Source organism: Virgibacillus halotolerans (genome assembly GCF_016908515.1).
GTDB lineage: Bacteria > Bacillota > Bacilli > Bacillales > Amphibacillaceae > Virgibacillus_M > Virgibacillus_M halotolerans.
The window spans coordinates 230,686-288,356 of sequence record NZ_JAFBEA010000003.1; the positions used below are offsets into that span (position 1 = coordinate 230,686).

A 57,671-nucleotide genomic window follows, 5' to 3' on the forward strand; every position below is an offset into this window, starting at 1 on the left:
GAAGTATAAACTGGTTACCGTATATCTCCCGTCAATCCCAAATTTATCCGGGCGCATATAAGGAGATATCTGTTCGATTAGTGCTTCATATTGTTGTTGGGTGATGAGATATTTTTGCTCTTTTCGCTTAAAAACTTCAATTGCCAATTTCTTCAACCTCCTTGATTTCTATCATATAAAATGATCATGAGACCTCCATGTGAGCAAGATTAGAATTTCATGAGTGTATACTGTGACTTTTCTAAGATACTAGTAAACGTTGAAAAATGGATTTAATACATGTTTAATAGTTTGATTAAACATGTAAGTATGCTAATTAACTTATTGTACTTGACCAGCAAGAACATAGATGATAGCAATGCAAGGAGAATCACAAAATATAAGATATGTACTGCTTACAAATGGATTTATACAAAAGTAAAGGAGGAATTATAGGTCTGCAGGAAGGGGGAGTAATCATTTAACAGTAAAGAAGAGACCAGCGATGCATGAGATGGTCTCTTCTTTTGGAGGTACTAATTAAATTTCATATTAAAAAGCGCCTTCACGCCAAGGTATAGAAGCGCTAAGCCAAACACGATCATTGCCAAAGCTCCAACAACAGCAAAAAAGTCGGTTACACCTGTACTGATAAAGCCAACTTCAGGAATATTGGTCAACCCGAATCCAGCTAGCATACAAGCTAAATACAACCAAGCTAGTTGATACATCGTTACCCCTCCTTCATTGTATTTTATGAAGGCGGGATAGCGTATGATTGTACACTCAAAAACAGCAAAGTAAATCGTACCTAATCGACGGTCGTTGTTCGAAACATGCTAAAAACACTGGAAGGATTGAATACGGTCTAAGTCAATACCGAAATAGGTCCATCTGTTGCGGGACCACCTAAAACCTGCAACGGAATTTCTGCCAACAAACGTTGGGAAAAACCAAAATGCATCTCTTCTTAACCAAATATAAGTGAAACGGAATAAACAACCCCTAATTGCACCGGGGTCTACTGCAAAGGTTTGAAATTGCGGTTGTGCCGGTGTGAAAGAAGGGGGTGGTGTTGTCGGAGCTCCACCTGTTTGTCCTCCTCCGCCTGGTCCCGGAAATTGTCCTCCAGGCTGCCCGGGAAATTGTCCCCCTGGTTGGCCAGGAAACGGTCCACCAGGCTGTCCTGGAAACCCTGGTGATTGTCCGGGAAATGGTTGATTGTTATTTCCTGGATTTCCGATAAATTGATCCCATAAAAACCCTGGTAAATCAAATTGTCTATCATCATTAAACGATGGTTGTTCGTATGGATTCATCGACTAATTCCTCCCTCTTTGAAGTCTTCCCTTTAATATATGGGTGTTTGGTGTAATTTGGGAATGAATTATAGAGAATGGGCGAATAAAAAACACTTGCTAATCTGAAATGCACGTGTTAATATTAGCCTACTATTTATATTCGCGGCGTTACTAATACACCCACCTTTTCAGGTGGGTGTTAAGTGTCACCAAACTACGAAATAAGTGCGACTAAGGTTAAGATGGAGTTTTACTCCATCTTAACCAAGTCTTCTTTATGAACGGAGGGTTTTAAAAATGAAGCACATCAGATTCCGAATCATCACTTTGCTTGCCTAATTGAATAGCATTTAAAGGCTCTACTTGTGTAGGGTGTTCGGGATTGTTCTGCCTAATTTTAAAAACCTAATATAAAAATGCAGGGGGGAGGAGACGACTCTTCCTTTTTTTATGCGAGGAAATGTTAAAATCGCATGTTTTTTTCCGACTACTTCCAACACAATTAGAATTTGTGTTTTTTTATTTCACGAATAGGAAAGCATAACTCATAGAAAACACGTATAAGTGTAATAAAGTTTTTTAAACAATAAAAGGAGATTTATTTTATGACAGAAGTAACAAATAATAAAAAATATGAGTATTTAGCTGACGACCCTAATGGTAAAGTAATGCCGATCATGATTTCGTTAATTATTGGTGCTTTTTTTGCCATATTAAACGAAACATTACTGAACATTGCTCTGACAACTTTAATGAAGGAATTTAGTATTTCCGTCTCAACAGTGCAGTGGATGGCGACAGGCTTTATGTTAGTAATGGGGATTGTTATCCCGATGTCGGCTGTGTTATTGCAATGGTTTACAACCAGACAAATGTTTATGGGTACGATGATTGCTTTTACTATCGGTACAATTATTTGCGCAGCAGCGCCTACTTTCCCGGTATTATTGGCAGGTCGTTTCTTACAAGCTGCTGGAACCGGGTTATTAATCCCTATTATTTTTAATACATTTCTATTGCTATTTCCACCACGTCGCAGGGGTGCGGTAATGGGGATTGTTGGATTAGTAATCATGTTCGCGCCATCTATTGGACCAACATTATCTGGTGTTATTGTCGAACATTTGGGCTGGCGTTACCTGTTTATTACGGTAATTCCGTTTGCACTATTCTCGATTATTTTTGCAAATAAGTATCTCATTAATGTATCAGAAGTGACAAAGCCTAAAATAGACATTTTATCGATTGTCTATTCAACGATTGGATTCGGTGGGATCGTATTTGGTTTCAGCTCAGTTGGAAATAATGAGGCAGGATTCCTTGCCCCTGTTGTATATATTTCAATCATTGTAGCGATTATTTCATTGGTACTATTTTCCTTCAGGCAATTAAAATTGGAGGAACCGCTTTTAGATATACGGGTATTTAAATTCCCGATGTACACACTTGGTGTTGTGATGTTTGTGATTATCATTATGGCGATGTTTGCGTCAGAAATTATTTTGCCTATTTATATGCAGGGGCCGCTCGCATTGGCAGCAGCAACAGCTGGCATTGTATTATTGCCAGGCAGCTTGTTAAATGGACTCCTGTCACCGGTTATGGGTGGACTGTTCGATAAATTCGGGCCACGGTGGTTAATGATACCTGCTACAGCACTTTTGTGTGGGACGATGTTTATGATGACCCGATTAGATATGGATACACCACTTTGGATCATTGTTGTCAGCTATATTCTACTCATGATATCCGTTTCCGCGATTATGATGCCGGCAGAAACGAACGGTTTAAATCAATTGCCAAAGCACCTGTATCCGCATGGTACTGCGATTATGACAACCTTACAGCCGGTTGCCGGGGCGATTGGCGTCTCTGCATTTATCAGTATTATGAATGCAAGACAAAGCAGTGTATTGGAAAAGGTACCCAATCCAACTGATCCACTGGCAGTCAATCAGGCCATGGTAGCGGGTGTTGAGTTGGTGTATTTGATCGCTTTTGGGTTTGCGATTGTAGCATTGATCGTGTCATTATTCGTGTATCGTGCAGAACCAAAACAGCTGGAAGAATTTTTGGAAGAAGAATAATATTACGCTAAAAAGGCGATTGTCTATGTCAGGATACTTTGACGATAGACAATCGTCTTTTTACACTTTTACACAATGAAATAGGCAACTACTGAAAGGCAGACAGATGTTATCGTCATCGCAATGAGTGGTTTCAATGCCCTTGTTCGTAAGTCCTGTAAGCTTACATTAAGACCAAGGCCAACCATGGCAGCTGTTAGTAACCAAGTTGTAATCGTATAAACACCCTCCATCACGTTGTCTGAAACCGGGATGGAATGACCAAATACGTAACTACCTAAAACACTTAATAGGATGAACCCAAGTAAAAACCATGGGAACTCCACTTTATTTTGTGTCTGATCCCCTTTACTTTTTCGTTTCATGAAATAAATAAAGATAAAACAAAGTGGCACGAGTAAAAACACACGCCCTAATTTTGCTAGTAAACCAATTGCTAATGCATCCTCGCCAGCGGGAGCAGCCGCGATAGCAACATGGGCAAGTTCATGTAAACTGATTCCTGACCATATCCCATAATCTGTCGGGATTAAAGGTAAAATGGGCCGCAGTATGGTATACCCAATGGCAAATACGGTTCCCATAAGTGCGATAATGCCAACTCCTATTGCTGTGTCTTCATCTTTCGCCTTTACGATTGGCGCAACTGCAGCTATTGCTGCGGCACCACAAACGCCAGTACCTACTCCCAGTAATAGGGAAATGTTTTTATCTGCTTTGAATACTTTTGCCAGCCATACCGTTAAACTAATCGCAAAGACAATAACAAAAGCATCACGTACAAGTAGCCCTAATCCATCATGAAACACAGTATCAATATTAAGCTTTAGTCCATATAGAATAATTGCCAAGCGCAGTAACTTTTTAGATGAAAAAGTAATACCTGTGCGTAGTGCTTCCGGATATCCAAAAATTTGCCGATAAATAACCGCGATAATAATGGCACATGCCAATTGTCCAACATGATCAAATCCAGGCACCATCGCTAATAAAAAGCCTAGTAGTGCGATAAAGAAAGTAAATGCGATTCCAGCAATCCAAATCCCAAATGGATTTTGTTGTGGACTTTCCTTTTGTGGTAATGGTTGAGATTCCATCCGAACACCTCCTGATATTAGCATAATTGATTATCTTATATAAGAAAAATAATTTATTGTGATGATGATGATAAGTAAAATGGTATAATGAGAGTAATATAAATGAAGTGGATGGTGAATCTAGATGGATCAGCACTTACAGGTATTTATAACTGTTGCGGAGAAGCAGAATTTTTCCCGGGCTGCAGAAGAACACCATATGACCCAGCCGGCAGTTAGTCAGTATATCCGCGCCTTTGAGGATAATATTGGAACCAGGTTACTGGAACGGAGTAATAAGTATGTACGTTTAAATAAAGCGGGCGAGATTGTTTATCATCATGCAAAAGAAATTTCAGGTCTTTATACGAAGATGCAACATCTTGTTGATGATTTGACAAATAAAGCAACGGGTTCACTTGCTATTGGTGCCAGCTATACATTCGGCGAGTATGTACTACCAGGGATCATTGCTAATATGCAGGGGATTTATCCGGATATCGAACCAACTGTTACGATTGGAAATACGGCCAAAATTGCTGACTTAGTAGCAAATCATCAACTGGACTTAGGGATTGTTGAAGGACATTTTATTGACAATCAATTAATAGAGGAAGTATTTGCGGAAGATGCAATGGTTATTGTCGCTTCTCCTGAACATCAACTGTTAAATAAAAAAGAACCAGTTGAAATAGCCGATTTGGAGAATGAAATGTGGATTGTGCGGGAGCACGGATCTGGGACACGAGAAGCTACGGAAAAAGTGTTTCGCCTGTTTGATTTGGAACCTGCTAAATTAATGCATTTCAGTAGTACACAACCAATCAAAGAATCTGTGGAAGCTGGATTGGGGATTAGTTTACTATCACAGTGGGCAATTCAAAAGGAGTTAAAGCATGGTGACCTAAAAGTAATTGATATAAAAGGATTACCGCTTCCCCGTCAATTTTCAATTGTTACCAAATCACCTTTTCAGACCAAGGCTCTAGAAATTTTTATTTCTTTACTACGGGATAATAACATGTTAACGACACTATAGAAGAAGTTTCAAATTCAAGTTGACTCTAACGTTACGTAATAGTTTATTGTAAATAAGTGAAGGGAGGGAACGGATCATGAAAGTAAAAGAAGTAGCTGATTTAGTTGGTATTAGTGTGCGAACACTGCATCATTATGATGCTATCGGATTGTTGACACCAGCGGAAACAACCGAGTCCGGATACCGGATCTATTCCGGTGATGACCTGGAAACATTACAGCAAATTTTATTTTTTAGAGAACTGGACTTCCCTTTGAAACAGATAAAGGAAATTATCAATAGTCCCGCTTTTGACCAGGAAGAAGCGCTCATATTGCATCGAAATATGCTCCTTAAGAAGCGCGGTCAGCTTGATCAAATGATCCAGACGATTGATAAAACAATTGAACACAAGAAAGGAGAAATTAAAATGACAGATAAGGAAAAGTTCGTAGGCTTTGACTTCAGTCATAACCCATACGAGCAAGAAGCACGTGAACGTTGGGGAGACAAAGCGGTTGATGAATCAAATGCTAAAATGAGAAGCTTATCCAAAGACGGGAAAAAAGCATATGGAGCAGAATTTAATGGTATTTATCGTGATTTAGCCTCGATTCGCCATGAAGTTCCTGAATCAGATGTAGCGCAAGCGGGTATTAAAGTATGGTATGACTTTTTAAACAAAATTGGCAACTATTCACTTGATGCGTTTAAAGGGCTTGGCCAAATGTATGTAGATGATGAACGTTTCACTAAAAATATTGATCAATTTGGCGAAGGGTTGTCCGTATTTATGCGGGACGCGATGGCCATTTATGCAGATCGACATAAGAAGTAACTTTAAAGTTGGCTAGCACAAATAGGGAGGCAGTTTACATCTTGTAACTGCCTCCTTGTTGTTTAGATAACGGTTTGCGGTTTTCTTACAAGACACATAATGCCAGCGATTAAGAAGAAAATTCCTGGTAAAATGGCTGCACCGAAAGTAACAATAGTAATTACAACAGCTGTTACAATAAAGATAATTCCTGCCGCTTTGGGTTTCTTATTTCCTTTAATGAAAACAATCGCGATAATACCTAATATAAGTGCGATCAGGGACGTAATAATGAGTGTCCATCCGCCAGCTGCCAAGGAGTTAACGAGGGAATTAAAGTCAAATACATCAGCAAACTCAGGATCCTCATAAATTTCTCTGAGAAAATCCTGTTGATTTTTTAGAAAAAGCATGATGACACCAAAGAGTGCTCCTAAGCCATAAAAGATTGCGCCAATGACACCAAGTACGATTTCACCTGTACGTTTCATATGATATAACCTCCATTTCTCTTAATCTCCCATCATTATTCCAGTATTGACGGATAATTTCAAACGTTTCCCTATGGATGGACTTGATTATTTAACAGATAGGAAACCTATAAAACTTTCTTACTGCATACACCAGCGCTTCATGGCGTTTTGCTTTGAATGTGTTTCTATTTGCCATATCAGGGTGATCCAATCCTGTAAAAGTGAATCTTAGTAATGTATATGTGAAATAAAGGACAACAATACCAATACTTAAAAGTACATGTGTTGCATCGTTTCTGGTGATATTAATTAGTGAATATGTATTTCTAATTGATAAATAGCCTGATGCGCATACTTTAACGTGAGATCACATAAATATCCTCTATAATAGGGGGGATGATTTATGAGTAATCATTTGAATCTCTGTGAACAATTTGCTAACATACTTCATGGAAAAGGTTCGATCAGCAACGGTGTTTGTACGGTATCTTTACATCGAAAAATCCATGTTACTGTTCAGGGGAAACAGAGTACGTCGATAGTTCCAGTCGGTGTCTGGTTTGAATCGTTGGATGAAAAAGGAAATGCTTTAAACATGGGGGAAATTGCTATTTTAGAGGAGGAGATCCCCAGGTTTATGTATGCAGTTGTTCAGCAGGGGATTATTGTCAGTGCCCTGCATAATCATTGGTTGTATACAAACCCAACAATCATGTACATTCATATCCAGTCCGTTGAACCGCCATTGAATTTCGCACAGAAGGTAGCGCATGCATTATCAACATTGAATAGTTATCCAACTTCAGGGTGATTGACAGCTTTGGAATCGAAATTTTAGGGATTACTATAACAGCCATAAAAAAACATATATACTATATATTGATATGAGGTATAATACTAATAACTAAAGGAGTGATTCTTATGGCGAAAAGCAGAGCCAGAAAAACGAGAGAAAAGCGTGTCAGAGAGGGCAGGATAGACCCTGCAATAAATAGAGGAATATATGCATTGGCTGATTTAAGTACAAGAAGAAGCAAAACAAAAAAGGAAACAATGTATCAAAACAAATATGGAGAGCTTTCATCGATGGATAGAAACCAAACGGATGAAAGCTCTTTTTATTTTGTATCTTTTTATATCCGAGGCTGTCAAGACTTCTCTACAATGCCTTTACAGCTTCCGCTATGTTTTCGGCTTTTGTTATCGCAGAGATTACTGATACGCCATCCGCACCAGCTTCAATTACCAATGCGGCATTTTCCGTATTGATGCCACCTATTCCTACGATGGGTAACTCGGGATACGCTCTTCGTACTGTTTCAATCCATTGCACGCCGACAGCTTTCTTTGCGTCGTCCTTTGAATTTGTATCGAAAATAGGTCCTGCTCCGATATAGTCAACAATAGAAAGTGGGCTATTGAATAGCTCCTGCTCGTTTGAAATAGATAGCCCAATCAACAGATTTGGATAAAGCCTGCGAAGTTCTTTGACAGACACATCATCCTGTCCAACATGGATGCCATCAACATGTAAAGGCTCCACAAGGTCTATATCATCGTTAATGAAAAAGGGAATACGATGATCCCTACAAACCTCCCGTAGCCTTTTTCCTAGCGTGAGCTTTGCTTTCCCTGTAAGGGAATTTACTCCTTTTTCACGGAATTGGAAGGCAGTAATCCCTCCGACGATAGCATCTTCCAATATTTCTACTGGATCAGTCTCACAATTTTGGCTACCCATAATAAAGTATTTACGTAGTAGTGGTAGTTTCACTGGCTATCTCCCCTCCAGTTTGTCGACATCAAAGGAAAGGGCATCAATAAAATGCGGCAAAAACGTCCCTGTTCCTTTTACTTCCTTTTGCATTGCGGCATGTTCAGCGGCAAGTCCATAAAATTCCAGTGCTGTTAAAACCTGATCCTCTATATATTCAGTGGTTGTCAGGCAGGCGGTTACAATGGATCCCAATAAACAGCCTGCACCGGTTACTTTGGATAAGAATGGGTGGCCTGTCTTATTTTGTATCAATTTATCTCCTGTACAAACTAGATCCGTTTTTCCAGTAATGATCGCAGTCACGTCAAAGGTTTTAGCCACTTGTTGGACAATTTCTGATGCATTTCCTTCCCCAAGTGATTCTACGCCTTTTGTTTCCCAAGAAATATCAACAAGATTTGCCAGTTCTCCAGCGTTCCCTTTAATGGCAGTGATTTGTATCTCATTCAAAATTCGATTTACAGCAGAGGCACGAAATGGGGTAGCACCTACACCAACTGGATCAAGGACCACTGGAATTCCCTTTTCATTGGCAGCTTTACCAGCAATAATCATTGCCTGAAGCTCCGCCGCTGTCAATGTTCCGATATTAATGAGCACACCATCTGCATTTGCTGCCATATGGTGTGCTTCCTCCTCCGCTTTTGCCATTACAGGCGAAGCGCCAAAGGATAATAACCCATTTGCAGTGAAATTCATTACCACTTGGTTGGTTAAATGGTGAATGAGCGGATTATTTTCTCGTACTTTTCGAATGACTTCTGGATTCATCATTTCACCTTCTCTTCGTGTGCGCGTGTCGCAAAGTGGTTGGTAGGACCGTTTCCATGCCCCAACTCAAATGAATCTTTGATCGCAGCGGTAACAAATTCCTTCGCATGTTTCACGGCATTCAATAAGGGAACACCCTGGCTCAAATAGGCTGTAATAGCAGCGGAGTACGTACATCCGGTGCCATGGGTATTTTTTGTGTCAATCCGTTTAGATGAAAAAGTGTGGATTTTATTACCATCATAGAGAAAATCGATGGCATCACCTTCCAAATGGCCACCTTTAACAAGTGCAGCTCCCGCACCATATTCAGCGACAATTTGTTCAGCAGCATGCTCCATATCGTTCAAGCTTTCAATCTTTTCTCCAGTAAGGTATGCTGCCTCCGGAATGTTTGGCGTAACCAATGTTGTTAATGGAAGAAGCTGCTCACGTAAATAATCACGTGCGTTCGCTGCAATTAAAGGATCACCACTTGTGGCAACCATGACAGGATCCATAACGAAAGGGGCCTTTTGATTCACCACTTTTTCTCCGATTACTTTCATCATATCCTTATTAGCAATCATGCCGGTTTTAAAAGCATGGACCGGCATATCGGTAAATACGGAATCAAGTTGCTGTTCGATCATCTCAGCCGGAAGGTGATGTACGTCTTGTACCCCTGTAGTATTTTGAGCAACAACAGAGGTAATCACTGACATACCATAGCTTTTAAGTTCCTGAAATGTTTTTAAGTCTGCTTGGATACCTGCGCCACCACTTGGATCGGTTCCGGCAATGGTAAGGGCACATGCTACATGCGTCATTTGCTCATCACCTTTTTCTCTGACGGCCATGCTTCACAAGTAATTGACATCTCCCAAAAACCTAACTCCAGCTGACAGCTTTTACGAAATGCATCTTTTATTTTTATCAGATCTGATGGACTTGCATTCTCTGCAATTTCATCTAGTTGTTTACGCATTTCCAATTCTACAATACCTGGATCAGCATAAAAGGAGATCCACGGATAGAAAGGGTGATCTTCCTTCGGTTGATATTGTTTCATTAATGTTTTACCGATTTCAAAGTATGTCCATGGACATGGTAGCAAAGCAGCAACTAATTCTCCTAAACTTCCCATGTGTGCATGATACATCATATGTTTTACATAATGATCCGCAGTAGGCGGTAACGGATAGCCTTGTAATTCATCATAACCTACGCCAATATGGTCACAAAAGTTATGGTGTGGATGTGACTCACTATTTAGAACGAAGTCAATTTGTTTATTAAAAAAAACAATTCCGTCACGGGTTGCTGATTTTGCAATTGCAATGCCATAAAGATGCATAAATGCACTTAAATATTCATAATCTGCTTTGATATAATGTGCCAATGCTTCTTTGGGCACATCCCCTTTGCCAATCCCTTGTACAAATGGGTGATTGAAAATAGCCTCAAATACATCGTCACTTTCTTTTCTTAATTGGTCTGTGAAAGTCATAAGAAAGCCTCCTAATAATATTTAGAAGCTACTAGAGGAAATAAAGTAGAGGGAGGAGACGAATAGATGTAGATATCCTCGACTACTTCCTTGCGCTGGCATTACCCAGATCAAGTTCCAAGGGACCAAGGAAAAACTCCTTATCTCAGCACCAATGGCGCCCCTAGTAGATTCGTGTTAAATTTTAATGTGTTTGTCAATCGTGACGCGTGACACGATAAATAAAGCAATGCATGCACCGGTAATGCTGCTAATTAGAAACGATGGCATGAAAAATAATGCACCAACTGAACTTCCTAATATGATTTTTGCAAAGGGAACGGAAAACAGTGATCCAATGATACCAGTACCAAATACTTCACCAATAGCTGCCCAGAATGGTTTACCGAACTTTCGGAACAAAAATCCTGCCAGAAAGGCTCCAATCATACCCCCTGGAAATGCGATTAATGTACCAAAACCAAGCATATTTCGTAATAAACCAATCATAAAGGCGATAATAACAGCTGGACCCGGTCCAAGGATTACCGCTGCCATCACGTTAACAGTATGTTGCACAGGATAAGCCTTTGCCACACCAGCCGGAAACCAAAGCAATTGGGATCCGATGGTTCCGATCGCTATGAAAGCGGCCATGGTTGTTAGTAAACGTGTGCGATTCAAAAGTAACCTCCTTTTTTCGAAATGCAAAAAAAGCCAGATCCATTGTAAGGACCTGACTTCGATAGGCTGAAATAGATAGACGTATTGTCCGACTACTTCCCTCCGCTGGCATTAACCAGATCAGGTCCGTAAGAGTCGGAAAGCTTCAGACGCTTTCCTCTCAGCCCGTTTGTTCAGGCACCCCTAGTAGTTATTGATATATTCATTTGCTTGGTATATTAACCATAACAAAAGAATGACCTTTTGTCATGAGATTCAGGTTAATTATTTTGAAAATCCGCAAAAGTCACCTTAGTTTGTGTTATAACTAGGATATACATATATATTTCCTGTGATAGATATCATCATTTCCCGGGAAATATCGACATATTTTCACTCGAATCGTCAGCGGAATTTTACATAAAGTGAAACTTCTATGGGGGGTACTGCCCGCCAACTGCGATAAATTTAAAATGAAAGATGGAGAGATAAAAGATGGCCGTATTATCAATGATAAATATAGAGAAAAACGATGGAGATACCATTTTATTTCCTGCTTTTAGTTTAGACGTAGCTGAAAAGGAAGTAACCGCCATTTATTCTACGCTAAATGTACGCCAAATCCTTTTAAATATGTTCATTGGAAAAACATCGATTATGGGCGGTGAATTGATTGTAAAAGGAGCATGTATTTCCAAAAATAAACAGACATTTTTCAAAGAAGTCGGTGTGTTGTTTTTTGATGAAGGCATGTATGAACGATTAACCGTTCAAGACCATTTCAAATTTTATAAAGGATTGTATATTTCTAATCAAACGTTTGATCAAATGTTAAAGATTACCCAGTTGGAGGCAAAGAAACATACTAGATTAAGTAGATTAACGAATTCTGAAAAAAGAAGGGTTCAATTTGCTAGGATTTTGTTTCAGAATCCCTCATTGTTCGTTTTTGAAGAACCTGATTTGAATATTGACGTTGAAACAAAACGAATCTTTTTAACCATTATAAAAACGTTGCAGCAGAAGGGAAAAAGTGTGATCGTTCTAACGGGAAATATGGAAAGTGCAATCACAGTTGCAGAGTCTGTTTATCGTTTGGATAATAATGGATTACATACAATTGAATTGGATACCAGAGAAACGCAGGAGAAAGAGTCTATACAAACAGAAGCCATGACCAATCCCTCCATCCAGTTTAATAAGATACCTACAAGGGTTAATGAAAAATTGGTTTTGTTTGAACCACCAGAAATAGATTATATTGAATCCCATGATGGGCAATCAAACCTTTATATTAAGGGAGAAGTTTTCCCCTGCGTATTCACTTTGAATGAACTAGAAAAGCGATTGAAGCCTTATGGTTTTTTTAGGTGCCATCGTTCCTATATTGTTAATTTGCAAAAGGTTCGGGAAGTCATTACATGGACACGAAATAGTTACAGTTTGAATTTGGATGATAAGCCAAAGTCTTCAATTCCACTATCAAAGACAAAAATGGTACAACTAAAGGAGATGCTGGGTCTGTAATAACGCTATTCAACCTTGGAATTGCTCCTTTCATGTAAAATATGCTGTTCTGAAACATCATTTATCCTATTCTGGAGGTGTAGCAAAAACAAACCAGCCAGGAGGAATAAATGTGGAAAATGTGATTGAGCTGAAATCTTTGGCAAAAGTTTTTGGAAATCAAACCGCGTTGGAAGATGTAAACTTCCATGTGGAAAAAGGAGAGACATTCGGATTACTTGGGCCGAGTGGATCGGGAAAAACAACAACAATTAAAATTCTAACGGGCCAACTCACCCCGACAGCCGGAGAAGCGCATGTTTTTAATGTACCAACTTCAGCTTTGAATAAAGGAAAATATCGCAAAAGGTTTGGTGTATTAACAGATAATAGTGGGTTATACCAACGATTATCGATTCATGACAATTTAAAACTGTATTGTAAGCTTTATGATTTGCCGTTGAAGCGAATTACTGAAGTACTTGATATGGTGAATTTGGCGAATGAAGGAAAGAAAAATGTTGCCAAGTTATCCAAAGGAATGATACAGCGTGTAATATTGGCCCGGGCCTTCCTACATGAACCAGAATTGTTGTTCTTAGATGAGCCGACGTCAGCTTTAGATCCGACAAACGCTATGCATGTTTATGACGGGTTACGTGCATTAAAAGAAAAAGGAACAACTATATTTCTTACCACACACAATATGAGTGAAGCGGAGTTGTTATGTGACCGTGTTGCTTTCCTGCACAAGGGGGAGATTCAGTTATTGGATCAGCCGAAAACACTTCGCCAGCAATTCTCTGATGCATCTATATGCTTGGAATTAAAGGATGGGCGCGAAATCATGCTGTCTGGAGACGCAACAGGTGCACAAAAAATCTATGAATACATGGCTGCAGGTCAAGTTGTATCGATTCATTCAAATGAACCAACATTAGGCGATATATTTGTAAAAATAACTGGGAGGGAACTGGTATGAATTTTTCAATGAGGCGTATGAATGCGATATTTCAAAAGGATTTAAAGGATTTATCAAAGAATATGTATGTATCAACAACGCTAATCCTACCATTTATACTAGCGATCTTTTATCGGAAAATGGATATTATTTCAATAGAGACGCATTTTTTAATTATTAATTTGACTTTCGTAGCGGTTACGTTTTTTATCCAAAGCGCGATGATCGCCGAAGAGAAAGAAAAGAACACATTACGTGGGTTAATGTTATCACCTGCAACGTTACCCGAAATTCTTGGCGGTAAAAGTCTAGTCAGTTTTCTTTTGACGCTTGTTACCCTATTCTTGTGCGTGAAAATTCTTGGCTATGAACCAGCTCAGCCTACATGGATTGTCCTCGGCATGATTATCTCGGCCCTTTTTTATCTTGCTTTAGGTACGCTGCTGGGACTGTTATCTAGATCGGTGATTGAAGCATCGGTCATTATGCTGCCTGCTATGTTTATTTTTGGTTTCGGTTCGTTTCTAGAGCTAATCATTGATAAATACCCAGTGCTAACTTTTACAACTTACTTACCCAATCTGCAGCTGATAGATTTAGCGAATAAGGTAGAATCAGGTGCTGGTATTGGAAGTATATGGATACATTTGGCTATTATTTTTGCTTGGTTTGTTGTGGCTGCGGTAATAACTGTAATTGTCTTTAAAAAACGGGAGATGGATGATTGAGGAATATAAGTATGAGAATAGCAAGGAAGTCCCGTATCAATGATTAAGCAAATCTAAACAATGAAATGTAGTGATAAAAAGCTGTATGCGTAACAAAGCATGCAGCTTTTTTATTTGTCCTGAGAAAAACCAATCTTTACGATTCTTTTACATTGGGTTAATACTGACTCAATAATTGGCTGGTAAAATATGTATTGTAAAGAGATAAGAATTCGATAACAAAGAAAGGAGTAAAGTAAATGTCGAAAGTAGTGCATTCAAAAAAGGTTCAAAGAAAAGCAGCAATTGCTAGTTTGATAGGTGCTTCTATAGAGTATTATGACTATCTATTATACGGTACAGTCGCTACGTTAGTTTTTAACAAGGTCTTTTTTACGAATTTTGATCCGACGATGGGACTTTTAATTGCTTTAGCTTCTTTCGGAATTCCATATTTTTTTCGGCCGTTGGGTGGCATTATATTTAGCCATATTGGAGACCGGGTAGGTAGGAAAACAACTTTAATTCTAACATTGGGAATTATGGGTGTATCTACCGCTTTGATTGGCGTATTACCCACCTACAATAGTATCGGGATATGGGCACCGATTTTCCTTGTTAGTTTAAGATTAATTCAAGGAATTGCTGTCGGTGGTGAGTGGGGAGGAGCAGTACTCCTTTCGGTTGAATATGCGGATGAAAATAAACGAGGTTTTGCTGGAAGTATTCCAATGATGGGAGCGGCCATTGGCATGGTGCTTGCGACCGCAACGATGGCTATAGCAACATTGCTACCAGATACTTCATTTCTTTCGTGGGGGTGGCGAGTGCCGTTTGTTGCAAGCTTGGTTTTAGTAGTAGTTGGCTTATGGATACGAAGTGGTCTAGCTGAAACACCAGACTTTGAAAAAACAAAAGCTGAAGGTAATGTATCTAAATTACCTATCTCAGATGTATTAAAACATCACTGGAAAGATGTTCTATTAACAGCTGGCGTCAAAGGAATTGAAACAGCACCTTTTTATTTGTTCGCTACTTTCGGGATTTCGTATGCAACGAATACATTGGATATGCCAGAGAACCCAGTTTTAATGGCGGTAACGATAGGTACGCTTGTTTCTATTTTGATCATACCAATTGCAGGTAGGCTAGCAGACCGTGTAGGCACAAGAAAAGTGTTTACCTTTGGAACGTGGGCAGTAATGATTTTCATCATTCCGTTTTTTATGTTGCTCTCGTTAAAATCAATATTTGTCTTAACAGTTGCTGTTATGGTTGGTTTTGCAATCTGGTCGATTATTACAGCAGTGCTAGGTACGATGTTCGTTGAAGTATACAAACCTGAAATTAGGTATACAGGCATCTCCTTAGGTTATCAGTTAGGTGCTGCTATATTTGGTGGAACAGTCCCGTTACTTTCTACTTATCTTATTAATAGATTCAATTCATGGTTACCAGTTGCTATCTACCTCATTTTGCTAGGTGTAATAGCATTGATTAGTAACAGTTTAATACGAAGAAGAATGAATGAATACAAGAAACAAAAAAGGGTATATCTTGAGTCGAGTGAGATATATAGTTAGCTAAATTCTATTGTAAAAGGTGCTTTTGAATCTACAGGATTTATAGTATAAGATTTTATAATAAAAAAGCGAGGGATATTAAATGAACATAAACGAAATACCGGATAATCCATATTTATTACTAACTCCAGGACCGTTAACGACATCTCAAACAGTAAAGTTAGCGATGATGAAAGATTGGTGTACATGGGATGATGATTATAACAATCTGGTTCAAAATATTAGGCAGAAACTTGTCCAACTTGCAACCAAATCACCGGAGAAATATTCAACAGTACTTATGCAAGGTAGTGGAACCTTTAGTGTGGAAGCTGTAATTGGAACAACGATTCCAAAGGATGGAAAACTATTGGTGCTGGTAAATGGAGCCTACGGCCGGAGGATCGCAGATATTGCTAACAAACTTGCCATTAATACTACGGTTTTAGATAGAGGTGAAATTTTACCTCCGGATTTAGATAGGTTAGATAAGACTTTAGAAACTGACCAAGATATTACGCATGTTGCAGTTGTTCATTGTGAAACAACAACTGGAATGTTAAATCCTATCGAAAAAATTAGTGAAATCATAAAAAAACACCATCGAATTTTTATTCTTGATGCAATGAGTAGTTTTGGTGGAGTCGAAATGGACATAGATGAACTCCAAGTAGATTATCTTATTAGTAGCGCCAATAAATGCATTCAAGGTGTTCCGGGGTTTGGTTTTATCATTGCTAAAATTAGGGAAATTGAAAAGTGCAGTAAGAATGCCAGATCATTGTCACTAGATTTGTATGATCAATGGAAGGTAATGGAAAGCAATAATGGAAAATGGCGCTTCACATCCCCAACTCATGTTGTGCATGCATTTTATCAAGCGTTAGAGGAATTAGAGGAAGAAGGAGGAATCAAATTCCGAGCAAAAAGATATGCGGAAAACCAAAGAACACTCGTTGAAGGGATGAAAAAGCTTCATTTTAAACCATTACTCCCTGAAGCGGATCAATCGCCAATTATCACACCATTCTATTATCCTGATCATAAGGATTTTGATTTTCGTTTATTTTATAGCAAAATGAAGGATAAGGGTTTTGTTATCTATCCTGGAAAAGTGACACATTTAAATACATTTAGAATTGGAAATATTGGCGATGTACATGCCACTGACGTGGAAAACTTATTAGCGTCAATTAAACAAAGCTGTTATTGGGGCATAGGAAAGGATCAAGCCTATCTACTTTATAAGTGAAATTTAGGCACACTTATAAAGTTGGCAAGAGACAAGGTTTTCTAAATTGAATTTCGTTACTTTAAGTTGAATAAACTGAACAATAAATCTAAATGAAATTGTTTTTATTAAATAAAGGAGGTTTTTTGATTGAATAGACGATTACCACAAGTTGAGGCAGTTATTTTTGATTGGGCAGGTACCATAGTTGATTATGGGTGCTTTGCGCCACTGGATGTTTTTATAGAGATATTTGAAAAAAGGGGTATTAAAGTAAAGCCTGAAGAAGCACGTGAGCCGATGGGACTTCAAAAGAGGCAACATATAAAGGAAATGTGCCATATGGACCGAATTGCAAATTTGTGGAAAGATAAATTTGGTAGTTTTCCGGATGATGGTGATATTGATGATTTATATGCAGATTTTGAACCAATGTTATTTTCCATTCTTCCTAATTACTGTGATCCAGTACCAGGTGCGGTTGAGTTAGTAAATCGATTAAAGGAAAAGGGTATAAAAATTGGTTCAACAACCGGATATACTGCTGAAATGATGGCTATTGTTGCACCCGAGGCAAAGAAAAGAGGTTATGTACCTGACGGCATTGTTACAGCAGAAGATGTGCCATCCGGACGTCCCTTCCCATGGATGTGCTATCAGAATGCCATGAATTTAGGGGTATATCCAATGAAACATATTATAAAAGTTGGCGATACCATAAGTGATATAAATGAAGGTGTTAACGCAGGCTGTTGGACTGTAGGGGTAATAAAAGGGAGTAGTGAATTAGGGCTGAAAGAATCAGAAGTGAACACACTTGATCCTAAAATAGTTACTAATAAAATGGACAAGGTTTCTAAAAAGTTTAAGGAAGCTGGTGCTCATTTTGTAATAAATAGTATTGGGGAAGTCGATCAATTAATACCTAAAATAAATGCGCGTCTAATCCAAGGAGAATAAAAATTGTTTCATCTGTATAATCAAATGAAACAATTAAGATTCTTCCCATTTTATCTTACTGGGCATGCAGAATATATTTAGAAATGAAAGATTGTAGTCTGAAAAAAGGGTGCATTCCAGTATGAAGGAATGTACTCGCATCGCCATCTAAATTCAAGTACAAGTTCTGTATGGGCCAGTAACGGATTATAACTAGTTATTTCCAGCAGTTATGATATTCAGTAAGCTTTTAAGGTGACTGTCTTCTTGTACGACTTTTAATGTGTCAATAATAAAAGGCGCTCAAACCCTTGTGATATAAGGTTTTAAACGCCTTCCTGTATTAATGGAGCATATCGGGCTCGAACCGATGACCTCTTGCCTGCCAGGCAAGCACTCTCCCAGCTGAGCTAATGCCCCATGGAGTGAAATTACTTAACCGAGATTCATTATATCCCTTTTTAAGTTTATTATCAAGCAATCAATGCCCAATATTAAAAATAGGTTCATAAAAAATTCACAATACATTCACAAACAACGACTTTTCTGGTATAAATAGAATATACATCCAGAAAAGGAGTGATAACGTGCCAACGAATGATGAGCGTTTATTTTCTATGCTGATTTACGTGCTTAGCTTTCCATTTCCTGTTTTAGGCCCTTTAGTTATATGGCTGTTGAAACGGGAAGAATCTGAGTTTATTGATTATCATGGAAAGGAATATTTTAACTTTATTGTTTCTTATGCTATTTACTCAATTGTGAGCACTATTCTAATGATAGTACTAATTGGATTTGTCCTGATCTTCGTAGTGGGAATTATGTTAACTGTGTTTACGATTATCGCAGCAGTCAAATCCTATCAGGGAGAGAGATACCAATTCCCGTTGGTTATTAGATTCATAAAGTCTTAGAAGTGGAAAAAGGATTCAGTCATGTGATGTGGCTGAATCCTTTTATTTTGCTTCTTCGGAAAGTTTATTGGAATAAATTGGATCAAATTGCTTTGGGGTCGGCAATTGTGCGCGAATAAGCAAACCAATTTCAATGATTAAAATTATTGCAATAATCCATTTACCCGCTAGAAGAATGGCTTGCTGACTATTGGCTATCCAGACAGTCGGCACAATATCAATTGTGTGAAGCTTAAACGTGAACGTATAAAACATGCAAAAGGTAAAAATCCTTGACCATTGCGACGGATGGTATACGCATAACGCTTCGATAAATCCATAGGCTTTTGTTCGAAGCACGCCACGAACGACTTCCATTATTTCATTTGCAACAAAGATAATAACCACAATCGTCCATAGAATCAGTACCATTTCGTAATTTAGTGATTCTGAAATAATAGCAGCTGATCCGAGGATGGATAATGCCCCATGGAACATACAATTAGGTGCCTTCCAATCGTTAATCAAACTCCAGTGATACTTGGTATAGCGATTGATGATCAGTGTGATACATACGAAATAAAACAGGAAACCAATAGTGATCAGCAGCTCATTGATATAAAGAAACTGATAAAACCCGTCCCAGACATTGTTATACATAAGTAGCAAAGATTGTGTACTAACGGTTGTTAAAAATAAGATGCCATTCACGTTTTTAACGTGCTTATCTTTAAGAATAGACAGGATACCTTTAATGGATATAAAGAAAAAGAACAACCATAATAATGTATTCAAGATGACAAGTGGCAAGATAATCCGCCTGAACATTGGAAAATAGTTACTGAGAATGATCACGGTAACGGATGTACTGGCTACCCATGTACCAATACGGAATCGTCCAATGATATTTTCATAGTGTAAGGATTTAAAATCCTTTGTGATGAATGAAAAAATATAGGAAGTCATAAAAAAAGCCCAGATGGTTATTGCTATAAATGCGATCCATTTGAGCCATATACTGCTTATAGCAAATTGGGGCGCAACATTAACGCTGAATACACCAATTGCCATCACAATAGCGGTTGATACGGTATCAATATAGATAAATCTTCTGTTAATAAAGTAATAAAAAAGGGAGCATAACACAATTGCACCAATGATATATAGCAATCTAATATCACCTCATTCGTAATAAAAATAGGCTAACCCTTATATTATAACGATTATTCATTGATGAATCAAAATGCGGGATTTTTGGACTGTCACATACATAATGAAACACCATTTGGATTTTTACAATTTGCTATTTTTCGACGTTTGACTTCTCTTTGTGTTAATAATAAAATTTAGATATTCTATAAAATATATTATCAGTCTTTTCTGAAGAGAGAGGAAGAATTTACAGCATGGCAACAATTGATAAAGAAAAGATTGTTCAAAGTGTCCCGCAGAAAGGATTTTTTGGACAGCCTAAAGGCTTATTTACCCTATTCTTTACGGAGTTCTGGGAGCGTTTTTCTTATTATGGAATGCGCGCTTTGCTTTTATACTATATGTACAATGAAATAGCTGACGGTGGCTTAGGTATGGACGATGGTACCGCCAAATCGATTATGGCTATATACGGGTCGTTGGTATATATGTCAGGTATTATCGGTGGGTGGATTGCTGATCGTTTAATAGGTGCACAGAAAACCGTTTTTTACGGTGGCGTATTCATTATGCTTGGTCATATTGCTTTGGCTTTACCAGCAGGAACAACAGGTTTCTTTATTTCGATGTTCCTTATTATTATAGGTACGGGATTACTAAAACCAAATGTTTCCAATATTGTTGGAGATTTGTATAGTCCGAAAGATATGCGACGCGATTCCGGATTTAGTATTTTTTATATGGGAATCAATATGGGTGCATTTATTGCTCCATTTATCGTAGGTACACTTGGTCAAAGCTATAATTACCATCTTGGCTTTGGTATTGCGGCGATTGGAATGTTCCTTGGCTTGATTGTATTTCTTGTTACACGTAAGAAATATCTTGGTCTGGCAGGTACATATGTGCCAAACCCACTTGAGCATGATGAGAAGAGAAAAGTATATACACGTTTTCTCATTGGAGCACTGATTATTGTTGTAATAGCGGCGATAACGATACGTATAGGTTGGTTGACGATGAACAGCTTTACCTATGTGGTTAGTATATTGGGTGTTCTTATTCCAGCTGCTTACTTTTTCGTAATGTATCGCAGTCCGAAAACCGATGCGGATGAGCGTTCACGTTTGCTTGCATATATCCCGCTGTTTATAGCGGCAATCATGTTTTGGGCCATTCAGGAGCAAGGTTCGATTATTCTAGCGGAATATGCGGATAAACGTACACAACTAAGTATTTGGGGAATAACCCTCAAATCTTCCTGGTTCCAATCTTTGAATCCATTGTTTATTATCGTGTTAGCACCAGTATTCGCTGGTTTATGGGTTAAAATGGGTGAGCGTCAGCCATCAACTTCAAGGAAATTCTCCTTTGGTTTGCTTTTCGCTGGGCTCTCATTCCTAATCATGATTATTCCTGCAACAATGAATGGAACAGATACACTCGTAAGTCCAATTTGGCTTGTACTAAGTTTCCTACTTGTTGTCATTGGTGAATTATGCTTGTCACCGGTCGGACTATCGGCGACAACAAAACTTGCACCAGCGGCGTTTTCTGCCCAGACGATGAGTCTGTGGTTCTTATCAAACGCTTCTGCACAGGCAATCAATGCGCAACTTGTAAAATTATACAAGCCAGAAACAGAAGTGGTATATTTTGGTGTAATTGGTGGCTTTTCAATCTTCCTAGCCATATTACTATTTGTAACTGCGCCATTCATCCAAAGGTTTATGAAAGGTGTTCGTTAATGAATGAATGGTGTTAAAGGAAAAGGGTTTTGGTCTCTATTTGAGACTGAATCCCTTTTCTTTTTGTTTGGTATATCCAAATATTTACTATGCTTTTGCTTTGCGGTATATTAGTTGCAAGCGTAGAAATACAAAAGAAAGGGGTCATTGTGATGCATAAAGATGATTATCGTAATAAAATCGCGAACCGTGAAGCATTAATTGGCGTAGGCCTGGTCATTTTTAACTTTATTTGGTGGTATGCTTTTGCCTATGGATTAGGGAATAAAGATCCTTCTGAATATACGTATGTTTTCGGTTTACCCGCATGGTTCTTTTATAGTTGTGTACTTGGTTTTGTTGTAATGGCAGTACTTGTTACCATCATCGTCACGAAGTATTTTGTCAATGTGCCTTTTGATGACGAGGGAGAAGGCAAATGAATTGGGAGGCAATATATCCATTAATTGGTTTTTTAATTATAATTTTTCTAGTTGGTGCTTGGGCGGGAAAGCGAGTGAAGTCTTCCGATAACTTTTTACAGGAGTATTTTCTTGGTGAGCGGAGCCTAGGCGGTTTTGTCTTAGCGATGACCATGACCGCCACTTATGGAAGTGCGAGCAGCTTTATAGGCGGACCAGGCATTGCTTACAATGAAGGACTTGGATGGGTTTTACTAGCAATGTCGCAGGTTGTTACAGGTTATTTTGTCTTGATGATTTTGGGGAAAAAGTTTGCGATTGTGACCTTAAAATATAAGGCAGTAACAATGGTTGATTTTTTAAAGGAAAGATATCAGTCCAAGTGGGTCGTCTTGTTTTCAGCAATCAGTATTATTGTATTTTTATTTTCTGCGATGGCGGCACAATGGATTGGTGGTGCACGGTTAATTGAATCGTTAACCGGTATGAATTATACGAGTGCATTGTTTATTTTTGCGGCATCTGTTTTATTTTATGTAACGATTGGTGGATTTCGTGCAGTTGCGTTAACGGATGCCATCCAAGGTAGTATTATGTTTCTCGGTACACTGATACTGCTGATTGCAACGATTATTGCGGGTGGTGGATTATCTAATATTATGGCAGATCTTAATGCGGAAAATCCAAATTTGATTACGCCATATGGTGCAGAAGGAAATCTGACTCCGACGTATGTTTCCTCATTTTGGATATTGGTAGGGGTTGGTGTTGTAGCCCTGCCGCAAATAGCAGTTCGAGCCATGTCCTATAAAAATTCGCAGTCGATGCATCGTGCAATCATTATCGGGACGATTGTAGTTGGATTTATTATGTTAAATATGCACTTAATCGGTGTACTTGCACGACCAATTCTACCGGGGATTGAAGTCGGGGATAAGGTGATGCCATTAATTGCTTTGGAGGTGTTGCCAACTTGGCTTGCAGGTATCGTATTAACGGCACCAATGGCAGCGATTATGTCGACCGTCGATTCGTTATTGATATTAGTCAGTTCATCTATCGTTAAAGATGTTTATTTGAACTATATGCAGCCAGAAGCCTCCCATCAACGAATAAAACGTATTAGTATTAGTGTGACAGCGGTTTTAGGAATCATTGTTTTTCTGATGGCTTTAAACCCACCTGAGTTAATTATTTGGCTAAATTTATTTGCTTTTGGTGGTTTAGAAGCCGCGTTTATTTGGCCGATTGTAATGGGGCTTTATTGGAGAAAAGGAAACAAATATGGTGCGCTGGCGTCGATGATTGTTGGGGTAGGATTGTATGTGTTCTTTGATGTGTTTTATCCAGAACCATTAGGTATGCATTCTGTTGTCCTGCCTACTGTGCTGGCCTTTTTTGCTTACGTTGGGGCAAGTTTAATGACGCAGAAGCGGGTGATGAGTAATTGATAGTTTGAGTTATTTTATCCGTCTCTGGTCGGATCATATTTCAACCTAAGGTAGGTTAACCTGAATCGTTATTTAAACTAAACTAGCGTTAGATCAAAATGCTAACAGGATTAACAAAGTAATGAGAGGGGATTGGATCCATGGTGAGACAAGTGATAGGAAAAAGGCCGATCAAACAGCAGGAGTCCATTTATGCAGTGAATTTAAAGCAATTGAATGCAGAGACTTCGAATGTGGATATGGTTATTATGATTCATGATGATCCGGTAGTTGATATTATCTTGGAAACCTATGAAGACGGGCCTGAATTAAAATTACATCATGCAGATGGGGTTGCGGATATATTGGTAATAAACCAAGTAGAACATCTCTTTTTTCAGAGAAAATATCCCCCATGCAAGCTACAAATTATAGTGCCGACAGATGTCGCAGCATGTTGGCAGATTCGATCGGGATCGGGAGATATCTCCGTCGGGCAGTTAATCACTGATTCTATTCATATAAAATCCGGCTCTGGAGATGTGGATATTTTTGAAATAAAGGCCCACAAGGCTTGTTTCAAGGCATCCTCGGGAGATATAACTGCAAGAAAGAATAAGCTGAATGAACTTCAATTTGAGACATCTTCCGGGGATGTGGAAATGGAGACCATTCATGGTAATATAATGGGTAAAGCAAGTTCAGGTGATATTGTTTTGACCAATCAGCAGGGGGACCATATGGAATTGGAAACATCTTCGGGGGATATCAATGTAAAAAATAGCGTTGTTAAACAAGCCATATATAATGCTTCTTCCGGAGATATTGAAGTGGAACATTTTAAGACGGAACAAGTATCGATGAGAACCACTTCCGGTGATATGGTGATTCGGGGATTTACAGGTGAAATGAAAGGAAGTACTAATTCGGGGGATATCAACCTTTCCCATATTAGCCAATTTATGCTGGATCTTCGTGCGCATAGTGGTGATGTCACCATTGCATACGGGCAAGCATCGAATGTCGCGTTTGATGTTAAAACGGATTCAGGAGAAATCATTAACAAATATCCGATGCAGGTGCACCAACAGACAAAAAATGAATTATCTGGCGTGATCGGTGATGGCGGGAACCTTATCAACGTGAAGACAAGTTCCGGTGATATCCTATTGCATTCCTGATTTTTAAAATAAATTGGCCTTTCTTTTATCGAAAAGGCCAATTTATTTTTCATATGATTAGATTTGGTTTTCTGCAAAGTCCACGAAATAGTCTAATGATCCCTCGTTACTCAACGATCCTTTATTAACCACTTTATCTATGGATTTTCCCATCAATATCTTTTTGACTGGAATTTCCAGTTTCTTACCATTTAATGTTTTCGGTAAATCTTTCACCTGATAAAATCCTGTTGGTACATGACGTGGTGAACATTGTGTGCGAATCTGCTTTTTGAGCTTCTGCTCAATATCCGCTGTTAATTCATAGCCATGCTTCATGACGACAAACAGTGGTGTAAATGAGTCACCGTCACCCTTTGGTATGTCCACGATTAAGCTATCAGCCACTTCTTTCACCTGATCGACAGCACGATAGATTTCACTTGTGCCAATCCGGATGCCCCCACGATTAATGGTTGCATCAGAACGTCCGTAAATGACGCATGTATGTCGGTCGGTGACTTTCAGATAGTCTCCATGACGCCAAACCCCAGGGAACATATCGAAATAACTCTCATGTAGTCGGCTGCCATCTTCATCATTCCAAAAGTAAATCGGCATGGATGGGAATGGCTCTGTGAGTACCAATTCCCCCACTTCTTCGATTTCGGACTGTCCATTGTCATTAAAGCTTTCGATTTTGGCACCAAGCCCCCGACATTGTAATTCACCTGCATAGACAGGCAAAATGGGAACACCCAAAATAAATGCCGTACAGATATCAGTTCCACCACTTGCCGAAGCAATCCAGAGATCCTTTTTCACATTATCATAGCACCACTGGAAGCCTTCTGGTGGCAGGGGTGATCCTGTGGAACTTATATTTTTCAGATGGCTCAGATCAAATTCCTCGCCCGGTTTCAGTTCATCCTTCATACACGAAGTGATATAGCTTGCACTTGTTCCGAAAACGGTCATTTTCGTTTGTTCCGCAAACTTCCAAAGCATCTTTTTATCCGGATATGCTGGGCTGCCATCATATAAAACAATGGTACTTCCTGTCAGAAGTCCACCAACAACGAAATTCCACATCATCCAGCCCGTTGTTGTAAACCAGAAAAAGCGGTCATCTTCGGTTAAATCCACATGAAAAGTCATCGCTTTTAAATGTTCTAATAAAATACCGCCCTGGCTTTGGACAATTGGCTTTGGCTTACCTGTCGTTCCAGAAGAAAAAAGCACCCATAGGGGATCATTGAATGGCACATGCTCATAGGTTAGCGACTTTTCTATATTGGAATTCGTTGCGTCCTCCCAAAGTGTTGCATTTTTAACGCCATTGAAATCAGGTTGATTACTCAAATAGGGAATGGCAATTGTTGCTTCTAATGTTGGTAGTTCTGATTGGATGTTTTCAACGATTTCGATACGATCAAAGTCTTTGCCGTTATAACGATAGCCATCAACTGTGATCATTACTTTTGGCTCAATCTGTTTAAATCGATCGATAACACTTTGTGTGCCGAAATCCGGTGATGCGCTTGACCAAATGGCGCCAATACTTGCGGTGGCAAGAAAAGCGACAACAGCTTCATAAATATTTGGTATGTAGGCAACAACACGATCTCCTTTTTCGACACCGAGTCCACGTAATGTTTGTTGTAATGCTGCTGTTTTCCGGTAAAGTGTGCTCCAAGTTATTTCATCTGTCTGCCGTGTTTCCGAGGCATGAATAATGGCTGGTTTGTTTGCGTCCCTGTCCCTGAAGACATGTTCTGTATAGTTAATACTTGCTTCGGGAAACCATTTTGCGCCTGGCATTTGATGTGATGTTAATACAGTTTCATAAGTCTGTTCTGATTGGATATTAAAATAATGCCAAAGGGATTCCCAAAAATCTTCTAGATTATCAGTAGACCATTGCCATAGGGAATGGTAATCATCAAAACGAAGATTTTTTTGCTGTTTTAACCATTTCATATAATCATAGATATTGGATTGTTGTTTCCGCTTTTCGTCCGGCTCCCATAATAATGTACCTTCTTTAATTTGTCCCATATTCGCCCTCCTGCATTGCTCTTTCTACTTCCATTATATGAAACCGCTTACGATGTGTAAAGAATTGTATTTTTTCAAATTGTGCTCACCTTAGATTTTAACATAATATCTGTCGGATATGCATTTGTCTGCAAAACCAGGAAAGAATAAGAAAACAAATGAATGATTCTAAAGTTCATTTGCCAAAAATTGGGGATGAACCGTGGCTTTTCCCCACCGAAACTTGATTGCTTTAGAGACAAAAGATATAGACTGCGACGTAATAAATTGGTGCTATGGCTTCGCTTCGGAAATACACTACGCTTTCCTCGGGCTCGCGCTGAGCCTCCTCACAAAGAACGCTGCGGGGTCTCATCGTCTTCGCGTATATCCTTCGCTAACATGGTGTTTGGAGCGGAGGGCCGTTGACTCCTGCGGGAATAGCACGAGTCCGAAGACCCCACAGAGTGGGCTTCTCGAGGTAGGTTAAGTACGCGACGTCCTGTCGCAACACCTACACTAGAACGTCCTGTGCGTCGAAGGCTGAGGCCGTGCCCGCGGAAAGCAACGGTCCGCAGCGGAAAACAACCCAGCTCACATTACGTCGCAGTTTCTATCAACTGCGAGAATTAAAAACCACAAAATTTACGAAAAGAAGATTTTAAACAAGGGGTGTTTTTATGAAAAATGTAACAACAGTCTTTTGGAATGCGATTGCGGTGTGTATCATTATTGTTGTGTGGGGAGGGGTTGCCCCGAATAATTTAGAGGCATTGTCAAGTACAGCAACGGCATTTATTTACGATCATTTCGGTTGGTATTATATGCTTGTTATTGTATCCATTATTATCTTCGCTATTTATCTGACTTTTTCCCGGTTTGGAAAAATTAAATTAGGAAAAAAAGGTGATGAACCAGAATTTAGTTTGCTTGCCTGGTTTGCGATGCTATTTAGTGCAGGAATGGGGATTGGCCTTGTCTTTTTCACGACCGCTGAGCCTATTTCCCATGCATTCATCAGTGCGCCAGGTGGGGAGATTGGTACGGATAAGGCAATCCGAGAATCGCTGCAGTACGTTTTATTTCATTGGGGTCTTCATGGGTGGGCATTATATGCCATTGTCGCGCTGATTTTGGCCTATTTTAAATTTAATAAAGGTGCCCCCGGATTAATTAGCGCCACACTTGTACCGATATTTGGTGAAAAAATTGTCAGGGGAGCATTTGGAAAAATTGTTGATATACTTGCGATTATTGCAACTGTCGTAGGGGTTGCATCAACACTTGGATTTGGATCTGCGCAAATACGAAGCGGACTATCATTTTTATTTGGTACACCGGAAACGTTTATTGTTCAAATCATTATTCTGGCGATCGCAACCGTATTATTTATTGCCTCCGCATGGTCGGGGCTTGGAAATGGGATCAAACATTTAAGTACAATTAACATCGTCATTGGCTTGGTGTTGGTATTCTTACTTTTTATCGTTGGACCAACGATGTATATATTGAATATGTTTACGAGTACGATTGGTAATTACTTATCAAATATCGTTAACATGAGCTTTCAATTACGTCCGTTAAATGAAGCGGGAAGAGATTGGATTAATGACTGGACCATTTTTTATTGGGCATGGTGGATCTCCTGGGCACCATTTGTCGGCATGTTTATTGCTAGGGTGTCAAAAGGTCGGACAGTAAAGCAGTTTATTATTGGTGTAATCCTAGCTCCTACGTTCGTAACGCTTATTTTTTTCTCCGTTTTCGGTGTGTCAGCGTTAAATCTAGAACAGCTTGGTATTGCGAAAATATCGGATTTTTCCATTGAGACTTCGACATTTGCGGTCTTGCAGCATTATCCAATGGGAAGTATATTGTCTTTTATTACAATTTTTGTTATTGCTATTTTCTTCATCACATCGGCGGATTCAGCGACCTTTGTATTAGGCATGTTTAGTACAGGTGGACGTCTAAATCCAGCAAATATGGTGAAAATTGCTTGGGGTCTGGCATTATCTTCTATGGCAGCAATTGTTGCTTATTCTGGTGGTGTGCAAGGATTTCAAAATCTCCTGATAATAACTGCATTGCCATTTTCCCTGATTATTATTTTAATGGTTGTTTCATTTTTTAAGGATATCAACCGGGAGTTTTAAATTGCGTATCCTTTTAAAAAAAGATAGTATAAGGAAAGATCTTGCTGATTAACGGAGGTAAAATAAATGGGAAATAAAATAAAAGTTGGTATTGTAGGTTATGGTAATTTAGGTAGGGGAGCAGAGGCTTCTATCAAGCAACAACCAGATATGGAACTTGTTGCTGTCTTTTCACGAAGAGATCCGAGTAGTGTTCACGTGATAGATCCAAATGTAAAAGTATTACATATAGATGAAGCAACAGACTATCAGGATAAGATAGATGTGATGATATTATGCGGTGGCTCTGCAACAGATCTACCGGAGCAGGTTCCTGCTTTTGCGGAAATGTTCAATACGGTGGATAGTTATGATACCCATGCAAAAATACCGGAGTACTTTGCTTCAGTAGATAAAGTGGCACAAGCAAGTGGAAAGACAAGCATTATTTCTGTTGGCTGGGATCCGGGTATGTTTTCCATTAATCGTGTGATGTCAGAAGCGTTGCTACCAGAAGGAGAAACATATACTTTCTGGGGGAAAGGTTTGAGCCAAGGACATTCAGATGCAGTAAGAAGAGTAGAAGGAGTTAAAAATGGTGTTCAGTATACCATTCCATCAGAAAAAGTGATTGAACAAGTAAGAAACGGTGAAAATCCAGCTGTTTCTAAAGCTGATCGTCATGTCCGCACTTGCTATATTGTAGCGGAGGAAGGCGCTGATACTGCAAAAATAGAGCAGGAGATTAAAACGATGCCGAACTATTTTGATGAGTATGAAACGACTGTTCATTTTATAACAGAGGCAGAATTGAAGCAAGATCATTCTGCGATGCCACATGGTGGTTTTGTTATTCGGAGTGGGAAAACAGGTGCAGGGAATGACCAAATTGTTGAATATAGCTTGAATTTGGAAAGTAATCCGGAATTTACAGCTAGTGTTGTCACTGCTTACGCACGTGCAGCATACCGCTTGCATCAAGAAGGTCAAAAGGGCGCTAAAACGGTATATGATGTAGCGCCAGGTTATATCTCACCGAAGACTGCGGCGGAATTGCGCAAAGATTACTTATAAGAAATTTAGAAAACTTGGCATATGCCTTAGTTGCACATATGCAGTAAGAAAATAGTTATACTTTCTTAACTGCCAAAAAAAGACTGAGTGGGGTAACCTTCACTCAGTCTTTTCTATTCACAGCTTGTGTCATTTGATGCCATACAGAGCCTTTCGCATCCTCACCATCTTTAATTCGCTCCAATGCCATATTGATTTGCATACGTACTTCAAATTCTGGCTCACTGGTAGCCTCTTCTAGCGCAGGAATAGCAGATTCGTCTCCTACTTCATATAAAAACATCGCACCACGCCAGCGAACCAGCCGATTGGGATCGGTCAGTGATTGAATCATCTCGGGCATCGCTTCTTTAAATCCAAGGTCGGAAATGCAATCACCAGCAGTACGGCGGACGTTGACAGCCTTATCTTTTAAAGCTTTGTATAAGTAGGGTAGTACTTCTGGTTCTTCAATCATGCCAAGATATGCTGTAGCTAATCGTCTAATGGAGGCTTTTTCATCCGATAAAGCTTTATCGAGAACAGGTAAGTCTTTAAATGTTGGTTCTCTCATCCGGTCAAGTGCAGCATAGCGGACTTTCCAACTCGGATCATCCAGTGTTTCCAGTGAAATTGTATTTTCCCCTTGTGTTGTATCGGCACCTGCATCAGACTCTGCTGTGAAAGCCAATTTTACTAGATTATTCAATCGTTCTTGATCATAGCTTGCTGCGAGTTCTTCTGTTACGTCATTGCCAATTTCGTTTGTTTCACCATAGCGTGGATGTTGCTCCACCCACTTTCTTTCCATGATGAAATTCGGTGAAGCGGATGAAGCTTCCATCACTGCATTGGAAAAATGCTTCGGTAATCCAAAGCGATGTTCCCCGTTGTCATCTTCTAATTTGACTTGCATCGGGATGTTGCGGAACATTTGTACAAATACTTTTACTTCCCCAAATGCATCCGCAGTTTCTTCATACTGAATGGTTGCTTCGTGTGTATGATCCGCTTCCTCGGTACCGAGTGCTTTGCGGACTTCTGGAAGAATCGCTTCCCAGGTGTGTTTTGGGTGTCGTGCCAAAGCAATAAAATCGATCACGCGATAGATATTTTTGACACCCTCAATCGCAAATAATTGCTGAACATAGGCCGGAGCATCCTGTAAGTCGTCCTCTTTCTTGTAATTAAAGGTTTTGCCATCCGGCAGCTCCTCATTCACATTAATTTTCATAGAATGCGGGCTCGGAGTAGGCTCAATCGAAACAATTTTCATTCCCCTATTCCTCCTTACAACTTGCATCTTGGTTAAACAAGATGCAAGAGATCCATTTTACTCTGCGAGCTTGTCTGCAAATGCTTTTACATAAGCTGGCAGGTCTGGTGGGCGGCGGCTGGAGATAATATGACCATCCACAACAACGGCTTTGTCGTACCAGGCAGCGCCAGCATTTGTCATATCGTCTTTTATTCCCGGAGTACTTGTCACATCTTTACCTTGTAAAATATCAGCAGAAATCAGCACCCAGCCAGCGTGGCAAATTTGGCCGATGGGCTTCTTAGAAATATTCATTGAACGAACGAAGTCCAGCACCTCGGGATAACGTCTTAATTTATCTGGTGCCCATCCTCCGGGTACAAGGATTGCATCATAGTCCGCTACTTTTATATCAGTGAAAGCATAAGCCGATTCAGCAGGTACACCGTACTTTCCGATATATTTCTTATTTGCTTCTTTGCCAACTAAATCGACAATTGCACCTTCTTCTTGTAAACGTAACACGGGATACCAAAGCTCAAGATCTTCAAATTCATCTTCAACCAGGGCAATGACCTTTTTATCTTTTAATCGCATTTATTTGACCCCTCCATTTTGTTCTTACTACCAGTGTAGCAGATGATAGGGGTCACTATCGAGTTATTATCACTTTTTTAGATGCTTATTCATTGTGTCTTCCATCTTTTTGAAGTATAAGTAAAATACAGTCCAATAGATGCTATAGGAGATGATAAACAGTAAAATGCCAATGAGAATGGACAGGAAGTTAAATGGGATCCATCCAACGGTAAGGGCAACGGTAAAGTAAACGATAATAGAAAAACTAAAATGAATGACCATCTTTTTTAAAGGGCTCCACTTGTCATGTTCGTAAATAAACGAAGATAATCCAAAATAGATACCAATGATAAAGCTGGCAAGCATATGCATCCAAACTTCTGAAATGGTTCCGTCAATATGATTGAATTTCATAATGGTAAGGGCAATAAATGTAGCGATACCGCCAAATGCAACCCCGATCATGCTACGTTTCAGTATTTCAATAATCATTGATGGGGCCCTCCCGTCCGTAGTTTTTCTTTTACTTTTGCTGCATGGGTTCGTGAAATGTATTCCTTGTTACCGGAATGAAAGTAAACACAGAGATTTCCATTAAAGGATAATTCAAAGCGTTGGATATGGTTGAGATTACCGATAACCGATTTTGAAAAGCGCATAAAATGATGCGGGATGAGGATTTCTTCCACTTCATAGAGCTTCAATTTTATTTCGAAGCGCTTGTTTTTAAGCGCTGCGAAAGTCCTTCTTTTCTCTGCGTACACATAATCGATTTCATTCGGATCCAGCAGTATGGTTTGATCATCTTCCACCCCAAATAAACGCTGTGATTTCCTTCTTTTAATTACTTGCAGGATTTCCTCTAATTCCTCTGTCCATTCTTTTGCTTGAATGGTGATGGCTGTTTCTTCGTGCTGATCATCAATATCAATATTTACCTTCATCCCCATACCCCCATATGTTACAAACGATTATTAGCCACGTGCAAGTTTCAAAAAATGCGGATAACGTAATAGTGCGATGATAAATCCGACAAAACCAAAACCAAACAAAATGAGCAATGTTTGGAAAAGGTTGCTATATAACAATGTACCATTCATTGCATCCTGAAAGGCTTGATGGGCCCAGTAGTGTGGCAGAAAATGGGCGATCGATTGCATGAAATCCGGCATCATATCGATCGGTATCCAGAGTCCGCTTAATAATGCCCCGCCCAGTCCAATGATTTGTGTAATGGCGAGCCCCATATTATCCGTTTTTACGAGTACTGCTAACGCCAGACCAAGTCCTGTAGCGGTAAAGGCTAAAAATAATGCGAGAATGAATAGTAATACAGGTTGTTCTAGTGACACATTATAAACAAGTTTACCAAATAGGAACAAAATAATCATTTGTATTAAAACGATGCTCATGTATGTCAGCCATTTTCCCATTAAATATAAATAAGGAGATAGTGGTGTACTTGCAATGCGTGCAGTCATCCCAAGGTCTCTATCCTTTATAAAAGTAGAAACCATGGAAATCATAATGAAAAAAACAAACATAACTGCATATCCCGGAACAATGGATGTTGTAACTTGTTGCCTAGTTGATGCATCCACGCCTGTGGTAAAAACCGCAATAAATAAAACAGTGAAAATAATGGGCAGGATAAGCATCCAAAAAAGTAATCCTCTATCCTGGAGATTTTTCTTCATTTCTAAAGCAAATATGGGACCCATTGAAATTCCTCCCCTTTCTTAAAGTTAGTTTGGTTAATCTCGTAATTGACTGCCTGTTAAAGAAAAGAATACTTCTTCCAGGCTTGGCTGGACAAGTTCCAATCGTTCTAATTTATCCGCATCATCCTGATAAACATGCAACGCTGCTTCCATTGCGCGTAGAGGTGTTTCCGTTGTTAATAAATAACCGCCTTTGCTTTTGCTTAATGTTCCGAATTGCTTCAGATTGTTTGGTAAGGTATCACTGACTTTGATAAAAATAGATGGGACAGCATACTTCTGGAGCAAGTCGTCAACCATACCTTTTTCTACTATTTCCCCCTGATCGATAAATGTGACCTCATCACATAACTGCTCTACCTCTTCCATGTAATGACTGGCATAAATGATTGTGCAATTATCCTGCTTGAGCTGCTTAATCATTTCGAAAATAAACGCGCGTGACTGGGGATCAATACCAACAGTTGGTTCATCCATAATGATGAGTTTAGGCTGATGCATGAGTGCGCAGCCGATATTTAAACGACGCTTCATCCCACCAGAAAAATGAATCACCTTGTCTTTCGCGCGTTCGGTCAAACCGATATCTTGTAAAACTTCTGACGCCCTCAGCTGTAACGCTTTGCCCTTTAATCCATACAGTTTTCCGAAAAAGTAAAGATTGCTATATGCAGATAAAGTTTGTTCTAGACAAATTTCCTGGGGGACATAGCCAATTTGTTTCTTCCTGTTGCTGTTATTGATTTGCTTGGAAAATGTAATTTCCCCTTTATAGTCCTGGATAATGGAAGCGAGTATTTTTAATAAGGTTGATTTACCGGCCCCATTAGGTCCAACAAAGCCATAGCAGCTTCCTTTAGGAATGGTAAATGAAACTTGCTTTAAAGCTGTTCTCTTTCCATAGTTCTTCGTTACATTTTGAATCGTTAACATTAGATCCACCTGCCTTTTAATCATTATGGCAATTTATATTTCTGAAATCCCGCGAACATGAATAAGTGACACTAATTTATGTATGAAAGAACATTAATACGGAACAAAAAAAGACAGCATTTAAGCTGTCTTTTTACATGTCATGCGATGCGTCATTTTTTTGTCTGGAATGGTTTTTGTTTTTGACTTTATGGGAGCCGGCCAATGGTTCGCCGTAAGGTTGTTTTGGACTCTTTGGCAAATTTGGCTGTTCCTGTTGTTTTGGTCCTTTGGGATTTTTGGACATGATTCAATTCATTCTCCTTTATTTTTGATTATTACGATTGTGTTCGGCATATTTTATAAATGACTTTTCATCTTCAATGAGACCACATATGCCACATTGGATTCGTTTATCTGGTCCATTATAGGCGACATGAAAAGTCTCTAACGCTTCATTTGTATAATCGTTTTTCATTTCACCTGTATCCGCATCTAATTTTACCGGGGTTGGAACTTGTTCTATTACATTGAAGCGAGATCGATTGGTTTTACAATTTGGACATTGGTAAGGCTGACTCAATTGCAACCACCTCCAACTACTTTTTTACGAAGTCTTCTTTATTGTCCCTAGCTTGTGTTAAATTTATACAACTGTTTTTTTGCTTATCATAGCTGACTTGCCTTTTTCGATTGTCATTATTTTGATGGGGTATCCTCTTTAAAAAGGTAGTAAAAATGACCAGGCGCCAATATAGGCTACCTGGTCATTTTTGAAACCATTGTTTTATTTTGGAGAAAATCGTACCTGTTTCCGTGTGATCGTCGGTTTTCTCTATTTTTTCTTTTTTCTGTGGTTCTTCTTCCATAAAGATATCTTCTTTATCAATCGCATAGTCATACGTTAATACTGCACCAATATTTGTGTCACTTTCATTATTCGTAATCGTTGTGAAAGGGATATTATATTTATCCGCTAATGCCTTTTCTTCCTTCAAAAATCGATTGGCAACATGCCCATTTATTAAAAGCTTTGTATCTTGATGTTGTATCATTGCCTGTTCTAAATAGGAAAGACCACTATCTGTCATGACTTGTCCGATTGTTAGGGCAAGGACAATCCGCTCTCTTAACGTCCCCAAATATTCTATGCGTTCTGCTTCTTTCGGTCTTCTTACGCCATATATGCCTTCTGTCAAATAATCCTCTACACTTTTATCGCTCATATATTTCACTCTTTCATTATGGATATACTTCAATTGTATGAAGTTATAGGATAAGATGCAAGGGATTATCATCCGTGGACATTTTGCGATGTGCCCTTTTTCATTCAACGAAAAAATAGATCGTTTTCTAGTAAAGGGGCTTTCCTTATAATAGTTGAATCTATTTACCCCGTCGCCCGTCTATACTGTGTGCTAAAACCGTTGATTTCCACTGCAGGCGGACGCTTTCCGCGGGCACGGCTTCAGCCTCCTCGAGAAACTCACTCTGCGGGGTCTTCAGACACGTGCTGTTTCCGCTGGAGTCGCCGCCTTCCGTTCCAATCAACGATGTAGTGCTCCGAATTAATAAATGATTAAATGATGGTGTATCTTATATAGTGGCACTATAAAGTTGAAGTGCTTATGAAGTGGGCCCCTATGAACCAAAACAATAATACAAACGGCTGAAAATGAAAATCCATCCTAGTAACTGGAATATGCGAGACTCCTGTGGGACAGCGAGCCTAAGAGACCCCACAGTGAGCGTTTTTTGCGATCGAGGTCAATGACAAACGTCACGTCCTGTGACGTCATCGACACTAGTACGTCCTGTACGTCGGAGGCTCGTGGTGAGCCCGCGGAAAGCGAGTATATTCCATTTGCGTGATGATAAGAAAAACTTTTCCGATTTTTTTGGGTGGGGGATAAATTTATCCCCGTCCTCAGTTCCGCCACTTTTATTCTGAGACATCGCAAAAAGCTCATCCGTATATGTACCTTTCTCAAATAAGCGATTCATATTACATATGAATCGCTTAAATAAGTTATTTCTTTTTTGCGCGTTTATTTGCTGCTTGGCTTCTTGCTTGCGCTTCCTTGTCTTCGTGATCTGCAAATTCTTCAGCAAATTCCACATCGATACCATCTGTTTTTAATTGGCTTTTTGGAGTTTGTGCAAGAAAGCTGTTTTTAGCTTTATTGTGCTCGTCTTTTCCCATGTGATTCACCTCTTCCTCACTTGCATGAAGTCTTGATTAGTATGTGTAGAAAGGACATATCTTTTACATGGAAAAATATTATTTGTTATTTTCACTGCCCGCCACACTGCGATAATTTGGTGCAAATAATTATTACCATTATTCATATACTAAACATATAGCGGGAGGGTTTTTAATGATTACCAGAGAAGATACATGCAAGGCTTGTGAAGGGACAGGCATGCTTTCTGATGATGAAGGCTGGCAATATAAGTGCAGTGTTTGTCACGGGGAAGGCGTAGTTCTGGAAACAGGTCAATCAGCCAAGGTTATGTCTGTGGATGAAAATAATCGATTGCTTGATTAGACTTGTACATGGGAAAGGGAGTGCTCCAATATCATATTTGGGCACTCCCTTTCCTTTGTTCTAATGTGGCATGGTACCCTGAACAGGTCCAAAACCCGTTATATAACTTTGCATATCCTGTGGCTTTAATTGTGGAACTTGGTAATATTGATGCTTGTTTTGGTACAAAAAGACTTCATAGCCCATTTCGATCAAGTTAGGAATGCTATCTGCAAACACCCTTCTTAATACAGGGTTCGTTGTTTCAAATGCAGTTGTCGTAAATGCAGATGCAGAGGACTTTAACACGCCCATCATAAAACCGGAGACACATTCATCGTTTAGCTCATTTACACTTTGTACGGGTGATTTAGGCTGCGCCGGCTGCATCCCGTACAACACATCATTCGGTTGTGTCATTTTGTAAACTTGCGTTTTAACCGCTGGCTCCTGGCCGGTTTGCAGTGTCTCAACGATGGTATTGTAAAGTTGGGTTAAAAACGTTTTATGCTGCTGCAGCATTGTTTTTAACTCCGGATCCTGGATGTGTTGCTCATATAATAAAAATTGCTCTAAGCCTGCACTTAATCCGCTGATGGCTTCATGTGCATCGAAAAGCTCGTGTCCACCATGGTTTTGCTGATCCGGGAGTTGCATCGAATCCTTTAGTTCCTCGTGTGGTTGATATTCCAATCGTGACTCCTCCTTTGATATAATCAGGCTTATTTTGTTCCAAAAGACATAATCTATTCCTGTGGTTTCGTAAGATATATAATGATGATATTTGATATGGATGAAACTTTTTCCAAGAAGAATCGTAAAGTAATGAGTGGGATAATGGCTAGGAGGATCAATGTGAAAAAAGCTTTATTAATGATTTTTATCGTATTTTTAATATTAACGGCTTGCAGTGATAAACAGGAAGGTGAGGAAGAAGGAAGCGGTTTGTTTGTTGGCACATGGTCTGGCACGATTGAAATACCAAATCAGCCATTAAATATTGATGTGACATTTGCAAACAAAGATGAATTGTCCGGTATGATTAGTATTCCTGTGCAGGGGATCGATCAATATCCACTTTCTACAGTGAAACAGGAAGATAAAGCTATTATATTTACAATGAAAATTCAGGGTCAATATATTACATTTGATGGCGAACTGGATGGGGATCAAATAGCTGGAACATTTAAGCAGAACGGACAATCCTTTCCTTTTACTTTATCGAAAGGAGAAGCTACTGCAAAGGATGAAACTGCGGAAGCAGATGGTGAATTTTTGCAAGTAGAAACGGATGAGGGAACATTATACGGGGAATTAGAAACGCCGAAAGGGGAAGGTCCATTTCCAATTATGATTATTATTCCTGGTTCAGGTCCAACAGATCGTAACGGGAACACGATTGCCGGGGAAAATAATAGCTTGAAATATGTAGCTGAAGCATTGGCGAAAGAGGGGATAGCAAGTCTTCGCTATGATAAACGGGGCGCTGGCAAAAATAAAGAAGCTATTGGATCTGAAGAAGATACAAGCTATGATCTGTTTGTGGATGATGCGGCCGCGTGGATCGAAAGGCTGAAAGAGGATGAACAGTTTACAGAAATAGGCATTATCGGTCACAGCCAAGGATCACTGACCGCTATGCTGGCTGCGCAAAAGGAAACTGTGGATATATTTATTTCGCTGTCGGGTGCTGGCAGGACGATTGATAAGGTGATGTATGATCAACTAAGTGAACAGCTGCCTAAGGATTTATTGCAGGAAAGCCAGGAGATAATGGAAAAGGTAAAAGCGGGGGAAGTCGTTGATGATGTTAGTCAGGACTTACAAAGTGTATTTCATCCCTCAGTTCAGCCGTTCTTAGCTTCATGGATGGCATATGATCCGGCAGAAGAAATTCAACAACTGGATATCCCAACGTTAATCGTAAATGGCGAAAACGATCTCCAGGTTCCTGTAAGTGAGGCTGAATTACTGCAAGGAGCAAGACCGGATGCTGAAATGTTATTGATAGAAAAAATGAACCATGTATTAAAAGAAGCACCGGAAGATCGGGAAGGGAACATGGCGACCTATCTTGATCCTGAATTACCTTTGGCAGATGGTTTGATGGATGGCATGATCAGGTTCTTAAAAGAAAATAAAATTGTCGAGTAAAGAATGACAATTTTTTTAGGCAGGTCTAGGGGGCAAGTATGGACTTTTTATGCTACCATAATATTAATAGAAAATACGAATAAGTATAATGATTTGGGGGCTGTATCATGGTAGAAAAGGATCCAATCCAATTGGATAACAGAATTCATTTAATTGATGGCTTTGATTTAGGTGTACCAGAACGAACTGGAACCTATGTCATTGACGAAGAAGCATTGACCATTGTTGAAACTGGTCCAAGCCCGTCGGTTAAGCATGTGAAAAAAGGGATTGAATCATTGGGGTTCACATTGGATCAGGTAAAATATATTATTGTAACTCATATTCATTTGGACCACGCTGGCGGGGCTGGTCTACTGATCCAGGATTGTCCGAATGCTACGATTGTTGTTCATCCTAAGGGGGCTAAACATTTAGCTGCGCCTAAAAAGCTTGCTGCCGGGGCGAGGGCTGTATATGGAGAAAGTTTTTCTGAGCTATTTGACCCGATTATTCCAGTTTCAGAAGAACGTCTTTTAGTAAAAGGGGAAGGGGATACATTGCAAATTGGTGCGGCATGTACGTTGGAATTTCTTGATACCCCAGGACATTCCAGACACCATTTTAGCATTTTTGATCCAGTTAGTAATGGCATGTTTACCGGTGATACCGTCGGCGTTCGTTATCAATTGTTGATTGATGATGGGGTTAGTTTTTTCCTACCATCAACCTCTCCTAATCAGTTTGATCCGGACGCCATGCAGACATCGATTAATCGGATGTTTGACATGAAACTTGATCGTATCTATTTTGGACACTTTGGAATGACGAAAAATCCGGATAAAGCATTACGACAGGTATCTGAGTGGTTGGCTGTTTTTATGGAAGAGGCGGAACAGACTGTTGCTGAAGGTAAGGGCTATGATGAACTTTCGGGTAGGTTGTTAGGAAAAGTAAGACAACACTTACGGGAATTTGGGGTCGATGATGATCATGAAGTTTATATTGTCATTAATTTAGACATGCAAGTGAGTGCATTGGGCATGATTGATTATGTTCAGAAATTGAAACAATAGTATAGATTTGATGAAAGGTTGTCCATTGGCTAACTGTGATGTGTCTATTTTGTCTTTAAAGACAAAATGGACACATCTTTACTGCACCAGCATCCTTTTAGATAATCGCCTAAAGTTATCAATTTGAGGCTTATTTTGTGTAATTAAGCTCCCAAAGAATACCGTTCTTATCCTTAACAATTGCGTGTTTTGCACCCCAAAATGTATCTTGCAGCTCCATTTGCACTTCGCCATCTTTTGCTAGGTCCTGATAAATTTGTGTGATCTCTACTTCACTATCAAGATCGGGTCCGAGTAACATATGATTACCACGGGTAAACTTACTGTCAAATACATCAGCAAAGTAAATCGTACAGTTTTCACTCATGTGCAATTCTGCATGGATGTATTTTCCTTCATGCCCTTTAAACATCTCAATGCCATCTGCAAGCTGTGTATTTTTAATTTCACCGCCAAAAATACGCTGATAGTATGCGACCGCTTCTCTACAATTTTCGATGCGAATGTGTGGAACGAGTTTCTTCATCGTTATGCCTCCAAGTAAAGTATTTTATTTCTTTTAGATTACTATTGCTTTTACATTGTTGCAAATTCGGCAGATGGTTCGGGGACATTCTTTTTGTCGTAACACTTGGGGTACTTAATATTGATCGGGGGGTGCAAAAAAAATGGCATCTATTCAACAAATAGATACCATTTTAACAAGCCCTATTTTTGTTCGTCCTCTGTTTTCATAAACGTCAAGATAAAAAACAGGATAAAGCTGATTAATAAAATCGTTCCACCAACGATAAAGAAGACGGTTGGTAACGCTCCTTCCATGCCAAAAGGTTTTAAATAATAAAACCACATACCAACTGTTAAACCGATGGCACCGATAATGGCTGACCATACGTGAAGCGTTGCAACAATCGTTTTTGCTGGGGTGAAGATTTTATAAAATACAGCCCAGGAAAATAGGGTTAGCCAACCAACTACTAGAATATGCGCATGCAGTGTCTTGAATTCAAGACCACCAGCACCGGCCATATGTGATCCGAGAAATGCACCTACTACTGCAAATAATGCTGAAAATCGAAGTAATGTTTTGCTATATTTATTCAAGAAAAAACGCTCCCTTTCACTAATCATCGGTATTATATATTTAGTTTAGCTGACGATTGTGAACGGAGAATGAATAGGGCGTTACAGAGTTATATATTTATTCTTTTCCTCCTGCTTAATGAAGCTGACGACTGCTTCAAATGCTTCATCCAGATTATCTGCATGGATATGAATTTGGCTATCGTTCGGATAGTGTTTGATCGCATGTTCATACCTTGGATCATAATAATATTCAAGTAAAAGCGCTATCGCGGATGGAAAGTTACCTTGCTCTAAATCGTCGGAAATTTGCTTGCCGATGGGTGTGTGAATATGTTTTTGAATCCTTTGAAAAGCTTCGCTAACCTGTTTCCGATGTGTATCCGGATTGTAGTCACTTAAAATATTTTCGATACGTTGCTCTAACGGTAGATGAATGAAGATTTGCATACCTGCTTCTTTACCTTCATATAAGAATGCAGGTAAGGATGCCTTGCCAATTCGCTTGCTTTCTCCCTCCAACAGGATGTACGGTGTTTTATCGTAGCGCACGATTTCCTCAACTAGCAGAGACTCGAATGTTTTCTGATTATGTGGCTGCAGGCCAATTTGGCCAAATACAGACCCGCGATGGTTCGCCAGCCCCTCTAAATCAAGTACTGGATAGCCCTGTTCCTTGAGCCTGTTCAATAAAATAGTTTTGCCGGATCCTGTGTATCCATTTAATACATACATTTTTGGTGAGAAATTTTGCGCTTCCAATGTGTGCATAACCCACCTGCGATAGGAGCGAATCCCACCATCTAAGCGTAGCACCTGCTTCCCCATTAAATCTAGAACTGTGGCAGCAGTTTTACTGCGCATCCCACCGCGCCAGCAATAAACAACTTTCTCTGATTCGATCGACTGAAAAGAAGCGATAAAATCGGGCAGCTTTGCAGAAAAAAGTGCTAAACCTTTTTCTTTTGCCGCTTCGGGGCCAACTTGTTTATAAAGTGTACCTACTTCTGCGCGTTCCTTGTTGTCAAAAACAGGAATATTTATGCTGCCAGGAATAGCAAATTCGGCAAATTCCTGTGGTGATCGCACATCTATTAATGTGATGGGTTCTGCCTTTTGTCGCTTAAATAAATCATGTAAAGTAATATCCTGAAACATCTTTTCACGTCCTTATTAGAAAACCTGGCTTCTCGCCAAGCAAGTTATTCTTCAACCGTAATATGTCCATTATTGCCATCTATCACTTCGCCAATAACATGTGCATCTACATTTTTACTTTTCAGTTCAGCGAGTAGTTTCTCTGCATCTGATTTTGCAACAGCCGCTAATAGGCCACCTGATGTGACGGCATCACATAATATCCATTGATCGTTCTGATTCATCGTTTCATGATAGGTGACGTCTTGTTTCAAATAGTTAAAGTTATTCTTCGTACCACCTGGAACAGCTCCGTTTTCCGCAAGCTCTTTTACCCTCGACATTACAGGTACTTGCCGGTTAAAAATACGAATTTCCACATCACTTCCTTTTGCCATCTCTGATGCATGTCCAAGTAAGCCAAATCCTGTCACATCTGTGCTTGCATGTACATCGTAACCATCCATTGTTTCTGCAGCAGTTTTGTTAAGGGTTGACATCACGTTTGTTACTTGGGAAATTTCTGACTCATTTAGTAAGCCTCTTTTGATGGAAGTTGTTAGGATTCCTACACCTATCGGCTTTGTTAAAATAAGTACATCACCGGGTTTTGCTCCACTGTTTGTGCGCACTTTATCGGGATGAATCGTACCTGTAACAGCTAAGCCGAATTTTGGTTCTTTATCATCGATTGAATGACCTCCAACTAACGTCACATCGGCCTCCTTGAGTTTGTCACCTGCACCACGCAGAATATCTGCAAGAATTTGCTTGTCCAGATCAGCGATGGGGAAAGCAACAATGTTGAGTGCGGTAATTGGTTTTCCGCCCATTGCATACACATCGCTGATCGCATTTGCTGCAGCAATTTGACCAAATGAATACGGATCATCAACGATTGGTGTGAAGAAGTCCAGCGTTTGTACAATGGCTATATCGTCACTTAATTTGTAAACACCTGCATCATCACTGGTGTCCAGACCAACTAATAAATTTGGATTATTAGCTGCGGGCGGTAGTGTTTGGAGTACCTGTCGTAAATCAGCTGGTCCGATTTTGCAGCCACATCCGCCTTTTGAAGATAAAGAGGTAAGTTTAATTGTTCCTGTGTTATTCATATATCATCAACCTTTCTGTATTTTAATCACCTATATAGATTTTAACACAATTCGCGTAGTGCTTGATACGTATCGGTTTTGAATTTGGGGTCAGTCCCCCACCACACTATTACTTTAGCACTTTACCAGGATGGGGGACTGACCCCGAAAAAAGATGTTGACTTTTCAAGTGTACTAACCGTATAATACACTTGAAAAGCGTATTATACGGTTAATACACAAACTGTTATGCGAAAGGTGTATTAATCATCTAATACACAAGTGGACCAAATACACACCTGAGAAGATATGGGAGCTGTTGCTATGAAGATAAATTTTAATAAAAGAGATCCTGTGTATGTGCAGGTCGTTCGGCATTTTAAAGAAGAAATTGCAACAGGCATACTGGAGCCCGGACAGGAAATTCCATCACGAAGAGAATTGGCAGCCAAGTTAAAGATAAACCCGAACACTGCTCAACGGGCGTATAAGGAAATGGAGGAAGCAGGCTTGATTTATACGGAGGGAAATTTGCCAAGTAAAATAACAAAGGACGAAGCAGTTCTAGGAGCTGTACGAGAAGCACTGATTTTACAGGCGGTTGACACCTTTATGACGACGATACGTCCGATCAATGTTCCGCTTGATGAAGTCGTTGATTTGATTAAAGAAAAATACACAACAGAGACCAATGGAGAAGGGGGAGGTATGGGTGATTGAAGTAAAAAATATTTATAAAAAATTTGGGCGTAAAAAAGTGTTGAATGGTGTATCTTTCACCGCGGAAAAAGGAAAAATCACATGCCTTATTGGTGTGAATGGTGTAGGAAAAACAACGATCCTAAACGCGATTATGAATTTGACACCAATCAATCATGGGGAAATTACGATGGGTGACGAAAAAATCAGTGATAGAAGTTTTGAAAAAATAACATTTATACCTGATGCGATCACAATGATTCCGAGTATGACGATCGCAGAGTCGATGCAATTTATGCAAGATTTTTATGATAGCTGGAACCAGAAACGTGCGACAGAATTACTCGGGTTTTTTAAACTAAAAGAGACGGAGCAGATTTCCGATTTATCAAAAGGGAATACAGCCAAAGTAAATTTACTGCTGGGACTGGCATTGGATGTAGATTTTCTACTCATGGATGAGCCATTTTCCGGGATTGATATTTTCAGCCGAGAGCAAATTGCAGATGTTTTTTCCAGTCACTTAGTGGAAGATCGTGGTGTCATTATTACAACACATGAAATTAATGATATTGAACATTTAATTGATAAAGTTATTCTGCTTGATGACGGGGTTGTTTTAAAAGCATTTAATGCAGAGGACGTTCGTGAAAACGAAGGGAAGTCTGTGGTAGATGTGATGAGAGAGGTGTACCAGGCATGAGTCGCTATCTTAAATTAGTAAACTTTGAACTAAGCCGTTTTATGAAGATTTATCTGGTGCTGATAGCGATTACTGTTATTTCGCAAATTACAGGCATCATTGTTAAATCCAAGGGTTATCTCAACGAGGTGCATCGAACGATTTACGGTGATTCAATTTCAAAAGCACAGTATATTGAGGAATATGGCACGATCACTTTCATGGATTATGCAACGTCCAGCTTATGGTTTTTAGCACCAATTGCTTTATGTATTGCTGCGTTGATGTTTTATGTGTTTTTTATTTGGTATCGGGATTGGTTTGGGAAGAATACATTTATTTATCGTTTACTTCTATTGCCGAGCGCTAGATTGAATGTGCTTCTTGCAAAAGCGACAACGATTTTATTGCTGGTGTTTGGACTGGTTTCGATTCAATTAATCCTGTTACCAATAGAGAATAATATTTTTAAATGGATCATTCCGCTCGATTTCAGAACAGATTTGCCTATTCATGAGATGCTCGAGCAGTCCCATGAATTGAGCGTCCTGATACCAAGAAGCTTTGTTGAATTTATTATTCATTATGGAATTGGGATCATGGCAGTTCTTGTTATCTTTACGGCAATTCTATTTGAACGTAGCTATCGTTTAAAAGGTATCTTGATGGCAATTCTATTTGGATTGTTAGCCATCGTTATTTTCTTTTTACAGGACTTTGTAGAACTATTATTGCAAAAGAATTATTTGTATCCGATCGAGCATTTAGTTGTAAGGGGTATATTGGGCACCATTGTGATTGGTCTATCTATTTGGGTGAGTAATTTTCTACTGAATAAAAAAATAAATGTATAGAGGAGGGGGATGGAAATGATGCGTTATTGGCGATTAATTTCTATTGTAGCGGTAATCGTAGTTGTAGTAAGTACATTTTATATACAGTCTGCTGTAGCTACGCATCAATATCCTGCGTTTGCACTAGAGAAGCAGCGTGGTGATGAGAAAGAAGCGGAAGGCGTGACCCTGCATGGGGAATACGCAAAAGAGGCTCAGTATCATAGCTTGAACATTACTACAGCTGGATCGAAAGATGATTTTGAAGGCACTTATTTTGAGCGTTTGGCGAGAGAAAACGCCCCCTCTCACATAAAAAAGCTAAGAAAGGATTATAAAGCTTTTATGCGTGGAAAGGATATTGATATGGATGAATCAATGCTTTATGATGACAAAAGCTTGCTTGCTTATGTTGAATTGGAACCATTTGATGAATTGGATAATAAGTATACATTTGATATTGATATCTTAGAAAAAGAATCAAAGAATAGAGAATCATTTAAAGTGACGCAGCATAACGACAAATATAGTTATTTGGATGTAGCGGGTGTGTTTGTTAGTCATGGAGAAGTAATTGTATTTACACGGAATTATGCACGGAAGTCTGAGAATATGGAAATTCATGCATACTGGTTTAATATAGCTGATGGAAAATTAATGCATGAGGAACCAATCTTATCTATTGATGAAGAGGACGAACAAACCAATGCAAATATAAACCTGATCAACAGTAATGACGGAAAGGATAACAATCATTTTGTCCTTTTTCAGAAGGATCATTATGTCAATTATAATGACGAACAAATGGATTCTGAACCGTGGGAAACAGAATTATTGGCTTACGATTTGGAGAGAAAAGAGTTGGAGAAGATTAAACTTCCCGAGGAGATAGATGGGATAACGAATACAGGGGTCATAAATCAGTCCAAATTGTACTTCGCAAATGAGACTGAGCATACCTTTGAGATTTTCAGCTATGATGTGGAAAATGAAAAAATGAAGAATATATATAAGATGAAAATTTCAAATGCAGTAGATCCGATTGAAGATCAGGGAATAACGTGGAATATAGATAATAATAAATTATATATGAGTAGTGTTTTAAGCGACAATATATCCCTTGCGGATCTAAAAATTGTGGATTTAGACTCGGGAGATACGCTTTATGAAGGAACTGTGGAAGCGAAAAGTCAGCAATCTTTAGCAGAGTTGGATGATTTTATTGTTTCGGGGATAAGTATTGAATAATGGAATTTTGGCTTAGTGTCTAGGATAAATGTCAGGGGACAAAGTGTCTGCCGTTTTTTAGAACGCAGACACTTTTAATTTAGCTATGTTGCAGCAGTATCGTTTGTAATCTTGTGCGAAGCGGAGAAGGTAATGACTTTTTCAAAGATCTAGTAATTAGATAGGGATGCTGAATCCCATATTTTTTCCAGTGGGCTTCAATTAAGTCTGCTTTATATTGTTTTCTAGGAATTAAGGTATACAAAATATACCAATCCTCCAGGGATGAAAGTGGAATATAAGTATCATTGATATACGTGCTATCGGTTAAAGAAAGACGATCGAATTCCATTGTATATAATCCCTTTGGATGATGAATTTGGAAGCCCGCCATTACGTCAATAGAGGTCCTAGCGTGTGTGTATGTACGAAAATGTTTAGTGGCAAAGGGTTCTTTACTTATTGCCTTTTGCTCCGTGGTAATTATTGAAAATATATTTTCTGCTTGTTTGATATCACTTTCTACTATCAAAATGTCAATGTCGTTAACGGATTCAATGAGATGGTAACAGTCAAGTAGCTTCGATCCACCTAATCCCCAAAGAATGTTAGCTTTATTCAATTCTGTGGCGATTTTTTCTAATGTGAAATTCATGAGATCCTCCGATCAATCGTAATTTCTGATAATCATTGATATTATTATACTACAATTAATTGGTAAGGAGAGGTGGGAAAGCATGAATGATTCTGTTGAAGCAATGTGGAAAGCATATGTAGAAACATTAAGTGAAAGTGATCGACCCAAGAAGTCATACACTTCCTGGCCATTTGGTGCGGATCGGGAGATGGCGGAAGAACTGGCTGCATTAGTAATAAGGGGTGAAAAAACAGCAACTTCCTCTTTATATCTTTTCTATGATATAGAGAAAGAATCACTGCCTGAAGTTGGTGAATTCAACATCATAACGGATTGGGATGGGAAGGCAAAGGTTGTGACGAAAACAATCGATGTAGAGGTGCTGTCTTTTCAGAAAGTTAGTGCAGATTTCGCAGCAAAAGAAGGAGAAGGCGACAAAAGTTTAGCGTATTGGAGAAACGTGCATATTGCGTTCTTTACCAATGAACTAAAAGCACTGGATAAAAAATTCACGGAAGATATGCTTGTTGTTTGTGAAGTATTTAGAGTCGTTTATCCGTAAAAATGATTATTCAAGTCTATTTTCATATATTTTATCGATCTTATCTTCTAAAAGTTGCATGTGAACGATACGGGCTTCGCGGATGTATTCCTTCCCATCAACAAAAAGCAGCAATACTGGAACTGTAAAAATGGAAAATTTGCCAGCAAGTTCCGGTACTTCTGTTACATCAATATGAGCCAAATGAATATCAGGGTAACGCATCATTAACTCCTGTACCTGTGGGAGTAGACCATGACAAACACTACAATTTGGTCTGCTGATGTAGAGAAAAGCTAAAGGATGTTTGTCAATAAAACTTTCTACCATGTTTAGTGATGTAAGTGTTTGAAAATCTCTCATGATATGTAGCCTCCAAAGTCTGTTTACTTTATCATAGCAGTAATTATGTTTTAGGGACAGTCCCCCACCTTATTAGCGCTTGATCGAATTAGCGTGGTGGGGGACCGTCCCCATTATATGGGATCTAAACAGGTGATGGCGGAATAGTGATCTAGGTTGACGGTTAAGCAAATGCCACTAGCTTTAAAGCCTGTTATCGGATCGTCTGTTGGGAAAAACGGACATACTGTGCTCATTGTATCTTTTGGCGGAACTGAAGCACCACATCCTTCTGAAATAGGAACCAATAATTCCAATCTTACGCAACAGTCACTGCCTTTCACAAAATTTTTGGCACGAAAGATTGGCGTTTCCACACAACCAAAAGCATTTTTTCCCTTTGAACCGGAAGTCTTATATACACCGCTTCCGATAAATGGCTCGCATGTTCCGCCACAATAAAGCATAAATGGAATGGTTGTATGAATAGGTCCGATGTTATTCCCCTTTTTCTGTGATAATAATTGGTGAATAGAACTATCACAGCCGGAAGAACAGCTATTTGCTCCCACTTTATTTTGCGCTTGCACAATACGTCTTACTATGTCGCACACACAATCATCAGCCTTTTTTCTTGGTTGGAAGTTATTTCCGCATTTATTAGTCCTCATATAATCTCCCCTTATATTATTAAGTTCATGGTCCCTACTAATGTATGTAATGCTTTTATAAGAGCCTGTATAGAAGTCTACTTCTAGTAAAAATGAGTAAGCTGTCCCACTTTAATAACAAAATGTGTCAATACCTCAGGGGATAAGCCGATTCCATTTGTTAGTAAATACATAAATATAATATATAAATCAATACAAGTCTTGTAAGGATTTTACCCATGAATTTCCCCTTTATAGAGAGCCGACTGATCACCGGCTTTCTATTTAATTTAAAAGGTTGTTCAAAAGGTCCGGTTTGAACACGCACTTAAATGCAAGTGTATAAAAGTACTTTTAAACCATACATATATAATGTGAGAAAATATTGGAAGGAAAGGGGAGCATGATGTTGAAAGATATAACCGCAATGCTTGTTCACTATTCCGATCAAGCGTTAATACATAAAGCGCTCATTTCTTTAAAAGTACTTGGTTCGAGGTTAAAATCCGTTATCGTTGTCCAAGAGGAAAGCAACCCTATAAATATCGAAGGCCTTGACTGCGTTCAATTTATTCCAATTGAAAGTAATAATCTCGGGGAAACGTTGAATCATACGATCTATCAACTGACCAGTTCTTATGTTTTATTTCTGCAAGATACAGACTATCTTACACCTAAAATAAGTATCGAATCCCTCCAACTAACCGATCCCCAAACAGTTTTAGGGACACATTATCATAATCGTAGCACGGTTATCGATCGTCCACTGCTCGTCCGCACCGCTTTTCTTAAAAAGGAGCCTTTTCTATCAAACCTTCATCTACCATTTAAGGAGGCTTTTTTTTCTGCTTGGCTTTCGAATATAGCGCCCTCTCTCAAACTATTTAAAGAAGGTTTAGTGAAACAAGCAAGGAAAAATAGTTCTACTCATACAATAGAAAAGTTAAAAATGATAGAGAAATACCAACTGGAAAAAAATAAAACAGAGCAACCAACCATTGCTATTTTGATTGCAAATTTTAATATGGAAAAGTATGTACAAATTGCCGTCACATCATGTCTTTTACAGCGTGAGCAAGTAGAACAAATACTTATTATGGACGATGGCTCAACAGATAAATCTTATCAACAACTGCAGCAATGGGCTGATGGGGAGCAAGTGAAAGTATTTAATAAAAGAAATGAAGGAAAAGCAAAGGCCTTAAACGATCTATTACCGCATGTGATGACCGACTTTATATTGGAGCTTGATGCCGACGATTGGCTGGATCCTGATGCCGTATATGTTATTAAACAGTATTTATCAACACTAAAGAAGGAGGTTGCGGTAATGTACGGTAATCTTAGAAAATGGAAACAGTTAGAGGGGGACGTACACTTTAAAGGGGTTAATAAGGGTGTTGCGATTAACAGTAGAGCTGATTTACTGTCCTATCGTTTTCCGCTTGGACCGAGAATATATCGTACTTCTTCATTAAAAAGGGAGGGGGGATTTCCGGTCGTTGCGTTTGAAAGTGGGAGACTTTATGAAGATGTGAGTGTGTTACATCGATTAATAAAGAAATCCAAGTTTTGTTATCACGATTTTACAGTTTATAATGTACGGGAACACAATGAGAGTATCACGAAAACAAGTAATGCAAAATGGAATGATTTCTTAAAGACGCTAAAAGACGACTAAGAAGAAGAGAACAATGGAACTATATTATCCATTGTTCTCCAAAAAGTTTTGAACTGTTGAAATGATATCATCTTGTTTGTGAAAAGATAGCATAGGAGAGATGGGGAGTGCCAATATCCTATCAGCAGTTTTCTCTGCCACCGGGAAATCACCCTGCTTATAATGGAGATAATCGAAAGCCGGTTGTAAGTGGAGAGGGATAGGATAATAAATCGCTGAAGCAATGCCGTTATTTTTTAATGCTAAAGCGAGTTCGTCTCTGTTGTCTAATTCAATACAATATTGATGGAAAGTATGGCTTCGATCCTCTACGATTGGAGGGGTTTTTAAAAGATCATTCAACCCCTCTGTGTATCTTCTGGCAACCTCTTTTCTTTTATGCAAAAAGATGTCTAAATGATCTAATTTAACGAGTAAAGTTGCTGCCTGAAATTCATCAAGCCTACTGTTCATACCGATTGATGTATGCTGATACTTTTTTTCGCTACCATGATTTCTAAGTTCGCGAACCTTTTCATATAAATTGCTTTGATTGGTTACGACGAGACCAGCATCTCCAAATGCCCCGAGGTTTTTGGATGGAAAGAAGGAAAAACAGCCAATATCGCCTATTGCTCCAACCCTTCTCCCATCATATTCTGTTCCAATCGCTTGGCAGGCATCCTCAATAACATATAAGTTATGTGTTTTAGCAAGCTTCATTATTGCTTCCATGTTAGCAGTTTGACCATATAAATGTACGACGATGATGGCCTTTGTGTTTTTAGTTAGCGCGTCCTCTATTTTGGAAGGGTCAATGTTATATGTTTCTTCTTCTATATCAACAAAAACAGGTTTCGCGCCAACTTGTGCAATTACCTCAGCGGTTGCGAAGAAAGTAAATGGTGTCGTGATTACTTCATCTCCGGGTCCAATGTTTAATGCTTGGAGAGATAATTGTAATGCGTCCGTCCCATTTGCTACACCAAGACCATAAGAGGCTTGGGCATATTCGGCAATTAACTTTTCCAATTGCGCTCCTTTTTCTCCCAATATAAAATCCCCGCTATCCAGGACCTCGGCTAACGCTGCTAATATGGGGGATTTAATTAACGCTAATTCTTCTTTTAAATCCACCATTGGTATCTGATTCCTCTCGTTGTATACCATTTTATTTAATCTCCAATACCTTTATATTTAATTCCTAACTGCGTGATCTCACGCTTATTTAATTTATTTCGTCCGTCTAAGACGAGCTTACATTGATCAAAATGGCTAAAGTCTATATGACTATATTCCTGGTGAAAAGCTTGTAGGATAACCACATCTATTTCAGAAATAGATTTACTTTTTAAAGATAAAGGTTCAGCGCCATATTTTCGAATTTCGTTATCTGTAAATAATGGATCATTTATCAACACATTTGCCTCTTTTTCTTGTAGTTGATTGATTAGCAATAAGGTAGTTGATTTTGTTGGTTCTTTTACATTTCCGCGATAGGATAAACCTAAAATTAGAATGTTTTTATTTGCTAAGGATCCGATTTCTCTTTCGATTTTTGAAATGGCATAATGAGCCATGTTGTCATTGATTTCCCGGGACAAAGGAGTTAGCCCTCGATCTAGACCCTTATTGATGAAAAAATAAGGATATATGGGAATGCAATGCCCTCCAACACCAATACCAGGGGCGTGTAGATGAGAATAGGGTTGACTATTACTAGCTTCTATCACTTCAGACATGTTGACATCTTTTTCTTCTGCAAACTGTGCAAGCTCATTCGCAAGTGCAATATTCACATCGCGATACACACATTCCGCAACCTTAGAGAACTCAGCAGTTTCCAACGAACTAACCTCAATCAATTCACAGCCGAGCGCTTGTTGGTAAAAGTTTGATGCCCGTTCCAGACTTTCCTTATCGATTCCACCAACTACTTTTGGATAGTTTTGCAAATCCTGGATAATCCGATTAGAATAGACCCTTTCAGGACTATATGCGAGGTGGAAATCTTCCCCTGCACGCAACCCCGAAACGTTTTCGATCATTTTTCCAAATCGATGCTTCGTGTCACCTGGTGGGAGTGTTGTTTCAAAAACAATTAAGGATCCTTGCTTTATTCCTTCAGCTATCGCTTGCACAGCCAAATCAATCATTTGGTAATCTATATTGTTTTGTTCATCCACTAGTACTGGTACAATTACAACGATTATATCCGCTAGGGCAACGGCATCCTTAGTTACTGTAGTGGCTGATAATGTTTTATTAGTGTGAGCTTCTAGGACCAATTGATCTAACCCAGGCTCATTTTTAATATGGGATTTGCCTTGATTGATTGAAGCTACGACATTTGTGTTGATATCCGCACCCAAAACATTAAATCCATTATTGGCAAAAACAGCTGCTAAAGTTAGTCCGATTTTACCAAGTCCAACAACGGCTATATTAGGTAACGACGGGCTTTCGTCTATCATCATATTACAACCTCATTTCTATGATCATTCGTGAACCTATTTTATCTTTGGGGGCAACTAATGCACCCGCCTTTACGGGCGAGTGCTAAGTGCCGCCGAGCTTCGAGCGCAGATAGATCGCAGACGGCCGACCCAAGCCTTCTTTATCTCATATGAATAGACAGTAAGGTCCCCATTTCAAGCATATGGGAGGTATAAGAACTTTAAAATGGGGATTAACTACTGTACTGACTTCGTTCAATTAATACGTGGTAAAGGGCTGGCAGTCCTGCAATATAGCACATCCTGTACGCTGGAAAACCCCATAGAATGACGCTTTCACTTTCTAGCTTATGTCGATAAAATTTAATATGATTGGACTTTTAGCGCCAATAATGAAGGAATAAAGGCTTTATAAATTCTTGTAAATATCAACGTAACGATCTGCAACGATTGGGGTATGATGGTGCATTTCCACATACTTTCTTCCTCTGATACCAAGTTCATTCCACTTTTGCGGATTTTGAATGAGGGTTTTCAATACGTCTGTAATGGTGGAGGGATTTGCGTTGACTACTGGAAGCTCTGGGGAGTATTTTGATACCAAATCATCTCTTATATAACAAATGACGGGCTTCCCAAAAGCCATTGCCTCTGAACTAATATAGCCACAGGCACCGATCCTCAATTGGTCAATCACAATGTCTGATTGGGAAAGAAGGCTCATGGTTTCATCATGCGTGCTTCCTTCAATTAATTTAAATTGAAATGATAATCCTGAGCGCTTTAATTGATTTACTGCATTTAAAATAAATTCCGTTCCTTTAAGATCTCTTAAGGTAGGGGCATGGACGATCAAGGGGGAGGGATTTTTGCCATCAGGATATTGCGCTTTAAATTGATTTACATCAATTGTATGAGGGATAACGTGTGTATACTTGTATTGATCTGAAATATAACCTTCCAATTCATGGTCTTGAACAATCGCATGATCGATATATTTTGATAAGGTCGCTACATTTTTATATATTTTTGCTTCTGTCCATTCAGGTTTCACTCGAACATAAGGATTGTTAAAGCTTTTTGCAACGGAAAGTAATCGAATATCTGAACCGTGATGATGGACGACCATTTTCTTTCCAGCCTTTTTCAAAATGGCTAGGTCACTTTTATCTGGAAAAAATGTTTCACCGAAATGAAAATGAAAGATGTCGTATTTTTGTATCGCCTCCTGTAAAAAACGTTTTACTTTGTTATCTCTTTCGTGATTTGTAAGCAAATTAAGCTTTAAGCACATATCAGGTTTAAATTTAAAATTGTTTTCAGTGAAGTGACAAGAAGTAGCTTGAACGCCTTTAAAACGTAATCCACGACACAATTCAATCATAGGAGAACCATAAGGGATATGCAGCACTCTCAAAGGTATCCATCCTTTCCGTGTTATTTCGCTAATTGATCGTAAACGGCAAAAAGTCTCTTTTCCATATGCTCCCAGCTGAATTGTGACTCCATTACTTTCCGCGCGTTTAGGCTCATCTCATAAATTCTATTTTTATTAGTATGGAGCAGGAGTAACGCCTGAAAATAATCATCTGCTGTAGCTTGTAGCTTATTGACCGTATACCCGCATGTATAAGTTTGGATAAAATGCGCCATATCTTGGCATTGATTTACCAAAACTGGTACGCCATTATTTAAATAACTAAAAAATTTATTTGGCATAGCAAATCGGTTATTAAGGGAATGAGCAGCATCTAAATCTATCCATCCTAAATCTACATTATGCATAAACTTAGGGATTGAATCATAATTTACCCATCCAGTAAAGTGCACTTTCTCTTTTAATGAAGCGGGAATATCTAGAGGCTGACCATGTTTTGACTTCTTCCATCCTCCAATAATTTTGGCTTCCAGGTCAAACTTTTGATTACACAATTCCAATACGTCGATCAGCTTATTGAAATTTCCCCTTTTGTGATTTATCACACCTTCATATGCGATTACTAAGTTTGAAGGCGTGTCCTGTTGCCTTGATTTTGAGTCAGGTGCTAAGGGTGGAGAATTATAGATTACTTCTATATCTAGTTGGGGATCTATAGACAGATACCATGATTTAATAGACTCGGATACTGTTATGACGTAGTCTAATTCTTGTAACATATAGATCAACATTTGTTCTTTAATTTTCTTGGTGTTGTTGGGTTGATCAACCAAGCTATCTGGCTCTAATTCATGACTATCATAAATGACTTTACATCGTTCTCCTTTTGAAGTTAAAGCACGTTTAATTCCAATGCCTGAATAAAGTGAAAAAAACTCATGGGCATGGTAGAAATCTGCTTTCTGCGCAATCCCTATTTGTGTTAATGGATCAGTAAAACGGGTTTCATTTCCAGTACGAAGGTTATAGTGAAGATTTTTGATATTATTTTCAGGATACATTTGTTCATACGTAATCACCTTGATTCCCTCATGAATAAAGGTTGGAGAACGGAAGCTATCACGGAAGATAGTCCCATCCACATCAAATAAATAACCATCTTTTCTAGGAACAATCATGGTTACATTGTAGCCTTCTTTCAACAAGCTTTTGGCTTCCTTTTTAAAAATGCGCGCATCTAAGAAGGGATGTTCAGTTATCAAAAAACAAACGTTTTTACACATTATTTCCCTCCAATTTTTCTTATGATAAAAGGTATTGGGGCTGGTTAGACGCGAGTGAACGATAAACTGCGATTAACCGCTTTTCCATATGATTCCAACTGTAGACATCTTCCATCATTTTACGAGCGTTTATGCGCATTTGTTCTAATTCTGATTTATTTTTATGAAGGTACAATATCCCTTTTACATAATCAGCGGGAGTAGGATTTAATTTATTAATAACCATTCCACATTGATACGTATGCACAAACTTCTCCATATCGCTGCATTTGTTCACTAAAACAGGTACACCATTGTTTAAATAACTAAATAGTTTACTAGGCATTGAAAAGGCATTATTAAGTGAATGAGTAGGGTCTAAATCAATCAAACCGATATCCACATCTGACATTTCGGCAGGGAGCGAATGATAATGAACCCAACCAGACATGGTAACGTGAGATTGCAAATGCTCAGGAATAGCGATTGTTTCCCCATATCGCGGGCCACCAATCAGTTTAAACTGGATGTCCATGACCTTACGAATAGAGTCAGTCATGGGAAGGAATTTCTCGATATTTGCTTTGGATAAATTTCCCTCATGTGCTACAACGAACTTATTTGTGTGATCCTCCTTTAAACTAAAATTTGAAGTAAGTGGGGGAGAATTATAGATGACCTCTACGGGAAGCAGGGGATCTATGGATAAATACCACGATTTGATAGAGTCAGAAACTGTGATGACATAATCAGCCACTTTTAAGTTAGCAAGAAGTGTGCTTCTCCAAGTTTTCTTCGTTTCATCATTTATCTTTAATGAAAATGGATCTGGAATTAGTTGCCGGCTATCATAAATTAATTTTGCACTTTTATTTTTTTGTGTTTTTAATGCGTTTTTAATCTCCTTCCCGTAAGAAAATGAATTTAATTCATGTGCTTGGTAGAAATCAGCTTCTTCCTTTAATCCCAATTGATACAAGGGGTCCGATAGATGGTTTGTTGTTCTTTTCTCGCTATCGTAAGTCACAATCTTAACCCCTTGATAATGGAAGGTTTCTTCACGAAAACGGTCAGTAAATGGCTTTCCATCGATATCAAATAAAAGGCTATTCTTTCGTGGAGCGATGATGGTAACATCATATCCATGCTTTAGCAGACTTTTAGCTTCACATTCAAAAACACGCGCATCTAGAAAGGGAAGGTAGCATAAGAGCATACAGACCTTTTTTTTCAATCTTTATTCCTCCCATCATTAATGAAACCCACACTGATTGTCGTAAATGGAGTATATTATTATATTTACTTTGCATTAAAGAAATTATACCCATTTTTTCTTTCTGCATAAATGCACAAAAGGAAGATGCACCGCAGATGAAAAAAGGGCATTTTCGTTGAACGAAGGTTTGACGAGAATTCAAGTTTGAAAGGTATACGT

61 protein-coding genes, 1 tRNA gene and 2 riboswitches (1 of these 64 running past the window's edge) are annotated in these 57,671 nt (G+C 39.0%); of the genes, 26 read left to right on the forward strand and 36 right to left on the reverse strand.

From position 1 onward, the window contains the following. From JOC34_RS09850 to JOC34_RS09860, 3 genes are all read right to left on the reverse strand, one after another. On the reverse strand, positions 1 to 147 hold the beginning of the coding sequence (locus JOC34_RS09850; protein ID WP_205136585.1) for a polyphosphate polymerase domain-containing protein. 615 nt of this gene lie to the left of the window's left edge; the window shows 147 of its 762 coding nt (coding positions 1-147); its start codon is at positions 145 to 147; the stop codon falls past the left edge of the window. Positions 148 to 515: 368 nt separating this feature from the next. Then, positions 516 to 710: a hypothetical protein gene (locus JOC34_RS09855; protein ID WP_205136586.1), complete on the reverse strand. Its 195-nt coding sequence runs from the start codon at positions 708 to 710 to the stop codon at positions 516 to 518. A gap of 108 nt (positions 711 to 818) precedes the next feature. Further along, entirely contained in the window at positions 819 to 1,298 is a 480-nt protein-coding gene (locus tag JOC34_RS09860) for a hypothetical protein (protein WP_205136587.1), read from the reverse strand. A 587-nt stretch (positions 1,299 to 1,885) separates the two neighbouring features. On the opposite strand from JOC34_RS09860, the gene JOC34_RS09865 reads away from it, so the two are divergent. Continuing rightward, entirely contained in the window at positions 1,886 to 3,367 is a 1,482-nt protein-coding gene (locus tag JOC34_RS09865) for an MDR family MFS transporter (protein WP_205136588.1), read from the forward strand. Between the two features lie 68 nt (positions 3,368 to 3,435). Here JOC34_RS09865 and JOC34_RS09870 read toward each other — a convergent pair whose 3' ends face one another. Next, positions 3,436 to 4,464, reverse strand: a complete 1,029-nt coding sequence (locus JOC34_RS09870; RefSeq protein WP_205136589.1) for a YeiH family protein — start codon at positions 4,462 to 4,464, stop codon at positions 3,436 to 3,438. Between the two features lie 124 nt (positions 4,465 to 4,588). On the opposite strand from JOC34_RS09870, the gene JOC34_RS09875 reads away from it, so the two are divergent. Further along, on the forward strand, positions 4,589 to 5,482 hold the full coding sequence (locus tag JOC34_RS09875; protein ID WP_205136590.1) for a LysR family transcriptional regulator: 894 nt from the start codon (positions 4,589 to 4,591) through the stop codon (positions 5,480 to 5,482). 76 nt (positions 5,483 to 5,558) lie between these two features. Then, the gene (locus tag JOC34_RS09880) at positions 5,559 to 6,299 is read left to right on the forward strand and encodes a MerR family transcriptional regulator (protein ID WP_205136591.1); all 741 of its coding nucleotides are present in this window, start codon (positions 5,559 to 5,561) and stop codon (positions 6,297 to 6,299) included. Between the two features lie 62 nt (positions 6,300 to 6,361). Here JOC34_RS09880 and JOC34_RS09885 read toward each other — a convergent pair whose 3' ends face one another. Further along, complete coding sequence (locus tag JOC34_RS09885) at positions 6,362 to 6,769, reverse strand: DUF4064 domain-containing protein (protein WP_205136592.1); 408 nt, start codon at positions 6,767 to 6,769, stop codon at positions 6,362 to 6,364. A gap of 385 nt (positions 6,770 to 7,154) precedes the next feature. On the opposite strand from JOC34_RS09885, the gene JOC34_RS09890 reads away from it, so the two are divergent. Beyond that, the gene (locus JOC34_RS09890) at positions 7,155 to 7,562 is read left to right on the forward strand and encodes a DUF1259 domain-containing protein (RefSeq protein WP_205136593.1); all 408 of its coding nucleotides are present in this window, start codon (positions 7,155 to 7,157) and stop codon (positions 7,560 to 7,562) included. A gap of 348 nt (positions 7,563 to 7,910) precedes the next feature. On the opposite strand, the gene thiE is transcribed toward JOC34_RS09890, so the two are convergent. The 5 genes from thiE to thiW all read right to left on the reverse strand — a co-directional run bounded on the left by thiE (position 7,911) and on the right by thiW (position 11,451). Beyond that, positions 7,911 to 8,492, reverse strand: coding sequence for a thiamine phosphate synthase (thiE, locus tag JOC34_RS09895; RefSeq protein WP_205136832.1), 582 nt, complete (start codon positions 8,490 to 8,492; stop codon positions 7,911 to 7,913). Positions 8,493 to 8,528: 36 nt separating this feature from the next. Beyond that, complete coding sequence (gene thiM, locus JOC34_RS09900) at positions 8,529 to 9,302, reverse strand: hydroxyethylthiazole kinase (protein ID WP_338062661.1); 774 nt, start codon at positions 9,300 to 9,302, stop codon at positions 8,529 to 8,531. Further along, a complete protein-coding gene (thiD, locus tag JOC34_RS09905; RefSeq protein ID WP_205136594.1) occupies positions 9,299 to 10,108 on the reverse strand; it encodes a bifunctional hydroxymethylpyrimidine kinase/phosphomethylpyrimidine kinase in 810 nt (269 codons plus the stop codon). The genes thiM and thiD overlap by 4 nt, the downstream gene beginning before the upstream one ends. After that, positions 10,105 to 10,788: a thiaminase II gene (tenA, locus tag JOC34_RS09910; protein ID WP_205136595.1), complete on the reverse strand. Its 684-nt coding sequence runs from the start codon at positions 10,786 to 10,788 to the stop codon at positions 10,105 to 10,107. Before tenA ends, thiD begins: the two co-directional genes overlap by 4 nt. A gap of 70 nt (positions 10,789 to 10,858) precedes the next feature. After that, a riboswitch (TPP riboswitch) is annotated at positions 10,859 to 10,963 on the reverse strand. A 2-nt stretch (positions 10,964 to 10,965) separates the two neighbouring features. Next, a complete protein-coding gene (thiW, locus tag JOC34_RS09915; RefSeq protein ID WP_205136596.1) occupies positions 10,966 to 11,451 on the reverse strand; it encodes an energy coupling factor transporter S component ThiW in 486 nt (161 codons plus the stop codon). Positions 11,452 to 11,531: 80 nt separating this feature from the next. After that, a riboswitch (TPP riboswitch) is annotated at positions 11,532 to 11,646 on the reverse strand. Between the two features lie 279 nt (positions 11,647 to 11,925). Here thiW and JOC34_RS09920 point away from each other — a divergent pair. The 6 genes from JOC34_RS09920 to phnX all read left to right on the forward strand — a co-directional run bounded on the left by JOC34_RS09920 (position 11,926) and on the right by phnX (position 18,357). Next, complete coding sequence (locus tag JOC34_RS09920) at positions 11,926 to 12,957, forward strand: LytTR family transcriptional regulator DNA-binding domain-containing protein (protein WP_205136597.1); 1,032 nt, start codon at positions 11,926 to 11,928, stop codon at positions 12,955 to 12,957. 112 nt (positions 12,958 to 13,069) lie between these two features. Further along, positions 13,070 to 13,918, forward strand: coding sequence for an ATP-binding cassette domain-containing protein (locus JOC34_RS09925; protein ID WP_205136598.1), 849 nt, complete (start codon positions 13,070 to 13,072; stop codon positions 13,916 to 13,918). Beyond that, positions 13,915 to 14,625 (forward strand): ABC transporter permease, encoded by a 711-nt coding sequence (locus JOC34_RS09930; protein WP_205136599.1) that lies wholly within the window; start codon positions 13,915 to 13,917, stop codon positions 14,623 to 14,625. The genes JOC34_RS09925 and JOC34_RS09930 overlap by 4 nt, the downstream gene beginning before the upstream one ends. 239 nt (positions 14,626 to 14,864) lie before the next feature. Beyond that, the gene (locus JOC34_RS09935) at positions 14,865 to 16,187 is read left to right on the forward strand and encodes an MFS transporter (protein WP_205136600.1); all 1,323 of its coding nucleotides are present in this window, start codon (positions 14,865 to 14,867) and stop codon (positions 16,185 to 16,187) included. A gap of 97 nt (positions 16,188 to 16,284) precedes the next feature. Beyond that, positions 16,285 to 17,418 carry a 2-aminoethylphosphonate--pyruvate transaminase gene (gene phnW / locus JOC34_RS09940; protein WP_205136834.1) on the forward strand — a complete coding sequence of 378 codons (1,134 nt, stop codon included), beginning with the start codon at positions 16,285 to 16,287 and terminating at the stop codon, positions 17,416 to 17,418. 129 nt (positions 17,419 to 17,547) lie between these two features. Then, positions 17,548 to 18,357 (forward strand): phosphonoacetaldehyde hydrolase, encoded by an 810-nt coding sequence (gene phnX / locus JOC34_RS09945; RefSeq protein ID WP_205136601.1) that lies wholly within the window; start codon positions 17,548 to 17,550, stop codon positions 18,355 to 18,357. A 326-nt stretch (positions 18,358 to 18,683) separates the two neighbouring features. Here phnX and JOC34_RS09950 read toward each other — a convergent pair. Continuing rightward, positions 18,684 to 18,756 (reverse strand) — tRNA-Ala (locus JOC34_RS09950). 167 nt (positions 18,757 to 18,923) lie between these two features. On the opposite strand from JOC34_RS09950, the gene JOC34_RS09955 reads away from it, so the two are divergent. Then, on the forward strand, positions 18,924 to 19,250 hold the full coding sequence (locus JOC34_RS09955; protein WP_338062662.1) for a DUF4870 domain-containing protein: 327 nt from the start codon (positions 18,924 to 18,926) through the stop codon (positions 19,248 to 19,250). A 42-nt stretch (positions 19,251 to 19,292) separates the two neighbouring features. Here the strand turns inward: JOC34_RS09955 and JOC34_RS09960 are convergent, their stop codons facing one another. Next, entirely contained in the window at positions 19,293 to 20,399 is a 1,107-nt protein-coding gene (locus JOC34_RS09960; protein ID WP_205136602.1) for a hypothetical protein, read from the reverse strand. A 236-nt stretch (positions 20,400 to 20,635) separates the two neighbouring features. Here JOC34_RS09960 and JOC34_RS09965 point away from each other — a divergent pair, with 236 nt between their 5' ends. The 4 genes from JOC34_RS09965 (at position 20,636) to JOC34_RS09980 (ending at position 25,141) form a co-directional block, all read left to right on the forward strand. Further along, positions 20,636 to 22,129, forward strand: coding sequence for a peptide MFS transporter (locus tag JOC34_RS09965; RefSeq protein ID WP_205136603.1), 1,494 nt, complete (start codon positions 20,636 to 20,638; stop codon positions 22,127 to 22,129). Positions 22,130 to 22,281: 152 nt separating this feature from the next. Further along, entirely contained in the window at positions 22,282 to 22,551 is a 270-nt protein-coding gene (locus JOC34_RS09970) for a YhdT family protein (RefSeq protein ID WP_205136604.1), read from the forward strand. Continuing rightward, complete coding sequence (panF, locus tag JOC34_RS09975) at positions 22,548 to 23,981, forward strand: sodium/pantothenate symporter (protein ID WP_205136605.1); 1,434 nt, start codon at positions 22,548 to 22,550, stop codon at positions 23,979 to 23,981. The genes JOC34_RS09970 and panF overlap by 4 nt, the downstream gene beginning before the upstream one ends. Before the next feature lie 140 nt (positions 23,982 to 24,121). After that, complete coding sequence (locus tag JOC34_RS09980; protein ID WP_205136606.1) at positions 24,122 to 25,141, forward strand: DUF4097 family beta strand repeat-containing protein; 1,020 nt, start codon at positions 24,122 to 24,124, stop codon at positions 25,139 to 25,141. A 57-nt stretch (positions 25,142 to 25,198) separates the two neighbouring features. Here the strand turns inward: JOC34_RS09980 and JOC34_RS09985 are convergent, their stop codons facing one another. After that, entirely contained in the window at positions 25,199 to 27,178 is a 1,980-nt protein-coding gene (locus JOC34_RS09985; protein ID WP_205136607.1) for an acetoacetate--CoA ligase, read from the reverse strand. A gap of 659 nt (positions 27,179 to 27,837) precedes the next feature. Here JOC34_RS09985 and JOC34_RS09990 point away from each other — a divergent pair. Beyond that, positions 27,838 to 29,313 (forward strand): BCCT family transporter, encoded by a 1,476-nt coding sequence (locus JOC34_RS09990; protein ID WP_205136608.1) that lies wholly within the window; start codon positions 27,838 to 27,840, stop codon positions 29,311 to 29,313. 66 nt (positions 29,314 to 29,379) lie between these two features. Continuing rightward, positions 29,380 to 30,366 carry a diaminopimelate dehydrogenase gene (locus JOC34_RS09995; protein WP_205136609.1) on the forward strand — a complete coding sequence of 329 codons (987 nt, stop codon included), beginning with the start codon at positions 29,380 to 29,382 and terminating at the stop codon, positions 30,364 to 30,366. A 103-nt stretch (positions 30,367 to 30,469) separates the two neighbouring features. Here JOC34_RS09995 and JOC34_RS10000 read toward each other — a convergent pair whose 3' ends face one another. The 10 genes from JOC34_RS10000 to JOC34_RS10045 all read right to left on the reverse strand — a co-directional run bounded on the left by JOC34_RS10000 (position 30,470) and on the right by JOC34_RS10045 (position 37,018). After that, the gene (locus JOC34_RS10000; protein WP_205136610.1) at positions 30,470 to 31,621 is read right to left on the reverse strand and encodes a conserved virulence factor C family protein; all 1,152 of its coding nucleotides are present in this window, start codon (positions 31,619 to 31,621) and stop codon (positions 30,470 to 30,472) included. A 57-nt stretch (positions 31,622 to 31,678) separates the two neighbouring features. Beyond that, positions 31,679 to 32,200: a type 1 glutamine amidotransferase domain-containing protein gene (locus JOC34_RS10005; RefSeq protein WP_205136611.1), complete on the reverse strand. Its 522-nt coding sequence runs from the start codon at positions 32,198 to 32,200 to the stop codon at positions 31,679 to 31,681. A 69-nt stretch (positions 32,201 to 32,269) separates the two neighbouring features. Next, positions 32,270 to 32,674, reverse strand: coding sequence for a DUF3021 domain-containing protein (locus JOC34_RS10010; RefSeq protein ID WP_205136612.1), 405 nt, complete (start codon positions 32,672 to 32,674; stop codon positions 32,270 to 32,272). Then, entirely contained in the window at positions 32,671 to 33,126 is a 456-nt protein-coding gene (locus JOC34_RS10015; RefSeq protein WP_205136613.1) for a LytTR family DNA-binding domain-containing protein, read from the reverse strand. The genes JOC34_RS10010 and JOC34_RS10015 overlap by 4 nt, the downstream gene beginning before the upstream one ends. 30 nt (positions 33,127 to 33,156) lie before the next feature. Then, on the reverse strand, positions 33,157 to 33,903 hold the full coding sequence (locus JOC34_RS10020; protein ID WP_205136614.1) for an ABC transporter permease: 747 nt from the start codon (positions 33,901 to 33,903) through the stop codon (positions 33,157 to 33,159). A gap of 33 nt (positions 33,904 to 33,936) precedes the next feature. After that, a complete protein-coding gene (locus tag JOC34_RS10025; protein WP_205136615.1) occupies positions 33,937 to 34,836 on the reverse strand; it encodes an ABC transporter ATP-binding protein in 900 nt (299 codons plus the stop codon). Between the two features lie 133 nt (positions 34,837 to 34,969). Further along, the gene (locus JOC34_RS10030; protein WP_205136616.1) at positions 34,970 to 35,122 is read right to left on the reverse strand and encodes a small acid-soluble spore protein P; all 153 of its coding nucleotides are present in this window, start codon (positions 35,120 to 35,122) and stop codon (positions 34,970 to 34,972) included. A gap of 18 nt (positions 35,123 to 35,140) precedes the next feature. Beyond that, positions 35,141 to 35,398 carry a DNA alkylation repair protein gene (locus tag JOC34_RS10035; protein ID WP_205136617.1) on the reverse strand — a complete coding sequence of 86 codons (258 nt, stop codon included), beginning with the start codon at positions 35,396 to 35,398 and terminating at the stop codon, positions 35,141 to 35,143. A 184-nt stretch (positions 35,399 to 35,582) separates the two neighbouring features. After that, positions 35,583 to 36,041: a YueI family protein gene (locus tag JOC34_RS10040; protein ID WP_205136618.1), complete on the reverse strand. Its 459-nt coding sequence runs from the start codon at positions 36,039 to 36,041 to the stop codon at positions 35,583 to 35,585. Between the two features lie 803 nt (positions 36,042 to 36,844). Next, positions 36,845 to 37,018, reverse strand: a complete 174-nt coding sequence (locus JOC34_RS10045) for a YfhD family protein (protein WP_205136619.1) — start codon at positions 37,016 to 37,018, stop codon at positions 36,845 to 36,847. Positions 37,019 to 37,193: 175 nt separating this feature from the next. Here JOC34_RS10045 and JOC34_RS10050 point away from each other — a divergent pair, with 175 nt between their 5' ends. Then, on the forward strand, positions 37,194 to 37,364 hold the full coding sequence (locus JOC34_RS10050; RefSeq protein ID WP_205136620.1) for a hypothetical protein: 171 nt from the start codon (positions 37,194 to 37,196) through the stop codon (positions 37,362 to 37,364). Positions 37,365 to 37,424: 60 nt separating this feature from the next. Here the strand turns inward: JOC34_RS10050 and JOC34_RS10055 are convergent, their stop codons facing one another. Further along, a complete protein-coding gene (locus tag JOC34_RS10055; protein ID WP_205136836.1) occupies positions 37,425 to 38,000 on the reverse strand; it encodes a spore coat protein in 576 nt (191 codons plus the stop codon). 198 nt (positions 38,001 to 38,198) lie between these two features. On the opposite strand from JOC34_RS10055, the gene JOC34_RS10060 reads away from it, so the two are divergent. Together JOC34_RS10060 and JOC34_RS10065 are read left to right on the forward strand one after the other, a co-directional pair. Then, on the forward strand, positions 38,199 to 39,497 hold the full coding sequence (locus JOC34_RS10060; protein ID WP_205136621.1) for an alpha/beta fold hydrolase: 1,299 nt from the start codon (positions 38,199 to 38,201) through the stop codon (positions 39,495 to 39,497). A gap of 107 nt (positions 39,498 to 39,604) precedes the next feature. Next, positions 39,605 to 40,552 carry an MBL fold metallo-hydrolase gene (locus JOC34_RS10065; RefSeq protein WP_205136622.1) on the forward strand — a complete coding sequence of 316 codons (948 nt, stop codon included), beginning with the start codon at positions 39,605 to 39,607 and terminating at the stop codon, positions 40,550 to 40,552. Between the two features lie 130 nt (positions 40,553 to 40,682). On the opposite strand, the gene JOC34_RS10070 is transcribed toward JOC34_RS10065, so the two are convergent. From JOC34_RS10070 to selD, 4 genes are all read right to left on the reverse strand, one after another. After that, positions 40,683 to 41,078, reverse strand: coding sequence for a VOC family protein (locus tag JOC34_RS10070; RefSeq protein ID WP_205136623.1), 396 nt, complete (start codon positions 41,076 to 41,078; stop codon positions 40,683 to 40,685). Between the two features lie 182 nt (positions 41,079 to 41,260). Further along, positions 41,261 to 41,656 carry a hypothetical protein gene (locus tag JOC34_RS10075; protein WP_205136624.1) on the reverse strand — a complete coding sequence of 132 codons (396 nt, stop codon included), beginning with the start codon at positions 41,654 to 41,656 and terminating at the stop codon, positions 41,261 to 41,263. An 81-nt stretch (positions 41,657 to 41,737) separates the two neighbouring features. Further along, positions 41,738 to 42,793: a tRNA 2-selenouridine(34) synthase MnmH gene (gene mnmH, locus JOC34_RS10080; RefSeq protein WP_205136625.1), complete on the reverse strand. Its 1,056-nt coding sequence runs from the start codon at positions 42,791 to 42,793 to the stop codon at positions 41,738 to 41,740. 44 nt (positions 42,794 to 42,837) lie between these two features. Next, the gene (gene selD, locus JOC34_RS10085) at positions 42,838 to 43,890 is read right to left on the reverse strand and encodes a selenide, water dikinase SelD (RefSeq protein ID WP_205136626.1); all 1,053 of its coding nucleotides are present in this window, start codon (positions 43,888 to 43,890) and stop codon (positions 42,838 to 42,840) included. Between the two features lie 303 nt (positions 43,891 to 44,193). On the opposite strand from selD, the gene JOC34_RS10090 reads away from it, so the two are divergent. Genes JOC34_RS10090 through JOC34_RS10105 form a run of 4 tightly spaced genes read left to right on the forward strand, consistent with a single transcriptional unit; the run spans position 44,194 to position 47,331 of the window. Next, positions 44,194 to 44,589 (forward strand): GntR family transcriptional regulator, encoded by a 396-nt coding sequence (locus tag JOC34_RS10090; protein WP_205136627.1) that lies wholly within the window; start codon positions 44,194 to 44,196, stop codon positions 44,587 to 44,589. Next, on the forward strand, positions 44,582 to 45,271 hold the full coding sequence (locus JOC34_RS10095; RefSeq protein WP_205136628.1) for an ATP-binding cassette domain-containing protein: 690 nt from the start codon (positions 44,582 to 44,584) through the stop codon (positions 45,269 to 45,271). The genes JOC34_RS10090 and JOC34_RS10095 overlap by 8 nt, the downstream gene beginning before the upstream one ends. Next, positions 45,268 to 46,104 carry a hypothetical protein gene (locus JOC34_RS10100; RefSeq protein ID WP_205136629.1) on the forward strand — a complete coding sequence of 279 codons (837 nt, stop codon included), beginning with the start codon at positions 45,268 to 45,270 and terminating at the stop codon, positions 46,102 to 46,104. Before JOC34_RS10095 ends, JOC34_RS10100 begins: the two co-directional genes overlap by 4 nt. A 15-nt stretch (positions 46,105 to 46,119) precedes the next feature. Then, positions 46,120 to 47,331: a hypothetical protein gene (locus tag JOC34_RS10105; RefSeq protein WP_205136630.1), complete on the forward strand. Its 1,212-nt coding sequence runs from the start codon at positions 46,120 to 46,122 to the stop codon at positions 47,329 to 47,331. 79 nt (positions 47,332 to 47,410) lie between these two features. Here the strand turns inward: JOC34_RS10105 and JOC34_RS10110 are convergent, their stop codons facing one another. Next, the gene (locus tag JOC34_RS10110) at positions 47,411 to 47,965 is read right to left on the reverse strand and encodes a hypothetical protein (protein ID WP_205136631.1); all 555 of its coding nucleotides are present in this window, start codon (positions 47,963 to 47,965) and stop codon (positions 47,411 to 47,413) included. A gap of 82 nt (positions 47,966 to 48,047) precedes the next feature. On the opposite strand from JOC34_RS10110, the gene JOC34_RS10115 reads away from it, so the two are divergent. Beyond that, on the forward strand, positions 48,048 to 48,509 hold the full coding sequence (locus JOC34_RS10115) for an ASCH domain-containing protein (RefSeq protein ID WP_205136632.1): 462 nt from the start codon (positions 48,048 to 48,050) through the stop codon (positions 48,507 to 48,509). A 6-nt stretch (positions 48,510 to 48,515) separates the two neighbouring features. Here the strand turns inward: JOC34_RS10115 and JOC34_RS10120 are convergent, their stop codons facing one another. Both JOC34_RS10120 and JOC34_RS10125 read right to left on the reverse strand, forming a co-directional pair. Then, entirely contained in the window at positions 48,516 to 48,851 is a 336-nt protein-coding gene (locus JOC34_RS10120; RefSeq protein WP_205136633.1) for a thioredoxin family protein, read from the reverse strand. A 113-nt stretch (positions 48,852 to 48,964) separates the two neighbouring features. Beyond that, positions 48,965 to 49,501: a CotY/CotZ family spore coat protein gene (locus tag JOC34_RS10125; RefSeq protein WP_205136634.1), complete on the reverse strand. Its 537-nt coding sequence runs from the start codon at positions 49,499 to 49,501 to the stop codon at positions 48,965 to 48,967. A gap of 388 nt (positions 49,502 to 49,889) precedes the next feature. Here JOC34_RS10125 and JOC34_RS10130 point away from each other — a divergent pair, with 388 nt between their 5' ends. Next, positions 49,890 to 51,161 (forward strand): glycosyltransferase family 2 protein, encoded by a 1,272-nt coding sequence (locus JOC34_RS10130; RefSeq protein ID WP_205136635.1) that lies wholly within the window; start codon positions 49,890 to 49,892, stop codon positions 51,159 to 51,161. A 24-nt stretch (positions 51,162 to 51,185) separates the two neighbouring features. Here JOC34_RS10130 and JOC34_RS10135 read toward each other — a convergent pair whose 3' ends face one another. From JOC34_RS10135 to JOC34_RS10155, 5 genes are all read right to left on the reverse strand, one after another. Then, complete coding sequence (locus tag JOC34_RS10135) at positions 51,186 to 52,310, reverse strand: DegT/DnrJ/EryC1/StrS family aminotransferase (protein ID WP_205136636.1); 1,125 nt, start codon at positions 52,308 to 52,310, stop codon at positions 51,186 to 51,188. 5 nt (positions 52,311 to 52,315) lie between these two features. After that, positions 52,316 to 53,617 (reverse strand): nucleotide sugar dehydrogenase, encoded by a 1,302-nt coding sequence (locus JOC34_RS10140; protein WP_205136637.1) that lies wholly within the window; start codon positions 53,615 to 53,617, stop codon positions 52,316 to 52,318. Positions 53,618 to 54,005: 388 nt separating this feature from the next. Next, the gene (locus JOC34_RS10145) at positions 54,006 to 55,007 is read right to left on the reverse strand and encodes a glycosyltransferase family 4 protein (protein WP_338062666.1); all 1,002 of its coding nucleotides are present in this window, start codon (positions 55,005 to 55,007) and stop codon (positions 54,006 to 54,008) included. 26 nt (positions 55,008 to 55,033) lie between these two features. Continuing rightward, a complete protein-coding gene (locus JOC34_RS10150; protein WP_205136639.1) occupies positions 55,034 to 56,257 on the reverse strand; it encodes a glycosyltransferase in 1,224 nt (407 codons plus the stop codon). 19 nt (positions 56,258 to 56,276) lie between these two features. Further along, a complete protein-coding gene (locus tag JOC34_RS10155) occupies positions 56,277 to 57,470 on the reverse strand; it encodes a glycosyltransferase (RefSeq protein ID WP_239544246.1) in 1,194 nt (397 codons plus the stop codon). Between the last annotated feature and the right edge of the window lie 201 nt (positions 57,471 to 57,671).

Bases quoted from the DNA above. Each gene is read 5' to 3' on its own strand.
- JOC34_RS09855 (WP_205136586.1), bottom strand. From the start codon at position 710: ATGTATCAACTAGCTTGGTTGTATTTAGCTTGTATGCTAGCTGGATTC.
- JOC34_RS09860 (WP_205136587.1), bottom strand. From the start codon at position 1,298: ATGAATCCATACGAACAACCATCGTTTAATGATGATAGACAATTTGAT.
- JOC34_RS09865 (WP_205136588.1), top strand. From the start codon at position 1,886: ATGACAGAAGTAACAAATAATAAAAAATATGAGTATTTAGCTGACGAC.
- JOC34_RS09870 (WP_205136589.1), bottom strand. From the start codon at position 4,464: ATGGAATCTCAACCATTACCACAAAAGGAAAGTCCACAACAAAATCCA.
- JOC34_RS09875 (WP_205136590.1), top strand. From the start codon at position 4,589: ATGGATCAGCACTTACAGGTATTTATAACTGTTGCGGAGAAGCAGAAT.
- JOC34_RS09880 (WP_205136591.1), top strand. From the start codon at position 5,559: ATGAAAGTAAAAGAAGTAGCTGATTTAGTTGGTATTAGTGTGCGAACA.
- JOC34_RS09885 (WP_205136592.1), bottom strand. From the start codon at position 6,769: ATGAAACGTACAGGTGAAATCGTACTTGGTGTCATTGGCGCAATCTTT.
- JOC34_RS09890 (WP_205136593.1), top strand. From the start codon at position 7,155: ATGAGTAATCATTTGAATCTCTGTGAACAATTTGCTAACATACTTCAT.
- thiE (WP_205136832.1), bottom strand. From the start codon at position 8,492: ATGGGTAGCCAAAATTGTGAGACTGATCCAGTAGAAATATTGGAAGAT.
- thiM (WP_338062661.1), bottom strand. From the start codon at position 9,302: ATGATGAATCCAGAAGTCATTCGAAAAGTACGAGAAAATAATCCGCTC.
- thiD (WP_205136594.1), bottom strand. From the start codon at position 10,108: ATGACGCATGTAGCATGTGCCCTTACCATTGCCGGAACCGATCCAAGT.
- tenA (WP_205136595.1), bottom strand. From the start codon at position 10,788: ATGACTTTCACAGACCAATTAAGAAAAGAAAGTGACGATGTATTTGAG.
- JOC34_RS09920 (WP_205136597.1), top strand. From the start codon at position 11,926: ATGGCCGTATTATCAATGATAAATATAGAGAAAAACGATGGAGATACC.
- JOC34_RS09930 (WP_205136599.1), top strand. From the start codon at position 13,915: ATGAATTTTTCAATGAGGCGTATGAATGCGATATTTCAAAAGGATTTA.
- JOC34_RS09935 (WP_205136600.1), top strand. From the start codon at position 14,865: ATGTCGAAAGTAGTGCATTCAAAAAAGGTTCAAAGAAAAGCAGCAATT.
- JOC34_RS09965 (WP_205136603.1), top strand. From the start codon at position 20,636: ATGGCAACAATTGATAAAGAAAAGATTGTTCAAAGTGTCCCGCAGAAA.
- JOC34_RS09970 (WP_205136604.1), top strand. From the start codon at position 22,282: ATGCATAAAGATGATTATCGTAATAAAATCGCGAACCGTGAAGCATTA.
- panF (WP_205136605.1), top strand. From the start codon at position 22,548: ATGAATTGGGAGGCAATATATCCATTAATTGGTTTTTTAATTATAATT.
- JOC34_RS09980 (WP_205136606.1), top strand. From the start codon at position 24,122: ATGGTGAGACAAGTGATAGGAAAAAGGCCGATCAAACAGCAGGAGTCC.
- JOC34_RS09985 (WP_205136607.1), bottom strand. From the start codon at position 27,178: ATGGGACAAATTAAAGAAGGTACATTATTATGGGAGCCGGACGAAAAG.
- JOC34_RS09990 (WP_205136608.1), top strand. From the start codon at position 27,838: ATGAAAAATGTAACAACAGTCTTTTGGAATGCGATTGCGGTGTGTATC.
- JOC34_RS09995 (WP_205136609.1), top strand. From the start codon at position 29,380: ATGGGAAATAAAATAAAAGTTGGTATTGTAGGTTATGGTAATTTAGGT.
- JOC34_RS10000 (WP_205136610.1), bottom strand. From the start codon at position 31,621: ATGAAAATTGTTTCGATTGAGCCTACTCCGAGCCCGCATTCTATGAAA.
- JOC34_RS10005 (WP_205136611.1), bottom strand. From the start codon at position 32,200: ATGCGATTAAAAGATAAAAAGGTCATTGCCCTGGTTGAAGATGAATTT.
- JOC34_RS10010 (WP_205136612.1), bottom strand. From the start codon at position 32,674: ATGATTATTGAAATACTGAAACGTAGCATGATCGGGGTTGCATTTGGC.
- JOC34_RS10015 (WP_205136613.1), bottom strand. From the start codon at position 33,126: ATGAAGGTAAATATTGATATTGATGATCAGCACGAAGAAACAGCCATC.
- JOC34_RS10020 (WP_205136614.1), bottom strand. From the start codon at position 33,903: ATGGGTCCCATATTTGCTTTAGAAATGAAGAAAAATCTCCAGGATAGA.
- JOC34_RS10025 (WP_205136615.1), bottom strand. From the start codon at position 34,836: ATGTTAACGATTCAAAATGTAACGAAGAACTATGGAAAGAGAACAGCT.
- JOC34_RS10030 (WP_205136616.1), bottom strand. From the start codon at position 35,122: ATGTCCAAAAATCCCAAAGGACCAAAACAACAGGAACAGCCAAATTTG.
- JOC34_RS10040 (WP_205136618.1), bottom strand. From the start codon at position 36,041: ATGAGCGATAAAAGTGTAGAGGATTATTTGACAGAAGGCATATATGGC.
- JOC34_RS10045 (WP_205136619.1), bottom strand. From the start codon at position 37,018: ATGGGAAAAGACGAGCACAATAAAGCTAAAAACAGCTTTCTTGCACAA.
- JOC34_RS10050 (WP_205136620.1), top strand. From the start codon at position 37,194: ATGATTACCAGAGAAGATACATGCAAGGCTTGTGAAGGGACAGGCATG.
- JOC34_RS10055 (WP_205136836.1), bottom strand. From the start codon at position 38,000: ATGCAACTCCCGGATCAGCAAAACCATGGTGGACACGAGCTTTTCGAT.
- JOC34_RS10065 (WP_205136622.1), top strand. From the start codon at position 39,605: ATGGTAGAAAAGGATCCAATCCAATTGGATAACAGAATTCATTTAATT.
- JOC34_RS10070 (WP_205136623.1), bottom strand. From the start codon at position 41,078: ATGAAGAAACTCGTTCCACACATTCGCATCGAAAATTGTAGAGAAGCG.
- mnmH (WP_205136625.1), bottom strand. From the start codon at position 42,793: ATGTTTCAGGATATTACTTTACATGATTTATTTAAGCGACAAAAGGCA.
- selD (WP_205136626.1), bottom strand. From the start codon at position 43,890: ATGAATAACACAGGAACAATTAAACTTACCTCTTTATCTTCAAAAGGC.
- JOC34_RS10090 (WP_205136627.1), top strand. From the start codon at position 44,194: ATGAAGATAAATTTTAATAAAAGAGATCCTGTGTATGTGCAGGTCGTT.
- JOC34_RS10100 (WP_205136629.1), top strand. From the start codon at position 45,268: ATGAGTCGCTATCTTAAATTAGTAAACTTTGAACTAAGCCGTTTTATG.
- JOC34_RS10105 (WP_205136630.1), top strand. From the start codon at position 46,120: ATGATGCGTTATTGGCGATTAATTTCTATTGTAGCGGTAATCGTAGTT.
- JOC34_RS10110 (WP_205136631.1), bottom strand. From the start codon at position 47,965: ATGAATTTCACATTAGAAAAAATCGCCACAGAATTGAATAAAGCTAAC.
- JOC34_RS10115 (WP_205136632.1), top strand. From the start codon at position 48,048: ATGAATGATTCTGTTGAAGCAATGTGGAAAGCATATGTAGAAACATTA.
- JOC34_RS10120 (WP_205136633.1), bottom strand. From the start codon at position 48,851: ATGAGAGATTTTCAAACACTTACATCACTAAACATGGTAGAAAGTTTT.
- JOC34_RS10125 (WP_205136634.1), bottom strand. From the start codon at position 49,501: ATGAGGACTAATAAATGCGGAAATAACTTCCAACCAAGAAAAAAGGCT.
- JOC34_RS10135 (WP_205136636.1), bottom strand. From the start codon at position 52,310: ATGGTATACAACGAGAGGAATCAGATACCAATGGTGGATTTAAAAGAA.
- JOC34_RS10140 (WP_205136637.1), bottom strand. From the start codon at position 53,617: ATGATGATAGACGAAAGCCCGTCGTTACCTAATATAGCCGTTGTTGGA.
- JOC34_RS10150 (WP_205136639.1), bottom strand. From the start codon at position 56,257: ATGTGTAAAAACGTTTGTTTTTTGATAACTGAACATCCCTTCTTAGAT.